Origin of the sequence: Corynebacterium sp. HMSC063A05 (assembly GCF_001809695.1) — a bacterium.
GTDB lineage: Bacteria > Actinomycetota > Actinomycetes > Mycobacteriales > Mycobacteriaceae > Corynebacterium > Corynebacterium amycolatum.
Map to the genome: position 1 here is coordinate 267677 of NZ_KV798496.1, position 57671 is coordinate 325347.

The window sequence follows — 57671 nt, forward strand, 5'->3', positions numbered from 1 at the left end:
GTCATAAACTCGCACAGTTTCACATTTGCAGCCGGCATTCAAGGGCGAATAGACAAACACAGCAGCAGCCAACAGCGGATACGCGTCAGATACCGCCGCAACTAGCCCCGCCGCCCCGGCTACGCCTTATCCAGCCACTCCTGAGCGACCAACTCAGGGCTGGCGCCACCAGCCACAGCCCGGGTCATCAGCTTTAAGTCCTCAGTGCTCAGCGAACCAGCAATCTCATTGAGCACTCGGACTCGATCGCTCCGGTCCAACGCTGGCTTGACGTAGAAAGGCACAAGCCATTGCGGCAAGTCAGCCCCAGCATTGTCAGCTGGCACATCCGTGCACCCCTGCGCCATGCCCGCGTCGGTGGCCATAACTTCACCCGGCAACGACCGCGAAAATGCGTCGTAAACACGGTCTCGCCACTCGCCGCTGAATTGCTTGTCCGGGGTGGAGTCGTCGGCGTACTCCTCAGCCAGCGAAGCCGCGGACGCGGAATCGCTCAGGCCGAGCAGCTCACCTGTGCATCCGAAAGAGACCAGGACTGCTTCATTGCGTACGGCCCGCAACCGGTCATCAGCATCGCGAATGCCGATGACCTCCGCTTGCCGCCCTATCCTCTCAAAGCTTTGCGCATACAGGTACGCAAGAGCTGCCTGCTCGGGGTTGCGTAGGTCTGCCCCGACAGTCACTACCGCCTCCTGTTCGGGAGGAACGGGCATCTGCGGATCTAAGTCAGAACATGCGGCAAGACCGAACCCCGCTGCCCCAGCGACCAATGCCAGGGCGGTAAAAGTGCACGCAGTAGCCTTGGAGCTCCCCTTGCACCCCATTGAGCGGATGCGAAAGTGGAACCCGGCGTTCGCACGTCTAAAATTAATCATCGACACCAGCGTAACCTACGAACGGATTGTGAGGTCACCCAGAATGGGCGATGAGAAAAGCCGCAACAACAGCGCTTCGTCAAAGGCTCGCAATCCGCGAACTAACTCGGTCAGTAAAAGCCAAACGCCGTCGGCCACAGCAAAACCCGGCAAAACTGCTCGGGCAACGAATGCAGCTAAATCCGCAGCAATGTCAGCTGTCTCGAAGGTGACGCGCACCAACGGATCGTCGTCAAGCGTGGGAGAAACGCAGTCGGAGGCGGTGCGCGATGCCCTGCGCGATTGCGGCGTCTACATCGGCGGCAAGCGTTTGCCGGGCACCTACGACCACTTCTCCGGTCTGTCCGAGGTGCGTAATTTTGGCGAGGGCTTCACGTGGCTGTCATTGTCGCGCCCCAACGCGACACAGATGGACGCCATCGCTGAGCTTTACGGGCTGGATGAGCTGACGGTGGAGGATGCACTGACTAACCGCCAGCGCCCCAAGATTGAAATCCACGATGATCACGTGGTTTTTGTGATTCGCTCGATTCACTACTCCCCGGAAGGTCTCGCGGACGACGAAAATGAGATCATTCGTTCTGGCCAGCTGATGATTGTTATCGGCCAGGAGTACGTCATCACCATTCGCATGGGCATGCCGAGCTCGGATATGCAGCGCATTAGCGCGCGTGTGGAAAACACCACCGACGCCATCGACTACGGTCCCGCGGGCGTGCTGTGGGCGCTGACGGACAACCTCGTCGATGCGTACCTGCGCATTGCGTTGCAGCTGGAAGATCGCGTGGAGATTATGGAAGATGCCGTCTTCGAGCCGAATTTGGTGTCGGATATTGAGGACATTTACATCCTCAAACGAGAAATCCTGGAGATGCGCCACGCAATCGATCCGCTGACGCCGGCGCTGCGCTCCCTGATGAATCTGCGAGAAGACATCATGCCTAAGGACGTCAGCCGTTATCTTTCCGATGTTCTCGACCACCAGCTCGCCGCGGCGGACCTCGTAGCCGGACTCGACGAACGCCTCTCCTCCCTCATCGACGCCGCCGCAGTGAAGATCCAGCTGCAGCAGAACCAGGACATGCGTACTATCTCGGCATACGCGGCTATTCTCGCCGTGCCAACCGCCCTGGCCGGTATCTACGGCATGAACTTCGACCGCATGCCCGAACTGCACTGGGAGTACGGGTACTTCATCGTCCTCGCCATCATGTTCGCCATTGTGGCGTTTTTGGTGTGGCTCCTGCGCCGCAACAAGTGGCTGTAGTTTCCGCTTCTGGCAGGCAACGCTTTACGACGAGTACAACAACCTACCCGCGGTTCCCACCGAGAGCCCGCTGCGCCAACAGGTCGCGAGCACGCTCGGCATTGCGGGGATTGCACAAAACATCGTAGCGACGAGCAACAATCTCCGTGGTGGTGGAGAAATCCCGCTTGCCGTTTTGCATGGCGTATGGGACTGCCGCCAGCACGATGCCAAAGATGGCGCCCATCCCGAGGCCAACAATCAACGGGCTAACCCAATCTTCCTGGAAAAGCCCCAGAATCAGGCCGAAGAACAGGCCCATCCATAGGCCGTACAGCGCGCCACCACCGAGCACTTTCGGCCAGGTCAACCGACCTACCACGCGCTCCACCTGCATCAGGTCAACGCCGACGATGGTGAGGTCGGAAACCGGGAACTCATCGCGATCACTGAGCGAATCAACCGCAGCCTGGGCATCGGCGTAGTTGGTGAAGCTACCCACCGGCCACCCCTCGGGCACCTGCCGCTGAGGCAACCGGGACTTCATGCTCTGTTCCCGGCCGCTCCCCCAACCGCTGTTCGCTTCCCCATTTGCCATCGGTACTTTCACCGTTCCCTTGCAGTTGTTGTCACAGCAATTGGTGACTCAGTTGCTGAAAATATTGCTAAAACTATCGCTAAAAAGCGTTCTATCAAGGACAACGCCTGACAGTTTCCAATTGTTCCACCGTCTGGCCCACCACCCATTCCACCGCCACCGCGCTTGTCGGAAGGGTTGGGCGCTGTGACCGTCGTAAAGCGGAAAACTGCTGATTTTGTCAGTAGTTCTTTGTCTTACGGGGTCTCACGATAAGATTCACTACATAATGTCTACGATTACTGAAGCTGAAGTTCGCACCGCCCTGGCGCAGGTCGAAGATCCTGAGGTACGTCGCCCGATTACCGAGATTGGCATGGTCAAATCCATCTCGATCGCGGACAGCAACGACGTGGCCGTGGAGATTTACCTCACCATCGCCGGTTGCCCCATGAAAAACACCATCATCGAGCGCACCGAAGATGCGCTCAACGGTATCGAGGGCGTTGGCAACGTCACCGTCACCACCGATGTGATGAATGACGAGCAGCGCCGCGAGTTCCGCAACGCCGTCCGAGGCACCGCCTCCGAGCCGGTGATCCCATTCGCCCAGCCGGACTCCCGCACCCGCGTGTTCGCCGTCGCCTCCGGTAAGGGTGGCGTCGGTAAGTCCTCTGTGACCGTGAACCTCGCCGCCGCGCTGGCCGCGAAGGGCCTGTCTGTCGGTGTCCTCGATGCCGACGTCTACGGGCACTCCATCCCGCACATGATGGGTTCTGAGGAAAAGCCGCACCAGGTCGACGACATGATTATGCCTCCACAGGCGCACGGCGTGTCACTGATTTCTATCGGACACTTCGTCGACGACAACGCACCGGTTGTCTGGCGTGGACCAATGCTGCACCGCGCTATCCAGCAGTTCCTCGCGGACGTGTTCTGGGGCGACTTGGACGTCTTGCTTTTCGACCTGCCCCCGGGAACCGGCGACATCGCCATCTCCGTGGCGCAGCTCGTGCCGAACGCTGAGCTACTGATTGTTACTACCCCGCAGATGGCCGCCGCCGAAGTTGCCGAGCGTGCCGGCACCATCTCGCTGCAGACCCGCCAGCGGATCGCCGGTGTCATTGAGAACATGAGCTGGATGGAAATGCCCGACGGCTCCAAGATGGAAGTCTTCGGCACAGGCGGCGGCGAGACCGTTGCCCGTCGTCTTACCCAGATCACCGGAGGAAAGGTCGAGCTGCTCGGCCAGGTGCCACTGGACACCGAACTCCGCGAGGGTGGCGACAAGGGCACCCCGATTGTCCTATCCAAGCCGGATTCGGGCGCGGGCGAGGCCCTGAACGCTATCGCCGACAAGCTGGTTGTTCGTCGCGAGTCGCTCGCAGGCAAGTCGCTAGGCTTGGGCGTGACGCCGAAGTAGTCCTTCGCTTTACGACGATCATAGCGACGCCCCCTCCCCGGTATTTTCAGTGCCGGGAAGGGGGCCTTTGCTCATTGTGGCTGCAGTGTCTGGGGCGTATGTGGTTTGGGTGTTTTCGGCGGTGTAGGTGTCGGGGTTTGCGGGCGGTGCGGGCGGTGTATCCGCCGACGCGGCTGCGTGCACTTACTGACTAGGTTTATGACAGTTTCGTGGCAAAATTTGTGCTCAAAGTGTCATAAACCTAATCAGTAACTTGCGGTCGGGAACGGTTTGCCACCTCTATAGGTTGTCGTCGTCGACCCAGGCCTGCACCCCACGGGGCTGCTGAGGTGTTTGCTGTGCCTGCTGTTGGCGGGCCTGGGCAACTGGATCCTGCCACGTTCCTGGCTGCTGGGCGGGCTGCTGAGCCGACTGCGGGACCGGCTGCTGCGACGGAGCCGGTTGCACTGGCTGGCTCTTGTTGGATTGCTGGTACTGCTGGCCTGCGGCACCAGTTGCTCCAGCCGCACCAGCTACTCCAGAGGATCCACCGGCTCCTGCAGCTCCGGTTGCACCAGTTCCGCCGCCACCCGCTGCGGGCTTACCGGAGAGCATGTCCAGGTAGGTGTCATCGCCGTCGAAAAGCGTCCTGGTGATGGCGGTCTTCGGGTTGAGACGACGGAGATCGTTGAGCTCCTGCAGCGGCTTGCGAAGATCGTCGAAGTCTTCACCGAACTCATCCGAGAGGTTATCGCGTGCGTCATTGATTGCGGTGCGCGCAGCCAGAAGCAATGCGCGGATGTCCTCAATTACCTTCGGCAACCGCTCAGGTCCGATGAGAATTAGTCCGAGGATAAAGAGGACGAGAATCTCGCCCCAGCCAACATTAGAAAACACGTTATACCACCTTAGTTACAGTGCACCTCGCATGCAGCATTGCGCGACCAAATCCGCCAAATCCGCAGAAACCAGCCAACCCCAGGCACGTCCAAGCAAAACCAGCGCCACCCTACTCCGGCGTGATCTTCGCCTCCAGCTCGGCTCCGTGGCGAACGATCTTCAATACCGCCTCATTACCAGCGCCAACAGTCCACAGCGCCACCGTGAGCTCATCTGCGGACGATACCGCGCGGTCCCCCACAGCCGTAATCACGTCGCCTTCCCGCAGGCCTTCCCGATCAGCGACACCTCCCGGCAGGATGCTGGCAATCTCGGCACCAGTCAGTGCGCCATTGGAAACCGTGCGCGCTGTCACGCCGATCCCCGGATGAACCGGCTTCTCACCGGCAATGAGCTGCTCAGCGATGGCAACGGCTGAATTGATCGGGATCGCAAAGCCCAACCCCTGTGAGCCACCCGAGCTACTGAAAATCACTGTATTAATACCAATAATGGCACCGCGGATATCCACCAGTGGACCACCCGAGTTACCCGGGTTGATGGAGGCATCGGTCTGAATCGCATCGGCGTAGCCATCCGTATCAGTCCCCTCAGCAGCCAGGCGCACCGGCCGATTAAGTGCCGAGACAATGCCCGAAGTCACCGTTCCGCCCAGCCCCTGCGGCGACCCCATCGCAATCACCGTGTCACCGACCGCAACCGCATCGGAATCACCAAGCTGCGCCACGGTCAGCCCCGCAACGTCTTCGACCTTAATTACGGCGAGGTCGGTCTTCGGGTCGCGGCCAATGATCTTGGCCGGCACCTCTTTCAGCTTGCCACCGTCCCAAAACGTTACCGAGACCTGCATATCCTGCCGGTCCGCCACTGCCGAAACGACATGGTTATTCGTCAAAATATGACCGTCACCATCAATGACAAACCCTGAGCCCACGCCCGAAACCTCACCGGCACTGACCGCAATCGACACCACCGCGGGACGAAGAGTCTCCGCCACCTTGCCGATTTCGGTCAAATCGCCGTTGCCCGGTCGCCCCTCGACCTGTTGCAACTCCACACGCTGGTAGTCCGAGCGGAAAGTCTTGCCAGCCCAACCGCCGACAAAGCCACCAACACCGCCAATCAACAGCACCACGGCCGACGACGCCGCAATCACACGCCACGGCACCTCACGGCCAAAAATCACTTCCCGCGCGCTGACGCGGGGGGCCATCTTCGGGCGAGGTTTCTTCTTCGCTTCGGGTTTGCGGGCTGGACGCCCCGTCGTCATGCGTGACGACGAATCCTGCCACGGCGAATACTCTCTAGTAGTGGCGCTGGTGTCGTCGTCAAGCTTATGCCCTGGCGCACGCTGTAACCCGCCAGTTGCGGCGGCACGATCGGCGTCCGGGGCAAACGCGGAATCATCGAAATCGCGATGTTTGCCCACTAGTGACTACCACCTTTACGAAAACCGCGAACGATCTGCTCCAACGCAGCGCTCAGCGACTCCGGCGGACGGTGCGCGAGATGCCGCGCCGACCTATGGGGCTCTGAGTCCTCGCAGCTGCCTGCGAAATCAGCAATACGAGCGCGCAGCTCAGCTGGAATGTGCAAGGCCGCGCTATCACGCAGACGCTTGGCTGCCTGCCGCTGCTTCGCGACCTCCCGGCGACATTCCGGGCATGCCATCAGATGCGCCTGCGCACGTCGCTCAGCTACGACCGACAACTCGCCGTCAACAAAAGCGGCAATTGCCTCGGTGCCGAGATGCTCCGTTGACAAAAAACGCTTGTCATCGCCCTGCTGAATCACAGACTGCAGCACCTCCAGAAATCGCACCTATTAACTAGCCCCACAATAGCCGCTCCCACGGATTGAGTGCGGGAAAACTAGCCTGCGGTGACCGACTCCGGCAGCTCCTGCCGTTCCTTCTCCAGACGCTCCAACGTCGCCCGCAAGCTGGAACGTGCCCGGTGAATGCGCGAACGCACGGTGCCCATCTTGAGCCCAAGGGTGTTAGCAATTTCCTCGTAGGTCAGCCCCACCACATCACAGAGGACAACCACCGCGCGATAGTCCGGCTGCAGCTCAGCCAGCGCGATTTCCAAATCCGGATCGAGCATCGCGTCATCGACGGCCTGCTCCGGCGTCTTCAGCGTGCCCGGGACGCGGTCGTAGTTCTCCGGCAACGCCTCCATCCGGATCACCTGCCGATGCCGGACCATATCCAAAAACAGGTTAGTTGTAATCCGATGCAGCCAGCCTTCAAAAGTGCCGGGACGGTATGACTTCAGCGAGCGGAACACACGCATGAATGTCTCCTGCGTCAGGTCTTCCGCGTCCTGTTGGTTACCAGTCAACCGATATGCGAGCCCGTAAACACTATCCGCGTGGGCTTGGACAAGTTCCGACCACGACGGCATCTCTCCCACACCTGCGTCAAAAGCTGCGGTGCCGGACAGTTGCTCAGTTGCGTCAGCGGACGGGGCGTCCTCGCGGCTGGCGCCTGCGCTGACTCGTTCGGACTTGACTCGTTCGGGCATGAGGTTCAGTGTTCCTTACCAACCTTAGGTTTGTAGTGACCTTACCCTGAAAATAGTTTGAGAGTCCAGACAAATTTGAGGCTTGTTTACCCGCCTAGTCCGGCACGGACCGGCGCGCCCCGCTGCCCTGCACGGAGTTTTTTCCTACGCTATAGAGCGTGTCCGAAACGAGTTCTTCTGCTACCCCGCTATCCGCACGTGACGCTATTGCACAGCACGTCAACAACACGACCGTAGTCTCCGAGGCCTTTGAAAGCGCCCGAGAGAGCGCTCGCGAATACGGAGTTGCCGTCCCCGATACGATGACCGGCGCCGCCTTGACCTCGCTCATGGCCCTGACCAGTGCCCGCCGCGACGGTCACCCCGCCGCTGTCATCGCATCGCCTGCAGCAGGCGTAGTCGGTTTGCACCTGGTCGCCGGTCTCGGCGATGACGGCGTTCTCACCTGCATCGACCCTGAGCTCGAGCACCAGTCTCTGGCAAAGTCCGCTTTCCGAGCCGCAGGCATCCGCCCCAACCGACAGCGCTTCCTGCCCTCGCAGCCACTGGAGGTCATGGATCGCCTGGCAGCCGACTCCTACGACTTGGTCTACTTGGACGTCGCCCCGGCAATCCTCCGCGCCGCCCAGGAAAAGGCCTGGCCGCTGCTTCGCTCCGGTGGCGCGCTCGTCCTGACCGGCGCGCTCCTCGACGGCACTGTTGCTGACTCGTCACGCACTGACCGTGACACCGTCGCTGCCCGCGAAGCCGACGAATACATGCTCCAGCTTGACGACGCTTACGTGATGCGGCTCCCCCTAGCAGCCGGAACCACTGTGCTGGTGAAGAAGTAGTTTTCTGCTGGTGGCCGACTGGCAGGCGGCGGCGGGCCGAGCCGAGTTACTGACTGCGTTTATGACAAAAATGGCCCGGAAAATGGCCTAAAAGTGTCATACACTCGCACAGTTTCACATTTGCAGCCCGTACCCCCACGTGCAGCCCACATTTTTGGGGTTGCCGGTTTTGGAGCTAGGTAGCAAAAGGGTTAAAAGAAAGAAGGCACGTACCCCACGGTACGTGCCTTCTTGCAGCCTGAGCCGGCTTTGACAGGCTAGATAACCTTGCCCTTACCGACGGCCACAACGCCACCAGCGCTGACCTTGAAGCGCCCTGCGTCCTTCTCCGGATCGACACCAATGATGGCGCCGTCGGAGACAACAACGTTCTTATCCAAGATCGCGTGACGAACCACTGCTCCGCGGCCGACGCGCACACCTGGGAAGAGAACCGAGCCCTCCACCGTCGCGCCATCCTCGACCACGACGTTGGTGCTAATCACCGAGTTGCGAACTGTGCCACCAGAGACAATCGAACCGGCACCCACCATGGAAGCCTGAGCAATACCACCCTGGACGAACTTCGCCGGAGGCAGGTTCTCCTCCGAGAAGGTGTGGATTGGCCACTTCTTGTTGTAGAGGTTAAACACCGGGTGGACGGAAATCAGGTCCATATTGGCCTCGTAGAAGGCATCGATGGTACCGACGTCACGCCAGTAGCCCTTATCACGTTCGGTCTCACCCGGAACGTAGCTGTCCTTGAAGTCCCAGACGAAGGCCTCGCCCTCCTCTACCAACATCGGAATGATGTCTCCGCCCATGTCATGGTCGGAGTTTTCATCTTCCGAGTCACGCTTAATTGCGTCGATAAGCGCGGAGGTAGTGAAGATGTAGTTACCCATCGACGCGAACGTCGAGTCCGGGTCATCCGGGGTGCCAGGCGGATCAGCCGGCTTCTCCAGGAACTCGGTGATTCGGTTGTTGTCATCCGCATCGATGACACCGAATGCGCTGGCCTCGGAGCGTGGGACACGGATACCAGCAACGGTAACGCCAGCGCCAGACTCGATGTGGGCCTCCAGCATCTGCTGCGGGTCCATACGGTAGACGTGGTCGGCACCGAAGACGATGACGTACTCCGGATCCTCGTCATAAACCAAATTCAGCGACTGCAGAATCGCGTCAGCCGAACCGGTGAACCAGCGCTTACCCAGACGCTGCTGAGCCGGCACCGGAGTGACGTACTGGCCGGTGATGCCGGACAGCTGCCACGCCTGCGAAATGTGACGGTCGAGCGAGTGGGACTTGTACTGGGTCAGCACACAGATCTTCAGGAAACCTGCGTTGACCAAGTTCGACAGCACGAAGTCGATAAGCCGATAGCTGCCGCCGAAAGGCACGGCGGGCTTAGCGCGGTCTTCCGTCAGCGGGAAGAGACGCTTGCCTTCGCCACCGGCAAGGACAATGGACAAAACATGTGGTTGACTCCTCACACCAACCAACCTATATGCGATTTACGTTCCTCGCTGCCAGTCTCCCCTCCTCACTACCCACACCCAGACATATCAAGCGACGGAAATTGTCAAATCTGGCTACGCTGGAACTATGCGTGTTGCCATGATGACCAAGGAATACCCTCCGGAGATTTACGGCGGAGCAGGTGTTCACGTAACTGAACTGACTCGTTTCATGCGCGGCCTCGACGGCGTTGACGTCGATGTGCACTGCATGGGTGCTCCTCGCGATGAGGCGGATGTATATGTCCACGGCGTTGACCCGGAGCTGAAGGATGCCAACGCCTCGATTAAAACGCTGTCCACGGGTTTGCGCATGGCTGATGCCGCTGCGGCAACCGACATTGATGTCGTCCACTCTCACACCTGGTACTCAGGCCTGGGTGGCCATCTCACCGGTCTGCTCAAGGGCATTCCACACGTGGCTACCGCGCACTCGTTGGAGCCGCACCGCCCGTGGAAGCGCGAGCAGCTCGGCGGCGGTTACGACGTTTCCAGCTGGTCCGAGCGCAATGCTATGGAGTACGCAGACGCTGTCATTGCTGTCTCTGCGCGCATGAAGGACGCCATCTTGGACGCCTACCCGCGTATCTCCCCCGACAAGGTCCACATCGTTCTGAACGGCATCGACACTGAGCTGTGGCACCCGCGTCCGACGTGGGAAGAGTCCAAGGAGCAGAACGGCTGGTCCGTCCTGGAAGAGCTCGGCGTTGACCCGTCTCGTCCGATGGTTGCGTTCGTCGGCCGCATCACCCGTCAGAAGGGTGTCGCTCACCTGGTCAAGGCCGCATCGCTTTTCGACGACGGTGTGCAACTTGTACTGTGCGCCGGCGCGCCGGACACCCCGGAAATCGCTAAGGAGACCGAGCAGCTCGTTCACGACCTGCAGGAAAAGCGCGACGGCATTTTCTGGGTGAAGGACATGCTACCGAAGGAAAAGATTCAGGAAATCCTGACGGCTGCAGATTCCTTCGTCTGCCCGTCTATCTACGAGCCGCTGGGCATCGTCAACCTCGAGGCTATGGCCTGCGGCACCGCCGTTGTCGCCTCTGATGTCGGCGGTATTCCGGAGGTTGTCGTCGACGGTGAAACCGGCACTCTGGTTCACTACGACGAGTCCGATCCGGAGGGCTTCGAACGCGACATTGCTGCCGCTGTCAACAACATGGTCGCCGACCGTGACCACGCTGCCAAGGTTGGCCAGGCGGGTAAGAAGCGCGCTGAGGATGTGTTTAGCTGGGAGAACATCGCCGAGCAGACCGTCGAAGTCTATAAGTCTTTGATGTAACAGGCTGTCTGCGAGACGCCACGGCTGTGCAGTGGACGGTGTGTCCTCATAAGGCCCATCGCTTCCAAAGAGGAAGCGGTGGGCCTTTTAGCCTTTTTGCTAACCCCATTCAGGACGTTTATTTATGCGTTTGCCCACTTTTCTGAACCTAATTTGAGTTTTGGATGAATTTATCATTACTGGTCAATAGCATATTGAGTATGAGATTCACTAAGAAGGTGGCAGCAGTTGGTGCCGCCATTGCCATAGCGCTAGCGGGGGCAGTACCGCATCAGGCGCTCGCGACAGAAGTAGCACCATCCCCTAGTATCGCTACCATCACCGAGCGTGGTCCCCTGGGACAGTCCGGTCGCTGGTTTACCGACGGTGATGGCCGAGCTTTCCTCACTCAGGGGTCGAACATCGTCTACAAGCACAATCCCTACACCCCCGAGGCCGGAGGCTTTAACGAGGACGACGCCGACTGGCTCGTGCAGCAGGGCTTCGACTCCATGCGAGTCGGCATTATCTGGAAAGCAGTAGAGCCAGAGCCCGGCGTCTACAACGACGAATACCTGGATTCCATTGCCCGCACCATCTCTATGCTCACTGAGCGTGGAATCGCGGTCTTGGTCGATGCCCACCAGGACATGTACAACGAAAAGTTCGAGGGCGAATTTGCCCCGGATTGGGCTGTCATTGACGACGGCGTTCCCAGCCTTCTGAAGGTTGGCTTCCCAACTAACCAGGCCCTCAATATCGGCCTCATTAGGGCATACGACAACTTCCTAAATAACCGCGAAGGACCGGGTGGCGTTGGGCTGCAGGAGCGTTACGCTGCCATGTGGGGTCATGTCGCAGAACGTCTCGGTGACATGCCGGGCCTGATGGGCTACGACATCATAAATGAACCGTGGCCAGGTTCGGCGTACCCACTGTGCTACCTGGCTCTGGGCGACTGCGGTCCAGCTAAGGCAAAGCTCGATGAACTGCACCAGAAGGCTGCCGATCAGATTGTCGCCAAGGACCGGGACGCTATTGTCCACTACGAGCCCTACTCCATGTGGAACACCGGATTGAATACCGATCCGGCCGCCCCGCAGGTTCCTGATACCGCTGGCACGGCCCTCAGCTGGCATGTCTACTGCACCACGAACGCCCTGTTCAACACCTACACGGGCTGCGACTTCTTCGATGGCCGTGTCTTCGACAATGCGGAAATCGTCTCATCCGGTAACGGCTCGGCCACACTGCTTTCCGAGTTCGGCGCCACCGACGATGCCGATACCCTCAATGGCGTAATTTCGCTTGCCCGCCGCCACATGGTCGGCTGGCAGTACTGGTCCTACTGCGGATGCAACGACCCGACGACGCAGAACCAGAAGGAACAGGGCATGGTCTTCGACCCGACTGTTCCAGGACCTGTAGGTGCCGATGCCTTCAACCGCGACAAGATGACCATCCTCGCCGCTCCACACCTGCGGGCAGTCGCGGGCACCCCGCAGGCTACTGACTGGAACGCAGACACCCGGGTCTACGAGGCCAGCTGGAACAATAGCCGCGTCGATGGCACCGGAGTTTTCGCACCTGGTTCCACCAGCGAGCTCGTTGTGCCCTCGATCAACTTCCCGAATGGGTTCACAGTGAATGTCGAAGGCGGTCACGCCACTGTCGCTGCCGATGGCCAGACCGTTCATATCGTCTCCACTGCTGACCAAGTGACAGTCACCATCCAGCCGAAGTAAAACCAACCGCTCGATTCACCAAATCGCGCCCTGTGGATTTTTCCGCAGGGCGTTTTTCTTGCCACGATTTCCTTCCCCACAAGCCGATCGGACATCCAACCGACCACCCGCCCCAGCTTGGGCTACAAATATCGCGAATATAATGGCTTCCATGACCACTCACGAGAATTTTCCAACGGTCCGACACACAATTTTCCAAAACTCACTGATGTCCGCACTGCTCGATGGCATCTACGACGGCGAGATGACCATTGGCGAAATCCTTGGTCATGGAAACTTCGGCATCGGTACCTTCGACGGCCTCGATGGCGAAATGGTAATCCTCGACGGGGTCTGCTGGCAGGTGCGTCACGACGGCTCCGCGACCCGGGCCACCATGGATCAGCGCAGCCCCTACACGGTGGTAACCAATTTCGTTCCCCACACGGTGATGGATGCGCCGGAAAACCTGACTCGCAAGGAAATTAGCCCCATCATCGATTCCCTGGTGCCGAGCCAAAACTTTATGTACGCACTGCGGATTACCGGCGAATTTGAGTGGGTGAAGACTCGAACCGTCGTAAAGCAGGAAAAGCCGTACCAGAAGATGGTTGATGCGACGGAAGAAGACGCCTCGGTTGATTTTGAGAACCTGCGGGGCACGATTGCGGGCTTCCGCACGCCGGTCTATGAGAAGGGAATTTCGGTGCCCGGCTGTCACGTGCACTTCCTCGCGGAAGGCGGCACCGGCGGCGGGCATGTGCTGGACTTTAAGCTGCGCTCGGGCACTATCGAGTTGTGCCCGGGCACCGACCTGCAACTTCGCCTTCCGCTAACGGCGGAATTCTCGGATGCTGATCTGGATCCGGATGACCTGGATGAACAGATTCACAAAACCGAGGTCAAGGAGTAGGCGCTAGTCGCCCGGGCGCCCCAGACGGGTGACATAGGCACGGGCGGTGACCTGCATCTCTGCAGGTAGCGCTGCAATACGTTCCTGCAGCACCTCTGGGTGGATATGGCGTGCCGACGGGCTCATACCGATCTGAGCGGCAATTGCACTCTGGTTGAGGTTCATACCGAACTCCACCAGCTCCGGGTCACCAACAGGCACGAGGTGCCCCTCTGCCTGGGAAATCATGCGCTCAACCTTGCCGCGCTCGACATCGATGATGCCCAGCGGCTCACGAAGCTCGCCCAGGTGACCAGTAGTGGCAGTCAGAACCACGACCTGGCCGCCCGGCTTGAGCACGCGAGCGAACTCCTCCGCGTTGCGAGGTGCGAAGACAACCGTAAGCGCATCGATGGAGCCATCACGCAGCGGCAACCGTGCCCACGCATCGGCCACGACCGCACCGAGCCGCGGGTGGCTCTTGGCCAGATGCTTGGCGGCCGGCACAGACACATCAATGCCTACGCCACGAGAATTGGGAATGCTGTCCAGCGTGTGTGCGAGGTAGTAACCAGTGCCCGCACCGACTTCGCAGATGACTGGGCTGGCGGCCTCGGACACATTGGCGTCGTCAAGCACGTCCTGGACGTTACCTGTAACTGCCTCAACGAATGGAGCATAGTGGCCACCAGAGAGGAACTCCTCTCGAGCGGTAATCATCTTGGCGTCATCGCCGGTGTAGCGCAGACCAGCCCCACCGGCGAGCGTAACGTAACCCTGGCGGGCGACATCATAGCTATGTCCGGATTCGGACTTCAGAGTCATTCGTTCGGCATCACCAAACTTCAAATCAGTGCCATCGATGGGGTCAGCAAGCACATCAATGATGTCAGCTAGCACGTCGGTCACTCCTCAAACTGAGCTAGAAAAATAATTTTCACTATCTTAGCCCGTGTCGAGCTCAGCCAAGTAACTCCAATGCGAGTTACTGACTGCGTTTATGACAAAAATGGTCCGAAAGACGGCTTCAAAGTGTCATAAACTCGCACAGTTTCACATGTGCAGCCCGTACTTTTTGTTTATAAACCCGCATTCGAGCCGTTATCACCTGAAAAAAGAAAAGGCGACCTACACCACTTGTGTAGGTCGCCCCTGGGGCAAAACCGGACAAGCCCGGCCGCTACCCCGCTACCCGGGTATCCACTACTCCACTACTGCTACGAGCTCTGCGCCGAGCTCCTTGGCCTCCTCTGGGGAGAGTTCCACCACCAGGCGCCCACCACCATCTGCGGGGACGCGCATCACAATCTTCTTGCCCTCTTTAACTGCCTCCAGCGGACCATCACCGGTACGCGGCTTCATTGCTGCCATGTGAACTCCTTCGTTCTAAGACAATGTCGATGCAGGAGACGACCAGCTACCCCAGCTCAGCTGTGGTAGCCGGGAGATTGACAATCCGGTTCAAGACCTCGGTCTAAGACCCCGGTTCAAGATTCCGGTTTAGAATCCCTGTCGGCATTTTCGACTACTTCTCTTCATCATAATCCTTTATTTCACGCAGCGGCATGGGTGAAGCGCCTCAAACTACGCCCCTTACACCAGCCCACGCACCGGATGCAGTGGTGCAAAATCACCGAAAATAGCCAGAGTCATGCGACAGACATCAAGGGTTTCGGACACCTGATGCGAACGGAACACCGCAACGCCGGCAGCTGCCGCATGGGCAGTCGCGGCCAAGGTGCCGGGCACACGTTGCTCGACCGGGCGGTCCAGAGTCTCACCGACGAAGTCCTTATTCGACAGCGCCATAAGCACCGGCCAGCCTGTATCCACGAGCTCATTGCAGCGCCGCAGAAGTTCGAGGCCGTGGTAGGTGTTCTTGCCAAAGTCGTGGGTGGGATCGATGAGGATGCGGTCCTCCGGCACGCCAGCGTCCACTGCCCTCTGGGCGAGTTTGCCGGTTTCTGAGATGACATCGTCCACGATGTCGTCGTAACGCACGCGAATCGGATTGGTGCGTGGCAGAGCCCCACCGGTGTGCGAGCAGACGTAACCCATCCCGTGGGAACCCGCGACTTCCAGCAGCTCCGGGTCATGGCCCGCCCAAGTGTCGTTAATGAGGTTGGCGCCAGCGTTGATGGCGGCCTCTCCGACTTCTGCGCGCCAGGTGTCGACGCTGATGTGCAGGTCAGGATAGCGCTCGCGAACCTTCGCGATGGTCGGCACCACGCGCTCGATTTCCTCGGCAACAGTTACTTCTGCACCGATACCGGCCTTGACGCCGCCGATGTCGACAATGCCCGCGCCTGCCGCAACAACTTCGTCGACGCGAGCAAGCGCAGCCTCCTCCGCAGCCGTCTCGCCACGGTCATAGAAGGAATCCGGGGTGCGATTGACGATGGCCATCACCGTCGGCACCGCGGAGTCCTGATAAAAGCTCCGCACAGCGTCCTACCTTTCGCTGAAACGACGGACTCGGCGGAGCTTTTCGCGAACGTCAGAGGTCTGCTTACAGTCTTCCATCAGCTTTTCGTGCGCGGCCTCGATGTACTCGACAGCTTCTTCAATGGAGTCGGTGACCAGGAAAAGGTCCATATCAGTCGGAGAAATTAGCTCCATGGCCACTAGTTTCTCACGCATCCAATCAACCAGCCCCGACCAGAACTCAGTGCCGAGCAGCACGATTGGGTGATTTTCCACCTTCTCGGTCTGCACCATCACCAGTGACTCAAAAAGTTCATCGAGCGTGCCGAAACCACCCGGCAGGCAAATAAACGCCTGCGAGTACTTCAGGAACATGGTCTTACGCACGAAGAAGTAGCGGAAGTTCATGCCCAGGTCGACCCAGTCGTTCAAGTGCTGCTCGTGCGGCAGCTCAATGCCCAACCCAATGGACAGGCCGTCGGCGTCGTAGCAGCCGCGGTTGGCGGCTTCCATGATGCCCGGGCCGCCACCAGTGATGGTCGCGTAACCCGCCTCCGCCAGCGCCTTGCCCAGGTCGAAGCCCCACTGGTAGTAAGGGCTGTCCTCTGGCAGACGTGCCGAACCATATACCGTCACCGCCGGCGGGATTTCCGCCAACGCACCAAAGCCGTCAACGAACTCCGACTGAATGCGCAGCACACGCCAGGTATCGTTGTGCAGCCAATCCGTGTTCGGATTGTGTGACAACAGCCTGCGGTCGGTCGTAGACGCCTGCGGTTCGCCTGCCTGTCGGATCGCGATTGGGCCGCGGAGTGCACGGCGCTTAGCTGGGGACGGAGTACGTACAGGTTTCATAACCTCACAATGTATGCCAGCAATGACATACGCGCACCCGCTCGGCGAGGGCGGGGTGTGATTCTAGGCTCACTCAGCCACCGGCGCGGTGGTCAAATACCGCCGCAAATCCTCCCACAGTGCCGCTATGCACTCGACCGGAATCTGCTCATCCTTCTTGTGGCAGTACGCCGGGTCACCCGGGCCAAAGTTCACCGCAGGAATGCCGAGCGCCGAAAAACGCGCCACATCGGTCCACCCAAACTTGGGCTTTACGACGTCGCCTGCGACCGCAACCAACTCCTTCGCAGCAGCCGCATGCAGTCCAGGCAGCGCCCCAGGGCTCACATCCTCGACATCGACAGTGAGGTCCTCGGCCGCGAACTCGTCGAGCCCCAGCACCTCGCGGAAGTGTGCCATAGCCTCATCGGCGCTGCGGTTGGGCGCGAATCGGAAGTTGACTCGCAGCACCGCCTCGTCGGGAAGCGTATTGGTAGCAACCCCGGCTTCCAGCCAGACGACGTTGAGCCCTTCGCGGTAGGCCAAGCCATCGATGTCCACAGTCTGCGGTTCATAGGCGGCAATGCGTGACAGCACCGGCGCTAACTTGTGCACGGCATTGTCGCCGAGCCACGCCCGAGCCGAGTGCGCACGTGTGCCGTGAGCGGTCAAACGCAGGCGAATAGAGCCCTGACAACCGGCTTCGATGACATTGCCGCTGGGCTCGCCCAGCAGAGCGACATCGCCAGTCAGAAGCTCCGGATGCGACTCACTCAAGTGCCGCAACCCGTTGAACTCCGCGGCGATTTCTTCGCATTCGTACATGATGAGCGTCAGGTCGCGCTGCAGCTCCTGGTTTGCCGCTAGCGTCGCAAAAGCATGCAGATAGACCGCGTCCCCGCTTTTCATATCCACAGTTCCGCAGCCAAAGAGCGTGTCTCTCCCCTGCGCGTCTACCCCACGCGTCGAAGGCACATTGCCCGCAGTCGGCACCGTATCCAGGTGCCCTGCCAAAATCACGCGCTGCGGCAACCCGCGATGAGTCCGCGCAATCACGTTGTTATCGATGCGCAGGACCTCAATCGACTTATCTGCCTGCGCTACCTCACGCAATGCCACCTCGACGGCATCCGCAATCGCGGTCTCATTGTGGGACACCGATTCGATGTCAACCAGTGCCGCCGTGAGGTCGACAGGATCTTGGAGCAGATTTAACTTCGATTTCACATCAATTAAGCGTACAAACCATTGTGCGCCAGCGAAACCAGAATTTTGTGATGAATATGCGCCGCACGACCATTGATCGCATCCCCATTGGCAGGCGCGCCACCGCCGAGGAACAGCGCCAGCTCATGCGGTTCGGCGGAGGTCACACCAACTCTCCCCTCCGCCGGACGCTTAAGCCCATCAGCCACCTCAAAGACCAGGGTTTTCGCTCCTTCCGGGAGAGTTTGGGCAATGATTTCCTCCGGAGTTTCGCTTGCCGACGACCCCAGCGCCCGCTCCTCCCCCGCAGAATCGGTCACCTCTCCGTTGCCGCTTTCTTCCTCGACAACGCCCGCGCCGGGTCCATAGACCACAGCCACACGGGAGCCATAGACCGCAATCACCGGACGCAGCTCATTCGTGCTGACAATCACTGTAGAACCGGCCAACGGCTTGCAGACGGCCGCGACAATCTTGGCCGTTGCATGTGGCAGCTGCACTGGAGTGGGATCGATGTCTCGTCGATAAGCAGGACGAAGCGTTTCGGCGACATCGCCCAGCTCATCGCGCTCCCACATCGGCAGCGCGTCGATGCGTGCCTGCTGATCGCGGTTCTTGCGCTCCAGCAGAAGACGGGCGATCATGCCACCACCGAGCCCCACTGCGATGGCAACTGCGATAACCAGCACAAGACGGTTCGGCGCGATGAGCGCAACCACTGCGGCAATCACCACACCGACTGCGCCAATTGGCATTGCTCGCGGCGGCAAAACGAAACCAAAGAAGCTGGCTACGGCGAGAATCCAAGCACTCAGCAGTGCGAATCCGACATAGAAGACCACCGGCAGGGCCAGGACGAAGCCGAGTCCGAGCACACTGACAGCAATGATGAGGCTAACTAAGAACCACTGCTTCATTTTCTGTGTGCTTTCAAGGCCAGCTAGGGGCATAGTTCATCCTTCCGCGAAGATTCCTCTAAGGGATACTAATATTAAGAATCATGATTACATCTGGTGCTGTCGCTACGGGAATCGCCAACATCGCAATGGACGGTACAGTTCTCGATACTTGGTTTCCCGCACCTCAGTTAAGCGATGAGGTCGTAAAATCGAGCACTCACCGGCTCGGCGCTGCTGATTTGACCCCACAGCTGCTTCGTCAGGTGATTTTGGACGAGGATCGCCGAGTGGAGCAGGTGGCAGTGCGCACGTCCATTGAGGATTTGTCCAAGCCGGCTGTCGACCCGCACGATGCCTACCTGCGCCTGCATTTGCTCTCCCACCGCCTGGTCAAGCCGCACCAGCTAAACACCAAGGGGCTCTACGAGCTGCTCCACGTCGTGGCGTGGACCAACAAGGGGCCATGCCTGCCGGACAACTTCGAGCAACTGCGTACCCACTTGCGCGTCCGCGGCCTGATTCACGTCTACGCCATCGACCGTATGCCGCGCATGGTCGACTATGTGCTGCCCGCAGGTGTCCGCATTGCAGAGGCCGAGCGCGTGCGGTTGGGCGCTTATCTGGCACCGGGTACGTCAGTACTGCGCGAGGGATTTGTCTCGCTGAACTCGGGCACTCTGGGCCCATGCAAGATTGAGGGACGTCTATCCTCCGGTGTTGTCATTGGCGCGCACACGAAGGTGGGGCTGTCGGCCTCCATCATTGCCGCTCACGACGATTCCGGTCAGCGTAAGCCGCTCACGGTTGGCGAGCGCTGCCACATCGATATCGCGGCCGGCACCGTCGGCGTCAGCCTCGGTAATGACTGCATTATTGACCGAAGCATCCTCATTGCCCCCGATACGCCCATCGATGTCCCCGCAGAGAACCGCCGTATTCAGGCATGGGAAATCTCCGGCCGCAACAATATGCACTTCTACCATCACCCGGACCACTCGGCGGTGTGCGTCCGCCGCACGGAACGCCCGGGCAATGACGAAGGTGCCGCTACTTTCACTCAGCTTGCCGACGTGCCGGATGAGCTGGCCGGATAACCTACTTTAGGTGTCTTGAAGGCACATTAATGGACCCCGAAACGGTGAATGGGGGTAAACCCGTAATACGGTTATTGCCCCTGTTATCAGCGAGGTAATGTTTGCGACATGACCGAATCGCAAATTACCTCCACCTCCGGCGAGACAACTCAGCTGGGCAAGGGGCTGCAGGTTCGACACCTGACCATGATGGGTCTTGGCTCCGCAATCGGTGCCGGTCTTTTCCTTGGTACGGGCGTCGGCATTAAGGCAGCTGGCCCGGGTGTTCTCATTTCCTACGTCATCGCTGGCTTCATTGTCGTCCTCGTCATGCAGATGCTCGGCGAGATGGCCGCTGCCCGCCCGACACCGGGTAGCTTCTCCACCTATGCTGAGATGGCCTTTGGTTCTTCGGCTGGCTTTGTCCTCGGTTGGCTCTACTGGTTCATGCTCATCATGGTGCTCGGTGCTGAAATCACCGGCGCCGGTGCCATCATGGGTGCGTGGTTCGGTATTCCGGGCTGGATTCCAGGCCTGATTTGTGTTGTCTTCTTCGCTGTAGTGAATTTGGCGAATGTGCGCGGTTTCGGCGAGTTTGAGTTCTGGTTCGCGTTCATCAAGGTCGCGGTGATTATCGCGTTCTTGGTTATTGGCGTCCTTCTTTTCTTCGGTCTGCTGCCAGGTACCAGCTTCGTCGGTACGACGCATATTGCCGAATCCGGATTCCTCCCGAATGGCGTTTCCGGCATTGCCGCTGGTCTGTTGGCTGTGGCCTTCGCCTTCGGCGGTATCGAGATTGTCACGATTGCCGCTGCTGAGGCCGAGGATCCGCAGCGCTCCATCGCTGCTGCTGTCCGCTCGGTAATCTTCCGCATCTCTGTGTTCTACCTGGGCTGCGTGACCGTCATCATCCTGCTGTTGCCGTACTCCCAGATCGACGGCGCTGACTCCGCAGCTGAGTCGCCGTTCACCCAGGTTCTAAAGCAGGCGAACATTCCAGGTGCGGTTGGCTTCATGGAGGCCATTATCGTTCTGGCGCTGCTGTCCGCATTCAACGCTCAGATTTACGCCACCTCTCGCCTGGTCTACTCGATGTCCACCCGCGGTGAGGCACCGCGCTTCTTCGCCCACACCAATGAGCACGCAGTTCCAAACCGTGCGGTCATCATGTCGATGGTCTTCGCCTTCGTCTCTGTTGGCCTGCAGGTTGTCTTCGACGGCTCGAGTGTCCTGGTCTTCCTGCTGAACGCTGTCGGCGGCTGCTTGCTGGTGATCTGGCTGGTCATTGCCCTGTCCGAGATTAAGCTGCGCCCGCAGATGGAGGCCAACAACGAGCTTTCCGTTCGCATGTGGGCCTACCCGGCACTGTCCTGGGTAGCGGTCATCCTGATCCTGGGCCTCGCTGTTGGCATGCTCACCGATTCTGGTGCTCGCCAGCAGGTTATCGCCGTAGTGTGTGTCACTGCGTTCCTTGCGGTGCTCGCTGCACTGACTAAGAAGAGCCGCACCGCGGCTCGCGAGGCCTTCGAGTCCAGCGATAGCAACTAGCCCATGACAACTAATCGCAGGGCCTAACCACCCTGCTACCCCTATCCGAACACTTCCTTACTACACATTTGCGGAACACTTTTCATAGATAGGGATATGCCGGTAGCCTGTTTTCCATGAAATTTGGAGCACAAGCTACCGGCATTGCCACTTTTAACAACGATACTGTTCTCGACGTCTGGTTCCCCGCCCCCAAGCTCATCGAAGAGGGCACGGCAACCTCCACCACGACCGGAACCATTGACACCGACGCGCTCCCCGAAGATTTCACCTACCTCGCAGACCTGGCCGTAGCCGATGCGGACCGCGGTACCACACGCCGTCTGGTCACAGCTACCATCGCTTCACTCGATGACGCACCAGTCGACACCATCGATGCCTACCTGCGCCTCCATCTGCTCTCCCACCGCCTGGTTGTGCCCAACAGCATCAACCTGGACGGTATCTTCGGCAAGCTCAACAATGTGGCGTGGACCAATTTTGGCCCCTGTGCTGTCGAAGGCTTCGAGGTAACCCGAGCCAAGCTGTCACGCCGCGGGCCTGTCACCGTCTACTCCATCGATAAATTCCCCCGCATGGTCGACTACGTCACTCCCACCGGAGTCCGCATCGGTGACGCTGACCGCGTGCGCCTTGGAGCCCACCTCGCTGAGGGCACCACAGTTATGCACGAGGGCTTCGTCAACTTCAACGCAGGCACGCTTGGACACTCCATGGTGGAAGGCCGTATCTCCCAGGGCGTCATCGTCGACGACGGCTCCGATATCGGCGGTGGAGCGTCCATCATGGGCACATTATCCGGCGGAGGTAAGGAAGTTGTGTCCGTCGGCAAGCGATGCCTACTCGGTGCGAACGCTGGACTCGGCATCTCGCTCGGCGATGACTGCGTACTGGAAGCCGGGCTCTACATCACCGCCGGCACCAAGTGTCACGTTGCCCTGGACGGCGTGAAGAAGACGCTCAAGGCCCGCGAGCTTTCGGGCGGATCGAATATGCTCTTCCGCCGCAATTCACTCTCTGGTGCAGTCGAGGTTGTGCCGTGGGCTGCCGAAAAGGTGAAGCTCAGCGCCGAGCTGCACGCTAACTAACGGTGGTCGGCACGTCTGCCGGGGCCGAAATATTCCGCGTGCTCCGGTAGGCACATCGCTCACCAGTGACGGGGTCGATGAACGCCAATGCGGTCGCCGTCAGGCGCAACTGCGGCGTGTACCTTAGCGCGCTGCCCGCGCTTGCCGACGGCTCCTGCGTCCTAACCTCTCGGCCATACGTGTCCTCACCGAGAATGGGATAGCCTAGCCAGTCCATCGTCGCCCGCAGCTGATGTGTGCGGCCCGTATGGGGCTGTAGCCGCCAGTGCCCTACCTGCATGCGGCTGCCGCAATGCCCGCAACCACAGCCGACTGCATGCAGCGGAATGCTGGCGCTGGTCGCACCACCGCCACGGCTGCTCGCCAGCACATCGCCGATATCCGCCGCTACCGGACCTAGGAAGGTCACTGTTGTGTGTGCGAGCTTGAGCTTGGGATTCTTCGCAGCGGCGCGTGCGGGATCATTGGTCTCCACAACTTTTACTCCGCGCTCTGCCGGGTTGGGGTCGAGCAGGAGTGTGACTTCCCTGCTTTCTCCCGCATGCCAATCATCGGGCATCACGGTGAGGCATTCGTATTCTTTGGTGATTTCCTGGTTTTGGAAAAGCTGCTGGTAGCGCGCACGGGTAGCCGGATTCCGAGAGAGCAACAGGAGCCCGCTGGTCAGCAGGTCCAGGCGGTGAACGGCCACAATCTCCGATTCCCCGAGACTACGTCGCAGGCGCTCCTGCACGGTATTGGCCACGATGCGGCCATTGGGGGTCGCTGGCAGAAAAGGTGGCTTGTCTACGACCAAAAACTCATCAGTGTCGGCCACAATTGCCGGCTCAAAGGGGATGTACTCCTCGCGCTCGTGAGCGGCGGCATCGACTTGCGCTGCCTGACGGTTCTTCTCAAGTCCCCACCAGGCATCGCGATTGCCTGCGGCACGTCCCACGGCACACTCCCCTTTTTATGATTTGGTCTATGCCGATGTCGGCACCGTTTGCAGCATTCGGCCTACTCGGGCCAGCACATCTGGCCGAGCTAGCCGCGAATGCGCGCCGCGGCCACTTCGATATCGTCGAGCGTCGCTGTGAGCCCCACCCGCACGTGCTGTGCACCCTTGGGGCCGTAGAAGCTACCCGGCGCGACCAGGATGCCGCGTTCGGCCAGCCAATCAACCGTCTGCCAGCAGTCTTCCCCGCGAGTAACCCACAGATAGAGCCCGCCCTCGGAGTCATCGACACGAAAACCTGCGGCTACCAGTGCATCCCGCAGAATCTCACGGCGGTCACTGTAACGCTGCTTTTGTTCGGCCTCGTGGGAGTCGTCGTTAAGCGCGGCAATCGTGGCGTGCTGGATGGGTCCCGGCATCATCAGTCCCATGTGACGGCGCACGGAAACCAGCTCGGCAATAAGGTCCGCATCGCCGGCGAACCAGCCGGTGCGGTACGACGCCATGTTCGACGTCTTGGACAGTGAGTGGATAGCCAGCAGGTTGGTGAAATCACCGTCGCACACTCGCGGGTCGAGAATACTGACTGGCTGTTCAGTCCAACCGAGCCCCAGATAGCACTCGTCAGAGGCGATGATGACGTCCCGAGCACGAGCCCACTCAACCACCTTGCGCAGGTGTTCAACACCGAGGACCTTGCCGTTGGGGTTGCCCGGGGAATTGATGAACATCAGTGTCGGCGAGGCAGGGCCGATTTGCGTCAGCGAGTCCGCACGCAGCAGCTCAGCGCCTGCGATGCGAACGCCAACCTCGTAGGTGGGATATGCCAGCTCGGGGATGACGACGGTATGCCCCACGCCCACACCGAGGAGGAAAGGAAGCCAGCCAATCGCTTCCTTGGTACCGATGACCGGAAGCACATTGCCGCCGTTGACCGCTGACTCCAGTCCCGTCACGCCGTAACGCCGCGCCATCGCTGCAACAATCGCCGCGCGTAACTCAGGCGTGCCGGCGGTCTGAGGATAACCCGGTGCGGCAGCGCCTTCGGAAAGGCCCTGCCGGATTATCGAAGCGACTTCATCGACCGGTGTGCCGACCGAGAGATTCACCATGCCCTCTTCATGCGCAGCCGCAGTGGCTTTCGCCCGCGTGAGAGAATCCCACGGAAACTGAGGCAAAAGAGAACCGGGAGTTACGCGCTTGCGGGCAGCTGACATGGGCGGTGATGAAATCCTTCCCGGGAAAGAAATAGGTTTAGTCCTCTGTGGCTTTAGTCTTCTGCCTGTGGCGGCAGAGCTGCCACGAATGGCACATCGAAGTCCTGGGGGCCGAGCTTGGCGGCACCGCCTGGGGAACCCAGCTCATCGAACCAGTCGACATTGGCATCGATGAATTCAACCCACTCATCCGGAACATCGTCCTCATAGAAGATGGCCTCGACTGGGCAGACCGGTTCACAAGCGCCACAGTCCACGCACTCATCAGGATGAATGTAGAGCATGCGCTTGCCCTCGTAAATGCAGTCAACCGGGCACTCCTCGACACAGGCACGGTCGAGGACGTCAACACATGGCTGGGCAATGATGTAAGTCATGGTTTTAGGTTTAAGAACCTTTCTCACAAGATATGGGATGAGGCTTTCGCTATCTGTCGATTATGCCGTTCCAACGAGAAACAGAGCAAAATAGACAGAGCGGTATATTCAGATTGGAGTCTACACCCAACGTGGGTGTTGTTATCAACTAGCTCCAGAAAGATGCGCATTCATGCAGGCCTGCCCTGCATCAGTTCCCCACCGTCTCCTGCAGCATCGACTGCAGGTTCCGCTGCATTTTCCGTTAGAGTGCCCGCAGATGGCGCAGTGGCCAGGCACCGCCCAGCACACCGCAAACAAGTAGCAGAACTGTTCGCAACCACTGCCCCATTGCCAAATCACCACCGAAGGGCAGCACTGCCCACAGCAAAATGCCTGCAAAGCCCAGCACCCAGATGACAGTCGGAATCGCAGCTTTAGAACGATCACGAGTCCACAGCAACGCTGTATTGGTGATAACCAGATTGGCAATATAGGCCAACGGAATAGTCCACGGCAACGGAATAGCAACCGAGCCGATGGTAATCCACGCTCCGAGGAAAACTACCTCAATCACCAGCGCTGCCAGCGCAGCCAGCGACAGCCAGACCAGCGCTACCGCGACTTCCCCCTGATGGAAGTTCTCGCGTGGCTGCGAACGTTCCGGATCGCCCCAATAGCGCTCATCTCCAAACGTGCGCTTTTCAATACTCAAGCGCTCGTTTTTCAACTTTCCGCCAGCAGCGTTAATCAAGTCTTCGCTTTCGTGAGGTTGAAAGTCACTCATCGTCCGCACTCCCCTCCGCCGCCAGATCCACGCCCGGTACCGACTCGACGCTCGCTACCGGCTCCGACAGTAATCGGATATTCACCAGCTCCCCTAGCGCTTCCATGGACGCAGCGGTCGCCGTACCAAAACGGTATGCCTCAGTCGGCGTCACCGGTTGACACAGCAAATTGGAAAACGCCCAGACGGCTCGCGCACGACCAGAGCCATCGGTCTGCCCATAGACAGCATCCGGATTGACCTCGCTGACGGAACCATCGGCGAACCACACCTGCGTCGCATGCGCGCGCATGGCCTCAACCTTGGCAGCCACAGCGGCGTCATCCAGCTGAACCTCGAAATGGCCAGTCACGGTGGCGAAGTCGTCGATATCGCACGACTGCCAGCTCTCCGGTACCACGGTAATGGCATCCAGCCCCGCCGCCATTGCCTCACGATCGGTGACCGCCCACAGCGTCGGAAAGCGATTTCCGCACGCCGCGACAGTGATATCGTGCGCACGAATGTGGTCCGGATGCCCATAGCCACCATCAGCATCGTAAGTAATGACCAGGTCTGGCTGCAGCTCATCGAGGATGGTGCGAAGCTGGGCGACCGCCTCATCACCTGAGTTCACGAACGCACGGGGATGCTCATTGCCCTTGTCACCGGCCATACCGGAGTCACGCCAACGCCCGGCACCACCGAGGAACCGCGGCGCATTTTCTGGAGCATTGGCCCCAAGCGCACGCAGCGCCGAGCGCAACTCGGCGACGCGGAAACCGCCCAACTGGTCGGCTTCATCAGCAACTAGCCCCTGGTACGGCGCGCCGATGACCTCTCCCAGCTCGCCCATCGTGCAGGTCACTACGCTTACCGACGCTCCGGACCGCGCGGCAGCCGCAATCAAACCACCTGTCCAAATGGACTCGTCATCTGGATGTGCGTGAACAAAAAGTAACTTCACGGACTTTCTTACTTCCCCTTGTTCTCCTGGTCGACGTTATCGCGGCCATCTTGGTTCTGCCCCGAACCGTCCTGCTCTGTATCTTCGCGCGGATCATCTCCCGGCTGAGAATTCTCAGACGATTCTCGAGCCCCACTCTGTGTCGAGACACGGCGAACCTCGCCCAGAACACCGAGGCGGCCCAACACTGGGTCATCGGTCCACTGCGAAGAGTCCCTCCTCCCGGTAATTGTAATTTCCGGGCTGACCACCGTCAGCAAGCCGTCTTTCACCAAGGTCAGCTCGATACTGTGGCCAGCAATGATATCGGCGAGTTCAGCGGGCAACGCAGAACTGTCGGGAGCGAGCAGTTCATCAATCTGTGGGTCACAAAGACCGGAGAGATTCTCGCTCCGAGCAGCCGATTTCGGAGCAACTGGTACTCCATTTAGGTCAGCCGGCTCCGCTGAGGTAGAAGATTTGGACTGCTCAGATGGTGTTGTCCCGTCCGACGAGCCCTGCTCTTCAGCACTCTTTTCCCGATCTCTACTTGGCGCAGGCTTTGTCGAACTGTCGACACGCTCAGAATCAGACTCGGACTCAGACTCAGCAGCCGACTCTGCGCCCGCTTCGTCCAGGTCCTTCGGCGGCAGCGAGCTGACCGAGCCTTCCGTACACGTATAGCGTTCCCGGGCCGCCTGGACAGAATTGGGCTGCTCTGCCCATGCCACCACGGCATCGACAGTTCCGTAGGGCAACGAAGACCGCAGCATGTCCGCTGGAGAATACGAAACAACGGTGGCGGGGATACCAGCTGCAGTCAACTGGTCAGCGACCGCAAAAGCCGCAGCGCGTGCCGCTATACCGTCGCTAATGATGCCAATTCGTAGCGGATTGTCCTCAGTAAAACCAGCCTGTGGTGTCTCGGATCGCTCCTGGTCACCACCGTCACCAGAACCACCCGCAATTCGGCGGCCGGTGGCCACCTCTGAGACCTCTGCAACGTTGATGCTGCTCAGAATGGCCCGGCGGACGGACTCGTCGGCAAGCCTGTTCGACGCGAGATTGGTACTGAAAACCAGTTCCCGGTTTGGCTCATGGAAAAACTCAGCAACACCGGGGACCAGACCATACGTCAGCTCAGATGTCTCCGTAGGACGGACCTGCACAGCCTGGATCTGCTTCGAACGCAGTTGCTCCGCACCATCGATGGCACTACGCATGGCACGCAGCGTAATAATCTCCGAGGCCGCTGGCTGCTCACCCCAGTATCGGTCATTTCGAACCAGCCGAATAATGTTGCGGCCGACATCCATCGACTCGACGGTGTACTGCCCACCGGAAGCCGGGAAACGACTGGCCAGCCCTTCGGAAAAACCATCAGTGTTCGACCGCATCAGATGCGCTGGCAAGAGATGCGCAAACAGGCGCTGCCAATGCGTAATCGGCTGAGTGAACGTCACGTCAATCTGATGGCCCCCGTCAGAGACATCAATGGATTTAATCAGCTCATAGGTCGCTGTATCCAACGATCCTGGAGTGGACGTGACTTGGGTATGCAGATAGCGGAAGTCCTCGCCGCTAATCGGCGTGCCATCGCTCCACTGCGCCCCCTTTCGAATGCGGTAGCGGACATGCTCTGCCGCTACCGTCGGATCCGTGATGTCAACATCGGCTGCTTTCCAGCCTCCAGCTCCATTACTGGTGTCGCCGTCTTTGCTGTCATCGTTCCTGATGACCTGCACGGAATCCAATAAATCGGAGTTGAGCAGCCACTGGGGAGCACCTGCCAAACGGGCATTGGCAGCGTTATCCACCACTCCGGGAGCTTGCGCGGAGGCAGTAGCGTCACCAGCCTCGCCCTCAACTGGCGCGGGGGTGAAAACACTGGGCAGTGTCAGTCGCGCTACCAGGCTGGTCACTGGGGAGACGTCGGCAAGCAAATGCGGATTGAAGCCTTCGACAAACTCGTCGACACCGACCGTGACTTCACGCATCTTTTTAGCCTGGTCAGCGGTGTCTTCCTGCTGTACCGGCACTTCCTGCTGCCCGGGCACAGTCGGAGCGTCGGACGGGCGAGCCATGCACGAGGACGCCAAAGCCGCCGTCACGCAGAGTGTCGATGCTACGAAAAATCGACGAGAAGCTGCGTGACGACGGCTGCGAATAAACATATTCACGAGATTACTCGACACCTGGCCGAGTCAGTTACCCCGAGACTGGTTTTCCAGGTCGCCCAGTCCCCTAGTAACCCGAATTACTTCTTATTCATTGCCTTCGCGCGGGAACGGGCGCGAGCGCGATCGGTGGCGCTGAGGATCTGCTTGCGTACGCGAATGCCCTCCGGGGTGACCTCAACACACTCGTCAGCGCCACAGAACTCCATAGCCTCATCGAGGGAGAGCTTGTGAGCCTTCTCCAGGGTCACGGTCGCATCAGCCGAGGCTGCGCGCATATTCGTCAGCTTCTTTTCCTTGGTGATGTTGATGTCCATGTCCTCATCACGCGGATTCTGGCCAACGACCATGCCCTCATAGGCCTGGTCACCCGGCTCGACGAAGAAAGTACCGCGGTCAGAAAGCTGGATCAGCGCGTAAGCGGTGATCTGGCCGGTACGGTCAGCCACCAGCGAACCAGTCGGGCGGTCCTTAATCTCGCCTGCCCACTCGCCATAACCTGCCGAGTAGTGGTTGGCGATACCGGTGCCCTTGGTCTCCGTCATGAAAGTGGTGCGGAAGCCAATCAGACCGCGGGACGGAATGAGGAACTCCATGCGCACCCAACCGGTGCCCTGGTTACCCATCTGTTCCATGCGTCCCTTACGAGCCGCCATCAGCTGGGTGACCGCACCCAGGTGCTCTTCTGGAACATCGATGGTCAAGTGCTCGTACGGCTCTTCAACCTTGCCATCGACGGTCTTGGTCACAACCTGCGGCTTACCGACGGTCAGCTCAAAGCCTTCACGGCGCATGGTTTCAACCAGGACGGACAGCGCCATTTCACCACGGCCCTGCACTTCCCAGGCATCCGGGCGTTCGGTCGGCAGCACGCGCAGCGAGACGTTACCGATCAGCTCCTGGTCCAGGCGGGCCTTGACCATACGAGCGGTCAGCTTATCGCCACCACCCTGGCCTGCCAGTGGCGAGGTGTTCACACCGATCGTCATGGAGATAGCCGGCTCATCGACCAGAATGCGTGGCAGCGGATCCGGGTGCTCAGCATCACAGAGAGAGTCACCGATCATGACCTCATCGATACCGGAGATAGCAGCGATGTCACCTGCAATGGCCTCTTCAGCAGGAACACGGGTCACACCGACGGTACGCAACAGCTCCGCGACCTTCGCGTTCTTGATGTGCTCATTGCCATCAGAGTCATAGTGAATCCACGAAATCTGCTGTCCCTTGCGGATACGGCCCTTGTGAATACGAATCAGGCCAATTCGACCAAGGAAGGAGCTGGAGTCCAGGTTAGTAACCTGCGCCTGCAGCGGGGCATCAATCTCAGCGGACGGCTCCGGGAGCACCTCGGTGATGACGTCGAACAGCGGCTGCAGGTTCTCAGACTCCGGCAAGTTGCCGTTACCCGGGTTCTCCGTCGAAGCCTTACCGGCACGACCGGAAGCATAGAGAACCGGCAGCTCAAGGTTGCGCTCTGCGACCTCAGCAGCTTCCGGGTCTTCCAGGGTAGAGGCTAGCTCTAGCAGCAGATCCTGGGCTTCCTCAACAACCTCGTCGATACGCGCATCTGGACGGTCGGTCTTGTTGACCACAATGATGACTGGCATGGACGCAGCCAGGGCCTTGCCCAGCACGAAGCGAGTCTGTGGCAACGGACCTTCGGAAGAGTCAATCAGCAGCACGACGCCGTCAACCATGGACAGCGCTCGCTCCACCTCACCACCGAAGTCGGCGTGGCCAGGGGTGTCAATGACGTTGATGATGAGATCTTCGCCGTTCTTGCCCTCACCTTTTCGGCGAATAGCGGTGTTCTTCGCCAAGATGGTGATGCCCTTTTCCTTTTCAAGGTCACCAGAGTCCATCACTCGGTCTGCAACTTCTTCGTGGTCGCTGAAAACGCCGGACTGCTCCAGCATGGCGTTCACGAGAGTGGTCTTGCCATGGTCGACGTGCGCGACAATGGCGACATTACGGAACTCGGTATCGCTCACAGGCGGATAGCTCCTAACAAGCTAAGAGGACTAAAAGAAAAAGATACGGCCTTGCCCTAAAGGACTGTCTTTGCGACTGTCTTTAACGCCCCGCATCAACGCGTAATAAAGCGTTCTACAGTGTACTCCTTCTTAATGGCCCTGCACATCTGGCAGAGCTTCTCGCAACCCCGAGCACCTATCCGTCATGCAAAGTGGCATTGCCGCGCCGCCCCTAGGCATAAATTACCCCCTTGCTGCACCCCCGCTTTACCGACAGCCATAACGGCATATCCACCCACACCACAACGCTTCACGACGGCAATCTCTCAGCCCACCATGTGATAGATGTGACCAAATGCCATAGTTGTAACCCCACGGGATGAGACTTGACTCCACCTGCTTACACGCTGCGAAACGCCATTAACCCCATAAGCATGCAGTGTGCCTCAATTGTCACAATCATCTCTTTCTACACCTTCATCCACTCTGATTGACTTGCGACACGCGGGAACCCGTGCGTTAATCTCCTGAGAAGATTCTGAACATTTCTTTTTCAAATCTTTCCAATTCACGTTGGAGTCGTTCTAAGATGAGCAACGATTCCGAAATTTTGATTCCGACTCCAATAGCCCACGAATGAGAGGTACTTCACCGTGGTTTCGACTGGACGCTCCTTCCTTCGCCGTGCCGCAGCGACCTTGGGTGCAGCTGCAATTCTCACTGCGGGCATGGCTCCCGCCGCTTCTGCTTCCCCCTCGCTGGACTCCCTGAACATCGCTTCGCCGGATCTTTACGGCAACGCGCGCGACATCATTAACTCCCCAGGCGTTCCTGAGGAAATTTCAAGCGCGCTGAACAAGGGAATTGACTTCCTGACTGGTGAGGGCGACGGCGAGCCGGGCTTCAAGGTTCCGGAAGGCGCCCCGAAGACCAACCAGTTCCTGCTGCCGACCGTGGCTGACAAGTGCATCGGTGGCGAAAGCCGCTCCATCGGTATGGCCACCTCCGTTCCGGGTCCGGCTGACCTGCCGCTGCCTGGCGTTCCGGAGAACCAGCTTGGCTTCGTCTTCACTGGCCTGGGCACCAAGCAGCTGGCTAAGGAACAGAACACCGAGATGAACGTCTACTGGGTCAACGTTGCCAACGGCAAGTACGGCAAGACCACCCTGCAGAACAACGGTATTAACGCCGAGGAGGGCCCGGGCGCTGTCAACGGCACCGCTGACACGGGCAAGGGCTTGGTCATCGCTGTCATGCAGGGCGGTATCACCACTCAGGAAGAGCCTGGTCCGACCAACTGCAGCTACACCCCGACCGCCGGTGTCTTCCCGGTCGGCCTGAACTAAGTTTTTCTAGTTCTCCCCTAGCCCTTTTTGCATCACGTATGCAGAAAGGGCTTTTCTATGCCCAAAAAGGCAGCACCCACACGTTAAGGTATTCGCATGTCCACTTCACCGGCCACTTCGGCTTCGACCGCGGCAGCTCCTGCACTCTCCCCGATTCACTCGAGTCAGGACACACATCCTCCAAAAGTCGAGACCTTTGACCTACGTGAAATGGTCAACACCGACCCCAAGGGCTTTCAGCGCAAAGTCGACGAGTTCCGAGCTCTCACGCCCAGCCGCCTCTATATGCGCCGTGGGATGGATCATCCAAAGTTTGGATATCTTGAGTCATTCCTGCTTGCCGACGAGGGGTTGCGCATCAGCATTTATCACTTCCGCCCGGGCGTGAAGGTGGAACACCAACGCTACGTCGATATTGTCAGCATCGACCGGACTGATCCGCAGTGCTGGCGTATGACCGATTTGTATCTCGACATCCTGCAGGCACCGACCGCCCCTGAGGCCATAGCTCCCCTACCTGTCGATGCGGCCACACAGATTCGAGTTGAAGATGTCGACGAGCTCGTCGCGGCCCACACTCAGGGACTGATTAGCGATGAACTCACCGAGTTCGCTATCGAGACCACGCTGACTGCACGCGCCGCAATCGCTGCACACGGTGACAACATTGATGCGTGGATGCAGACTTTGAACCTCGAAGCGACGTGGGCTGACGCTGTTGAGCTTTCGCCTGCAGCCTAGAACTACCACCTCAACAAAGGAGTACCGTTCGTGTTCGATAACTTAACCGGCCCCATCCCTCCCGCCGGCCCTGATGGCAATGCGATTATCAAAGCCGTCCGAGCAGCATTTACCTCCTACTTTGAAGAGTCCAACCCCGGCGAAGCCCAGCTGACCTTCCTCGGCTCTGCTCCGCTGAAGATGCTGCGCTTCGGACCTGACACAGGCCGGATTGTCACCTACGCAACACTCGGTTGCAGTGCCGAGGCAATGCAAGATCCGTCCGCAATGGTGGTGGACACCAACTCTGGCCCGCGTGCCGAGCTCATCTTGCCTATTCGTGGTGGTCTGGACGAAGTCATCCGCCCGCTGGGTATTCTTGCCGCTTCCCCAAGCATCGAAGGCCTCATCCTCACCGAGGGTGCACTTATCGACTTCGGCCAGCCACTGTGGGATCAATCGCGCTTCACCGGTTTTGTGCTGCTCAAGGCAGAAATCCCGCCGGTCGTGGTAGAGGAAACCGAAGTCACGATCTTCCAGCCAGTCCCGGCCACAACCAACGAATTTGCCCTTGCTCGCGCTAAGGGCGTTGACGAACTGCGTCGCGTGTGGGAAACCCAAGGTGTCGACTTCACCGACCCGTACCGCACCAGCGCTGTATAAAAGTTAGCTTTTTCGACGGTTGCCGATTATCTGCTCGTCGGCAATCGATAAGTGCAACCTAGCAGTGACGTTTCGCGCCGAGACAGCGTGGTTTAGAGTGTGGAGTTATGGTAGTCAATTCGGCTAAAGACGTTCCTTACCATGCGGCGCAGTCCTTTAGGTGGTGGCGGCTGGCGGTATATTCTTACGTCCCGGCGCTACTCCTCACCGTGGTCAGTTCCCTATTGAAATGGGATGCGACTGTTACGGAAGCGGCAAAGGCCAACAACATCGAGATTTCTGCTGCTCAGACCAGCTTGGCTGTGAGCTTCGCGTTTGCAATTATCGCGCAGACGGCAACGGCGATTGCGTGCTGGTGGCTTGCTGGCAAACTCCTTGAAGGATCGACTGCAGCGCGCACGGTGCTGTCCGTGGCAGCGGCAGTTTTTGTCATTAATGCATCAATGACTCTGGTCGGAACGATTTCCCAGTTGCGCTCCGGAGACTCATCGGTGCTCGGTTTGATTACAGCTGGCCTGCTGATTGTTGCCTCTATCATCGCCGCAACTGCAACCGTCCAGTCCTACCGTGGCGAGCGAAACCAGAAGTTCTTTGTGACGACGTAGGCAGCTCTTAGTGACTCGGCGGCTTCGCGGATGAGAGCAGCGCTGTTGGCAACCACAACCCAGCTTTCGCCCCTGACCTCCAACCCACTCTTGACCGGGGAGTAGAGGCAATCGTTGTAGCTACCTGTGCTTGGTTGGCGAAATGAGGGTGTGATTAGCGAGGCTGATGCGTGCGGCTGCTGGCGAGCTGGTGGATGGTGTGGTGCCGGACTCGTGCGGGACGGCCGAAAACCTGGGGTTAAGAGACAAACCTAACCCCGGCCACACGCCGACCGGACATGCTTCTTGCTACTTATCCCAAAAACTTACGGGCTGCAAATGTGAAACTGTGCGAGTTTATGACATTTTGAAGCCGTTTTTCGGGCCATTTTTGTCATAGACGCAGTCAGTAACTCGCATTGGCTCGCGGTCGCCAAACATAAACGCAGTCAGTAACTCGCATTGGGGTTAATAGACAAATTCTGGGTGATGTGGTGGCGTGAAAAAAGCCCCCGCCTTGATAGCGAGGGCTTAGCGTTTGCACTGGTGACTAGCGCTTCTGAGCGTCTGCGAGAATCTGGCGACCTGCGACCATGCGGCAAATCTGGTTGGTGCCCTCGTAGATCTGGGTGATCTTGGCGTCACGCATCATGCGCTCAACCGGGAAGTCACGGGTGAAGCCGTAACCACCGAGCAGCTGCACAGCGTCAGTGGTGACCTGCATAGCAACGTCGGAGGCGAAAGCCTTGGCGTTTGCGGCCATCATGCCCAGGCGAGCGCCGCCCTCAGCAGTGCCACGCTCAGCGTTAGCGGCTGCGGTGTAGACCATGAGACGAGCAGCGTCAATCTTCATACGCATGTCAGCCAGCATGAACTGGGTGTTCTGGAAAGCAGCAATCGGCTTGCCGAACTGCTGACGCTCCTGCACGTAACCAACGGCGTAGTCGTAAGCACCCTGCGCAATACCCAGTGCCTGTGCACCAATGGTCGGGCGGGTGTGGTCCAGGGTCTCCAGGGCGGTCTTGAAACCAGTGCCCTCTTCACCGATGATGCGGTCAGCCGGGATACGGCAGTTTTCGAAGTACAGCTCCGCGGTCGGGGAGCCCTTGATGCCCAGCTTGTGCTCCAGGCCACCGACGCGGAAGCCCTCGTCGTCCTTGTGAACCATGAATGCGGAGATGCCGTTGGCACCCTTCTCCGGGTCGGTGACAGCCATGACGGTGTACCAAGTGGAGCGGCCACCGTTGGTGATGAAGCACTTGGAGCCGTTGAGGACCCACTCATCGCCCTCACGGACAGCGCGGGTCTTCATGGACCCGGCATCCGAACCAGCCTCGCGCTCAGTCAGCGCGTAGGAAGCCATTTCACCGTTGGCGATGTCCGGCAGGACCTTGCTCTTCAGCTCGTCGGAGCCCTTGAGGATCAGGCCCATGGTGCCCAGCTTGTTCACAGCCGGGATAAGGGAGGACGAGCCACAGACGCGAGCAACTTCCTCAATGACGATGCAGGCCGCAACCGAGTCCGCACCCTGACCACCGAACTGCTCCGGCACGTGGACGGCGTTGAAGCCAGCCTCGTTGAGAGCCTTCAGGGCCTCCTCCGGGAAACGCTCATTCTCATCGACGTCCGCTGCGTACGGAGCAATCTGCTTCTCCGCCAGATCACGGATAACGGCGCGGAGCTCCTGGTGCTCCTCTGGCAGCTGGAACAGGTCGAATCCTGGGGTCAAAGCCATGTGGGTGTTCCTCCCGATTTAATGATTCCGATGTCGTGTTCGATATCGCGCTCTACGCATTTCTACGTAGCACTATCACCGCACGACGTAATTATCTTCGTTTGATACTAATGGCTAACACTTTGTTGCACCCGCGAAATTCGTAAAATTCTCGCGTTGCCGCGCGGCGCCCACAGAATAAACTGCGCTAGGAATTCTCGCAGCAGCGATGTCGCCCAGTACCTTAACGGCGTATAGGCTCCGACGACACACCAGGATTCCAGCCCCCGTTCGCGCACGAGCTTCGCTACCCGTGGCGCATGAAAATCACTGGTCACAACAACCGTTCCAGCGCTCAACGCACCGTCCATGCCGCGCATCAACTCGCACGCATAGTCAATGTTTTCCGACGTATTCGTCGATTGGTCCTCGGCAATCAACTCGATGTCGCCACGCTTTACGACGTCCCCAGCGTTCGCCTCCAACCACTCCGCCATGGCATCCGCTTCGGAACTGATGGCATCTGTCACCGCTTCACTGCCGCGCCCACCGGAGCAGATGATTCGCTCGGTGCGCTCATCACACGCTGCTACTGCCCGCTGCAATCTTTTGGCCAGCAGGGCCGAGGGCCGATTGTTCTTCAATGCGCATCCCAGCACAATCACGGTGTGTGGCGGTACAGTTGGCTTTTTGGCAGCACATCGAAGGCGAACGGCCTCGAAAACTATCGCTGCGGCTCCTGGTACTGCGAGGCCGGCGAGCAGGGGCGTCGTCAAGCGATGCGATGCGCGGGCGTAATAGGCGCGGTAGCTGGCCAGCGTCCACGCGGCACCGACTGCGGGAAGAACCCACCGCGGAGGTCTGCGATTGGGCAGGCGTGGTGGGCGTAGCTCCGAACTAGCGGCGACACGTAGCCCGCCGACGAGGAGCATGGAACCGAAGCCTGCACCGAGGCACGCGAGCGTTTTTCTCATCAGAGCTTCCACGTTAACTGTTCTGGGACGTTGATAGTCCAGTCGACGAGCTGTTGCGGATTGTGCTTGGCCATGTGCTGAGATTCCTGCTCGGCCCACATGTCCCAGTGTTCCTCGAAGTGGTCGTCGCGAGCCATGGCGCGGGCAAAGCGAGTCTGCGTGTCCAGCTCTACCCAGACTCCCCACGCGTTGCCGTCGCCGATGGCACGGGCAGCGGCAAGATTAGCTTCAGTGACAGCGCCGCAGCCTTCGACGATGAGAGAGCAGTCCGGTGGCGTCGGCACCCACTCAGCGAATTCGCCGGCGTACCAGTCCCAACGGCGATAACCACGCTCATCGGCCGGTAGCGCGGGGTTCAAAATGGTCTCCGCGACTGCGACCGATGCTTTGTGCAGGCCGGACCAGCCCGGATAGACATCCTCCAAGTGGATAACTGGCCAGCCGAGGATACTGTGCAACTTTGCCGAAAAGGTGGTTTTGCCACTGCCGGAACGGCCGTCGATAAGCAGAATCATCGTGATCGAAACGCCTTTACTACGCCACGCCCAGGAAGCGGAACTCCCCGGCCCACACGGAAATACCGATTGCTGCGACGGCGATGGCGAGGCAGGCAGCCATGGTGACATAGTCACGCGCGGCCAATGTCGAGGTGTGCCACCACGTACGCTTAATCGGCGCGCCAAAACCGCGGGCTTCCATGGCGGTGGCCAGCTTGGTGCCGCGGCGCAGCGCAAACACCAGCAGAGCGAACACCTGGGAAATAGTGCGGCGGATTGCGCCGTGGTCACCCAAACCGCGTGCGCGACGGGCTCGGGTCAGCGCCTGCCAATCACTGATGAACAGACCGACGAGCCGCAGACTCGCCACCGTTGCCAGCACAAACCGGCTGGGCAGCTTGAGAACCTGCGCCAGCCCATTGCCCAGATCGGTGGGATCGATATTAGCTGTCAGCACGATAACTGGAGTACCGATAGCCAGCACACGCAACATGATCGCGATGGCCAGGGAAATGGAATTATCCGTCACATGCGCAAGCAGAAAGGAGAAATACTCTTTGCCCTCCGGGTTGCCGTAGAGCGCCATCGAGATGCCCGAGATGGGCGCGGCGATGAGAAGCGGCAGGCTGCGTCCTAGAAAACGACGAAAACCCAAACCCGACAGTGGCACCAAGAAAAGCGTGCAGACAAGTGCCACCACTGCGGAGACCCAGTCGATGGAAATCAGCAGCGGTGTGGTGAGCAAGAATAGGCCCAGAACTCTCGCCACCGGGTTGACCGTCGCGAGGAAAGGCTGCTTGCTCTGCTCGGCGCTCTGCGTACCTTCAGCCGTACCGGCGGAACCGACTTCAGTCACGATTTCCCTCCTCCTTCGCCCTGGCCGCGCGAACCGCTATTGCTGCTCGGACCGGCCTGCTCCCCCGAACCACGCTGTCCCGGCGCCGCACGGCCTGACCGCTCCGGATGAAACGCATCCATGTCGACGACGTAGTCCCCCATTGCTTGGACCACCAACGGATCGTGGGTAATCGAAATAACAGTTCGACCGTCGTCTGCAAGTTGGCGAAGCAAAGTGAGCAGCTCGGTGAATGTCCGGCGGTCTTGGCCGAAGGTCGGTTCGTCGAGAAGCACAATATCCGGCGCTGTCGCCAGCATGGTCGCCACCGACAGACGTCGCTTCTCACCGCCGGAAAGCGAGAATGGATTCGCCTTGGTCAGGGCGGTTAGTCGCAGCCGCTCAAGTAATTCCTCGATGCGCTGATCAGTGTTGACACCGACAAGCTTGGGGCCAAGCTGCAACTCTTCCAGCACTGTGCCGGTGACGAATTGATGCTCGGGGTCCTGGAATACCGTGCCAATCCGAGTAGCCAACCTCTTCGATGGCCATTTCCACGGCGCGCTACCGCTGCCTGCCACTTGGACCGTGCCCGCCATCGGCTCAAGCAGACCGCCGAGCGTCAGCGCTAACGTGGACTTGCCGCTGCCATTGTGACCAACAATGCAGGTGGAAGCTTGAGATGGGATTGAAATTGATACACCGCGAGCAATCGGTTCAACAGTTTCGCCACCGCTGAACCAGGACTTCTTCGCGCCATAGCCGATGGCCAACTCGCGGGTTTCAATCGCGATGTCACCGCTAGGGTGCCCGTCCTGGTCGCAGGCAACGGAACGCGCGCCCGGCAGCGCGGGCGGCGCATTCGGAATCCACACCCCAGCATCCGTCAGAGCCTGTCCGTGGTCTTCCAAGACTCGATGAGGCGCACCATCGGCAATCACACCTTCGCGGCCCAGCACGATGATGCGGTCAACCACATCGACCCACGCATCCACTCGATGCTCGACCACGATCAGCGCCGCACCGGTTCTCTCCGCCGCGGTAATCGCCGCATCGCGCAGTACCGGCACACCGGCCGGATCGATGTTGGCCGTCGGCTCGTCCAAGCAAATGACCCGTGCGCCCATCGCCAGCACACCCGCCAATGCGAGGCGCTGTTTCTGTCCCCCGGAAAGCCGGTGCGTGGGATGATCCAGCGGCAAATCCAGTCCCACCACATCCAGGCTGGCGCGTACTCGGTTGCCGATCTCAGCCGGGGCAACGCCAAGGTTTTCCGCACCAAAGGCAACATCGTCGCCAACGCGGGCACTAATCGTCTGCGAGTCAGGGTCTTGCAGCACTAAGCCCACCGCGCCCCTTGCGGAAGCGGGAGTACAACCTTCAATCAGGAGCTCTCCGGTGGCTTCACCATCGGAGTCGTCGCCAAGTACGCCAGCAATAGCGGCAAGCAGCGTCGACTTCCCTACCCCCGACGCGCCGAGCAACAGCACCTTTTCACCACGCTCCACGTCCAGTGTGATGTCATTCAGTACCGCAGCTTTGCGCCCCGCGTGCCGATATCCGAACCCCCGCGCGCTCACCGCAGGGACATTTCCGCTTGACGACGGCCCCCGCGTCAACGCCTCATCTGTCATCGATTTTTCCTAGACGTCGCCGTGCCGCTCTCGCCCGATGGCAAACCGATCCAGCGCTCCAGTTGCCGCCAGTGCCTTAGCCAGGAAGTAAGCCAGCAGACCGGCGAGGACGGCACCAGACAGCGCCGTGGAGATCAGGTAGATGATGTTGAATTCGAAAGTCTTGGCCAGGTTGCCGGTGAAAAACTCATAGGTCCACGCGCCGACACCTGCCATGAGACCGGAGATAACCACGGTGGCCAGGTTGTAGCTCTTATACGCCAGAATGAGGAACACCAGCTCCGCGCCGAGCCCCTGCGCCAAACCTGAGTACACGGTAGGGATACCCCACTGGTTACCGATTAGTGCTGAAACTGTCGCTGCGATTACCTCAACGAAGATAGCGGCACCCGGCTTGCGAATGATGTACGCGCCGAGTGGCCCACCGAGGAACCACATACCCGCGACCAAACCGCCAAGGCCAGGAGTAAGCGCGTTGACTGCTTCATAGCCCGCACCGCCGATGATGTTCCAGATAACAAAAATCAGGCCAACGGCCACGCCGATAACAGCTGCAATGATGATGTCAATATTGCGCCATGAGAAGTTAGCGCGTGCTGCACTCGCCGATTGCGTCATCTCACTTGCTCCCATTTTTTCTTTAACTCGAGCGATATTGCTCAAAAGATTTTGATGTATTCATTAGCGGCATATGGGGCCTGTGCCGACACGCCCTAAGCACTAACTTTTGCCTACCCTACCGCGCCCAGCAGATGGCCTAGATAACATAAGGAACCATGACTAAAGCCGAGCGGTCATCTACTGGAGATACCCCAACTGCCCAAACCCCTCATCCGCCGACAGTCGGCGATGAGAGGACAGCCGCGGATTCCGCAGTGAAAACTGCCGAGTTCCCTGGTGCTGACAACACCGCTGAGCAGGAAAGTTCTCGCCCATACTACATGCCCTCATTGACGTGGGGCGAGAGACTTGACCTGTCTGCGAAGCAGTGGTGGCCACTCATCGGAGTTGTTATTGCGATACAGCTTGTCGCTCGCATTCTGGTTCTGACTAGCCATGGTTTTTACTGGGATGACTTCATCATCGTTGGCCACCTTTACGACACCTCGCTGCTGAGCAAGGACTACCTGCTTCAGGACCACGACGGGCACCTTGCACCATTGGCCTTCCTGGTGCAAGGCCTCTATCACCTCATTGCGCCGTGGAACTGGTGGCTGCCGGCTATCACCATGGCCGTGATGTCGGTAGCGCTGACATACGCCACCACTAAGCTCTTTGAGCTTCTCACTGGCCGCACGCTGGTGTCGCTCTTCCTCATCACGGTCGTCGCCTGGACTCCGCTGATGCTTCCGGGAGACACCTGGTGGTCGGCTGCGGCCAATTCCCAGCCGTTCCACCTGGCATTCGTGGTTTTCATGATTGTCGCTATTCGCACCACTATGCGTCGTTCTTTCGGCCCCCGCCCGTGGGAAGCCGCTGGTCTGTTTGTACTGCTGGCAGTGGCGCTGGGATTCTTTGAGAAGTCCCTGGCTATCGCACCGATTTCGATGCTGGTTGTCATCACTTTGGCTTACATGGAGCGCAGCAATATCCTGCAGGTTCTCCGTCGCGGCCTAGTCATCTGGATCCCATCGATGCTGCTGACCGGCGCCTGGGCACTGTGGTACTACTTCGGCCCCGCCGAAACTACCGGCTTCATTTCTGACAAGCTACAGCCCGAACTGTTCTTCAACGGCCTCGGCCAGATTTTTGCCGGCATCATCGGCGGGCCAACAAGCTGGGAACGTTGGGCCCCGGGACAGCCGTTTGCCTCCGCTTCGTCTCAGCTGATTACTCTCGGCGGCATTATTCTGTTGATTCTGTCTGCCACCCTCATTGGCCGCGACTACCGTGGCTGGGCTCCGTGGACGCTATCGGTGGCGTACATGTTCACCACCTTGTTCGCCATCACCCTGTTCCGCTCGGGAGAGAACACCTCCGGCGTGCTGGCGCACACTTTGCACTACTACTCTGATGTCGCGCTCGTAATCGCTATCTGTGTCGCGATCTCCCTGGCGGGACTCCCGCCAAAGGACGAGGCGCCGGCTCTGCTACCGGCTCGTACGCACATTCTGATTTGGTCGCTGGGTGTCGCACTGGCTGTCACCTCCTCGATTTCCGTGGTTACCTACCGCAATGCCTGGTCTGATGACATCGCAATGGAGTGGATCGGCAACACCAAGGCGTCGCTGTCCGCGCTGCGTGAGGAGGCCGACGCCGCTGGCCCCGACAAGGCGATCGACTACAACCTCATTGACCAGCCCGTCCCCTTCGAGATTCTCGTGCCCGTCGCCGCTCCGATGAACATGTACTCGCGCGTTTTTGATGCGGTCGCCGATCGCCCACCATTTGAGCGCGTCACCGGTCACCCACGCATGTTCAATACCGACGGTTCGCTTATCGACGCCAAGGTCTCCGAGATCACCCGGGTCACCGATGGCCCTGTCGAGCAGTGTGGCCATCACATCACAGTTGGTGAGGACGGCACTGCGTCGGAGGACATCAAGCTTGAGAACATTATCAAGCTCGGTGACTGGGTGCTTGAGTTCCCGGCCACCGCCTCTGAGGACATGGATGTGCGCCTGTCGCTACCCAATCCTTTCGAGACTGAAGAGCAAACCCGCGCTGGTTCCACGGTCGTGAAGATGAACAACGATCTGCGGCCGCGCTATGCGTACCTCAACGGTGGCGGAAATACTCTCCGTGTCGATGTGGAAAAGGCGACTCCGGGGGCAACGCTATGCATCGGCGCGGGGGCGATTGGCCCCTTGGTTCCCGCAAGCCGTTAAGAATCCTCTAAGATATTGCTTTAAGATAATGTGAGAAAAGTTCATTAGCCCTTGTAGCTATTGTTTTTCCGACAGAGGAGCCACATCCATGCGTAACCGCATCGCCGGCGCTATCGCCGCATCCGCCATTGCCGCAGCAGCCCTGGTCGCTTGCTCTCCCCCGAACGAGGTTGACTCGGACGTAAAGGTCGGCGACCAGGCCAACCCGTCGGAGACCTTCGAGCAGAAGGCCACCACACCGGCACCCTCCGACGAGATGACTCCTGCTGAGACCGCAGAGATGTAACTGCAGATTCAATAATTGAAACTGCGAAAACCGAGGTAGTTAGCAAACAGAAACGCAGTCACTACCCCTTGTGCCCACTCATCGATGGGGCGCGAAAGAATTACCGCCCGGCCATGGTGTCCGGGCGGTTTTGGTTCTCTGGGGCAGCCTAGAGCCACGATGAGAGCCTAGGAAAACTCAAATTCCACGTGGACACCATCACGGATTACCGCGCTGGTTGCGCCATTTTCCAGGTTCAGCTCGACAATGAGCGAGGGCATCTCGCCGGAAACTCCAGCCTCACCCGAGGCCCCGGCAGCATCGTCCACGAGCGCCGCATCGGTCGCGGTCACGCGGTAGCGAAGGAAACCATTGCGCAATTCATCAGTCTCCACGCGAGCGGAGTGCAGCCATGGGAATCGGCGGCGCAACGCAACGAGCTGCTGATAGGAGCGGTAGAGAGCCTCGCCGAGCGTAGAGAGTTCCTCCGGACTATCCGGGAACACTGGACGGACCTGGTCGTCACCGCCGATGCGTTCCTCTTTGAGACCGGTATAGCCCTGTTCGTCACCGTAGTAGACCAGTGGCACACCGGCCACGGTAAACAGCACCGTTGCCGCCAGCACGGCCTTGTCGGCCCCTACCTGTGTCGCAATGCGTGAAACATCGTGGTTTCCCACAAACGTCACCGGCACAAAAGACTCCGCGAAGGTGTTATGGCGCTTCAGAGTCCAGTCCAACTCGAAGAAGTTTTCCTCCTTCAGCGCCGACCAGGTCGCTTTCCACAGCTCGTATTCCGTCACCGAGTCCATGCCGGACACCGACACAATCTCCGCATAGTCGCCGTGGATGACCTCCCCGTAGATAAAAGCGTGCGGGTGCTCAGCACGCACTCGCAGCAAAACCTTGTGCCAGAACTGTGGATCCACTGCGTAGGCCGCATCCAGGCGCCAGCCATCAATCCCCCGCGCCAGCCAGTAATTCATGACGTTCACGACAAAATCAACAGTCGCGTCACTGGTGTGATCGAATTCGACCAAACTCTCATGTCCCTCAAACACCGGCGCGGTCATGTCGCCATCTGAGTGCGTAAACGCAAAGAGCTGCGCTTCTTCAGAGTCAGGGTTTTCCTTCGCGGTCTTCAGCGCGGGCGCCTCTGACCCGATGTGGTTGAAGACGCCGTCGAAAAGCACTTTGATGCCGCGCTCATGGGCAGCTTCGATGACGGCCTTCATGTCCTCTTCGGTGCCTAGTCGCGAGTCAATGCGGTAGTAGTCCTCGGTATCGTAGCCGTGGCTGGTGGACTCGAAAACTGGTGCCAGTTGCAGGACGTTGAGTCCCAGTTCCTGGACGTAGGGCAGCCAGTCAATCAGTTTGCGAATTCGATTGACCGGCGCGGCGCCTCGATCCTTCTCACGGATGGGCGCTCCCACAAACCCCAGTGGATAGACGTGCCATCCAATCGCCCACTTCGTCCACTCAGGTGCGGCGGCAGCGAGCGTCTTATCAGGGGCGTTGGGGGTAGTGGACATTGTCCTATGCATCCTCTCTAGGTGCCTGAGGCTGATTGGAATTATCTGGTGCCGTCGCAGCCTCAGGGGTCGGTGAGGTCTCCCCCGCCGATTCGCTTGACGACGCCCGCGCCTGGCCCGCATGCGACTTCGGCGTGCCAAGGCCTGCATTCCGCGGCCGTGGAGGCACGGAACCTGCTGCGGGCATGGTCGGAGATGCGACAGGGCGCTCCGGCGGTTGGCTCTTCGACGGGTTCAGTGCATCCAGCGCGATTTGGATTTCCGTGCGCATGCCGCTGACCATGGCTCTCTCCACAATTTTAAACTTGGAGTTGTGAAGAAAGAAGGGATTACCCGCTTCCGGGCCACCTGTGCCGAGGAACATGTAACAGCCCGGCGCTTCACGGGAAAAATACGAGAAATCATCCGAAGGAGCCCACGGATCGGCAGCGAACACCTTGGACTTGCCAACCGCCTTCGTCGCCGCATGCCAAGCACGATTGACCGCAATGTCGGCGTTGACCACCATCGGGTACGGAATCTGCCAGTCGAAAGTCGCCTGTGCACCGTGAGCCTGGCAGACGCCGTTGACGACGGCCTCGATACGCTGGCAGACAATCTCCCAGTCGGCCTCATCCACCGAGCGGATGGACACTTCCAGGTTGGCCGTATCCGGAATCACGTTGCCGGCCTCACCTGAATGCAGTGAGCCGACATTGACAATGTTCATGTGCTTCGGATCCACATCGCGGGAGACAATCGTGTTCAGCATGAGAGTCACCTCGCTGGCGATGAGCACCGGGTCAATCGACAGCTGCGGGTTCGAGGAGTGTCCGCCACGGCCACGAATGGCGATGGACACGATGCCCGACATGGTTGTCACTCGCCCAGCGCAAATCCCAACATGCCCCACCGGATGCGGCGCGACGTGGAAGGCATAGACCTCATCTAAGTCATCGGCGGCACCCTTGTCGACCAGCTCACGAGCCCCGCCCGGCAGCATTTCTTCGGCGTGCTGGAAGATGCACAGCACCTTGCCGTGCAGCTGATCGCGCATTCCGGAAAGCACCTTCGCAGTGCCCAGCAGCATCGCCGTGTGAACATCATGACCACAGGCGTGCATCACACCCGGCGTGCGCGAGGCGTACGGCAGTCCCGTTTCCTCCTGAATCGGCAGCGCGTCAATATCCGCGCGGTAGCCGATCACACGGCCCGTGCTGGGGTCGCCTGCTGTGCCCTCGATGACGCCAATTACGGACGTCGGGGTCAACCGGTACGTCGGGATGTCCCACTGGTTGAGCAGATCCTCAATCATGTCCGAGGTCCGGTACTCCCGGAAGCTCAGCTCCGGATTCTGGTGCAGTTGGCGACGCCATGCCACCGCCTCTTCGATGGGTACTTCAAGGCGGTGCGACGGCAGGGTGTCGTTAGCATCAGTCATGGTTCATAGCATGACAGAAAATGGACTCCACGACGAGCAGCTACGGAAATTCCCTCACCCATTTTCGCTTCACGACGGCCACAGCGCCCCGACATCTCCCCTGCTAGAGGTGACTTAAGCGCTGCCAGCGAGCTGCTAGTTTCCGGCACCCCAAAAATCCACGGTGAGTTCGGCCAACCACCATGGATCAATCGTGCCGCACATCTCACGCGCCGAGTGCATGGAGACCATCGCAGCTCCGATATCAATGGTGTCAATACCCAGTCGCGTTGCGGTGATTGGGCCGATAGTGGAGCCGCATGGCTTATGGTTCGCAGAGACAAAATACTGCACCGGCACTTCCTGACCAATGCGCTTGGAGGTTTCCGCTGCAATTCGGACAACCTCGGCCTGACCAGCCGCCGTGGTGGCATAGCGCTGGTTAGCATTGATCTTCACCACTGGGCCAGCATTGAGTTCCGGCTGGTGCCCCGGCTCGTGTTCACCTGCATAGTTCGGGTGCACACCGTGTGCGCCGTCGGCAGAGAGACAGATGGAACCGCGGTAAAGCTGCTGGGTGCGTTCCAGGTCAGCGCCTGTGGCCGCTGCGATGCGGGACAGAACGTCGGCAAGCAGTGGCCCTGCAGCGCCCGTGGTGGAGGCGGACCCGACTTCCTCGTGGTCAAAAGCGACCATGACGGGGATAGTGGTTGACGTGCTCCAGTCTTGGCGGAGCAAGGCCTCGAAGGCGACCAGGGAGGAGTGAACACTGAGCAGATTGTCCAGCCGGCCTGAAGCCAGGAACTCATCGTGAGCACCGAAGGTGCGCGGCTGCTGAGTGTCGAAGGAAATGAGGTCCCAGGCGACGATGTCGTCGATAGACAGGCCCGCTGCATCGGCGATGACCTGGTGCACATCGGTGCCGAAGGTATCCATTCCGATAATCGGTGCAGTGTGATTCTGCTTGTGGAGCTTCAACCCCTCTTCGTTAACCGCACGATTGAGGTGGATAGCCAACTGCGGGATGCGCGCGACCGGGCCGGTGCGAGCAAGGTGCTCATTGCCATTTTTATCAATTACACGACCGGCGAACTCAATTTCGCGGTCGGTCCAGCTTCCCAACAGCGCGCCGCCATAGACTTCGACGGCGACCTGTGCATAGCCTGCGGCGGAGGTGCGCGCGTTGGGCTTCACACGAAAACCGGGCGAATCCGTGTGGGAACCCACAATACGGAAACCGGTCAAATCGGCAGCCGGTGTCTCCGAGACGATCCAAGCAACGGCGGCGCCATCGCGACGCAGGACGTAGGCACCGGGTTCGCTTGGCCACTGTTCGTGCTCGTCGACGACCGTGGCACCGGCTGCACTCAGACGGTCAACGACCTGTTGTGCCGCATGAAATGAGCTTGGCGACGCAGCCACAAAATCAATTAGATCCTCAACGTGACTGAGCGCTGCCGCCGGAACGCTGCGCGATGCCGCGTCCGAGGTATCCGCCGAATCCGGAGACTCAGGGGTGGGTGCCGAAGAAATAGCCATAGCCAAACTCCTACTTCAAAATTGATTCCGCATTTCATTGTATTGGAGCCCACAACTGACCGTGACCGAGTATTAAGCCGGTCCTCAGTGTGATGCAGCTTTCATGTTGGGAACGGTATCCGCTTAGTCACTTTTGCCCGTTTTAACTCGATATCGGGCATATTCAGACATATAGTGGCAACCGCATCAAAGAAAACCATTTGAATACAGAAACTCTCAAACCGGAGTCCCGACCGGATTCCGACCACAGAAAGGGTTTATACCGTGAGCCTTGAAAACCTGTTCCCCCGTTCTTTCACTACCAAGCGCGCCTTCTTCTCTCAGCCGCTGCGCGAGGCTCTTGCCCGCGACACCAGCAGTGACGCTAACGCAGTCCACTTCGGCCACCAAGTTAAGAGCACCCGGAACGAGATCTACAGCGACATGTCTCCCCGTGACATCGTCTCTATGCTGAGCCGCTAAATCTAGCGCTTCCTCAAGTCGAATAAGACCATTGGCTCTGGCTGAGGAAATTTCAACGTCTCCACAGCAGCTAATTCACTGCCAAAACCAGGTCCAACCTCGCCTGTATCACCATCGCCATACCGATGTACCGCAAACGCGTGGCAGCCACCAATAACTAGCATCAATGCCAGCGTCAAGAGCATCGCAGTAATCCCCGAATACATAAATCCGCCGGTATATGGCGTAGCAGCAATCGGGTTTGTCACAGGAAACGTCAGCAGGACCACTAGCAACGCAATACCGATATACGGCCACTGTCTGGTCAATCGGGTCCGCGCCATGGCGGCCAAACCGAACACAGATGTGACCAGCATCAACATGTAGTGGGTCCAAAGAATCGATGAGAATGTGGCTGCAATAAGCCAAGCGCCCGTAATCAGAAATTCAAACCGGTAGACCGGGTTCAACCACGCAACTGCCGTGACCATCAACACCACGCCAAGCGCAATACACAGTGGAATCGTTTTCACGTGACTCGGGTAATCACGAACCACTGTTACTAATAAATCAGGTTTGCCCAGGTCTGTGGCTAAAGTCGACGCCAACGACTGATTCGCACCGCCGACCAAGACCGATGAACCAATGTCGCCGATTCGATCAATCCAATCCGAAATCACCGACATATCAACGCGGATAAACATCCAGACCGCCAGTACCGCCGTGGTGGCCAGCGACCAGAGGGCTGCGCGCCGTCGATAAGCGAAAAAGAGCATCACAGCGATGAGCGCATACGGAGTCAATTTAATGGATGCGACGATGCCGAGCAGGATGCCCGCGAGCCAATGACGAGTGCGCGAGGCAGCAAGACCATAGGCGACGCCCGCGACAATCAGCGGTGTCGTCTGACCGATCCAGAACGAATTAAGAGTGGTCGGCAGAGCGAATACGCATGCGGTAACCAGCGCTGCGATACCCCAGGGCATGGTGGACCGAAACCACAGGTGGTAGGAGGCTGCGACGAGGACCACGACGGCCATTCCAGAGAGAAAGAGCAACCAAGCAACCGAGGTTTCAAAGCTCATGACGTGGGATATCGCTCCCAGAGCCTTTGCGAACAAAGGGTTTTGCACAAAGGGATGCGTAAATGGCGCAGACACTTCCTGCGCCAGGCGTGGCCAGACCTCTCCACTCATGGCGGTGAAATCGATTGGATCGGCGTCATAGAGATGGGACTCAAGTCCCCTGTCCATAAGTAGCCCGCCTACCCAGAGCGAAGCCCAATCGTCCGGCTGAGTACGACCATTCCAGGCCAACAGCGAGGCAAGACCACCGAGCAGCGAGACCAGAATAAGAGGCCAGCTCATCACAGGCGATTGCGCCAGCGCGGGGGCCTGACTGGGTTTGCGAGCCCACATTTTTCGCAAGACCTGTGACCGAGACTTCGCAACAGCACGTTGCGACTCCGCAGCCTGTGACGATGCTCCATCCTGTGACACAGGTCCTTCTGCCCGACTATGCCGTCCCACGTTCCTCCTCATCGCTGGTAAGCGCCTCTATCTAATGTAGTGATTCCAATACGGCAGTGGTTACAACCCGCAAGAACCCACAAGGTATGACGGCTTACTTTGAACAAAGTGCCAGGAGGACGACAGTTGGCGGCCGTGATGGCCGGAGGACTATCGAATCTGTGAAATAGTGCCGATAGTCGTGATCAGCTGATCTCCATCGCTGTTGACCACAGCGGCTATGGGCATGCGCTCCATCTCATCCGGGCCGACGTCGTAGCCCTGCGAGACCTCTGCGGTAATAATCTTTCCGGTCGGGCCTTCCTCAATGCGTGGATTACGGACGACCACATGAACCAGACTGAACTTCGCGGTGATGTGAACTTCTCCGCGGTAGCTCTCCCCTTCGGCATCGCTGTTGTCATTGTCGCGGGTAAATGAGACAACACCGGCCTCAGGCTCTAGGGCACCATTCTTGGCAGTGACCCCACCGCCCAGTGCGCCGAATACCTTCTCCAGCGCAGACACAGAAATGACTAAATCCTCGCTGGAGGGAGCCGGGGCATTCTTGCCCGGAGCATCGGAATAATTCAACGGGATGTAGATTTCCTCGGCCTCATTAATGGAGCCTGCCGCCGGGTAGACGTAAATACCCCAGTTATCACCGGCAGGAGTCTCCGGCGGGTCAACAACAATGCGGGCCTCAAAACTGCCGTCATCCGCCATCGGGGTAGCCTGACGAGCGATAGAACGTCGCATGTCGACACCCTGGTTCGGTATTGCCTCGAGAGTTCCAGCCGGAGTGACCCAAGCAATGTTGTCGTGCGGATGTTTCCGCGACGAGGACGGAGCACCTTCACTTGGCTTCCAGGAGTCTGGGAACGCACTGTAGAGAACGTAAACACCATTGGGCACACCCGGAGGAATTGGAAGCGGGTAACCACCACGGTTGGCCGACGGATTGAAACCACTACCGCGAACGATAAGAACATCGCCGCGATGAACCGTGGCACCTTCAGCTGGTGTGCCGTCCTCAAAAGTGACAGTAACTTCCGGGGATTCAACATACTGCGGATTCTGCGGCTGAAAGTTCTCCGCTGGATTAATCACATTGGGAAAGTTGTCTGGCACGATTGGCTTCGCAGTTTCAGCCATTGCTGGGGATACAAACGCCGAAAGGACCATGGCACCGGACAGCGAAACCGCAGTAACACCTCTGCGCGCACTCTGCCTCACCGGTCGACGCTTGCCTTCTCCAACGGGCGATGATTCGGAGCCGGACGAAAGGCGAGTTTCGTGAGCATCCGCAAGATGGCGGTGGGAATGATCGAAAATCAGGAACTTCAGACTGTGCATACAAGCAATGTACACCTGTATATTAGGCTCACCTAACCTATTTATTAAGGCGCGCCTTATCCACCCCCGTTTGAGTCCCAACGCTGAGATTGGAAGAAATGGCTGAGAGCAAAAGAAAACCGCGGCCAAGCCCAATAGAGCTCGACCGCGGCTTGCTTCAGCAGCTTTGACGCAACCAATTACTCCGCGGTAATCGGCAGGTAGACGCGACCGCCCTGATCAGTGAACTCCTGGGACTTCTCAGCCATGCCGGCCTCGATAGCTTCAACGGAGTCCAGGCCGTGTTCCTTCGCGTAGTCCTGCACATCCTTGGAAATACGCATGGAGCAGAACTTCGGACCACACATGGAACAGAAATGCGCGGTCTTTGCCGGCTCTGCGGGCAGGGTCTCATCGTGGTAATCCAGCGCAGTGTCCGGATCCAGAGCCAGTGCAAACTGGTCATGCCAACGGAACTCGAAACGGGCCTTCGACAGCGCGTCGTCACGCTCCTGAGCGCGCGGCAGCCCCTTTGCCAGGTCAGCGGCGTGCGCGGAAATCTTGTAAGTAATCACGCCGACCTTGACGTCGTCGCGGTTCGGCAGACCCAGGTGCTCCTTCGGCGTGACGTAGCAGAGCATGGCGGTACCAGCCTGCGCAATGATTGCCGCGCCGATAGCCGACGTGATGTGGTCATAGCCCGGCGCGATGTCGGTTGCCAGCGGGCCGAGGGTGTAGAACGGAGCTTCCTCACACCACTCCTCTTCCCACTTCACGTTGTCAGCGATCTTGTGCATCGGAACGTGGCCTGGGCCTTCGATCATGACCTGGCAGCCGCGGGACTTAGCGATCTTGGTCAGCTCGCCGAGGGTCCGCAGCTCAGCCAGCTGGGCCTCATCGTTAGCGTCGGCAATGGAGCCCGGACGTAGGCCGTCACCGAGGGAGAACGTGACATCGTACTGTGCCAGAATGTCGCACAGCTCAGCGAAGCGCGTATAGAGGAAGCTCTCCTGGTGATGCGCGAGGCACCATGCGGCCATAATCGAACCACCGCGGGAGACAATGCCGGTAACGCGGTTGGCGGCCAGTGGCACGTAGCGCAGCAGCACACCCGCGTGAACGGTCATGTAGTCCACGCCCTGTTCACACTGCTCAATGATGGTTTCGCGGTAGATTTCCCAGGTCAGCTTGGCCGGGTCACCCTTAACCTTCTCCAGCGCCTGGTAAATCGGCACCGTACCAACCGGCACCGGGGAGTTACGCAGAATCCACTCGCGGGTTTCGTGAATGTCCTTACCGGTGGACAGGTCCATGATGGTGTCCGCGCCCCAACGGGTCGCCCACACCATCTTCTCCACCTCTTCGGAGATGGACGAAGTCACAGCCGAGTTACCAATGTTGGCGTTGATTTTGGTGGCAAAGCGCTTGCCAATAATCATCGGCTCGGTCTCCGGGTGCTTGTGGTTGGCCGGAATCACGGCACGTCCTGCAGCAACCTCTTCGCGAACAACTTCCGGATCCACATTTTCACGAGCGGCAATGAACGCCATCTCCGGGGTGACAATTCCCGCACGAGCCCATGCCAGCTGCGTCTTGACCTTCGGGGCCTCCTCAGAGCCTGCAACCGCCGGCACCGCCGGAGCCTTCGGCCACGAGTCACGAGTCTTAGCCAACCCCTCCTTCAGGTTCAGTTCCGGGTTTTCCTCGGTGTAAATACCCGAGGTGTCATATGCATCGAAGTGAGTGCCGTCCGTCAGATTGATTCGACGGACTGGAACGCGCAGGTTCGCCTCACCGAAATCGTTGCTGAACGCAACCTCGTCGTAACGCTTGTTGCTGCGGTAAATCGGGCCAGTTGTAACCTCGCCCTCTTTCGGCGGAGCGGATACAGATACACGTGCGGCCATGAAGCAACACATCCCTTTCCTACGCTGGTATTACCCAGATTCAGGTTCGTCCGGTCGACGCTCGATCCCTAGCGTCCTCTCAGTGCCGGAATTTCGGTTGGCACTCCCGTGGTTTTGTAATGCGCCTCATAGTCTAACCAATCGTTCGGATTACTTCGGTCATTACACCCTCGATTACCGCCAACGCTTGACGACGGTACGGAGAACGCACTTCAAAGGCGCAGGTGGTGGCTGTGCAGCGCCGCTGTTTTTCGCGGCGACCGCGTTGTCCACACCCCTAAAAAGTTATCCACAGCTGCTCTATTTTTCGGCTTCTCAACAAGCGCACTTGTGATTGCAGTGTTATATCTTTCTCACACAAATTCTTTGGGGAGGGAAAATTGAAAAAGGCGACTACTGCCGCCCTACTGTCAGCACTTCTATGGGGAATAACTGGGACTAGTTGCGCATCGACGACGACATCCGGCGAGGACGTTCAGCCTGCCGGCGACAATGCGACAACCATCACTACTGACTCGGGCGTGACATTACCTGCGGGTGTGCTTCCACCCAACAATCCGCCGGAACCCGGTGATGCTCCACTTGGCCCCGATGGGCACTACAACTACGACGCACCTGAATTCGTACTGACCAATCCGTGTGATGACCCGGAGATTATGGGGCGTTTAGACAGGCTGGGGTTCCGGGAGCAGACGTACATGGAGGGCCGAATCGAAGGAAATAAACAGATTGGCTGCGTTATTGAATCCGATGCTTCCGGCCTGCTGAGCATCTGGCATGCTGCGGTCGCTCACTCACAACTCGAACGCTACAGTGCCGAGCCTTTGGCTCATCACGAAGGGATTTTCAATTGGGTGACATTCACTCAAACAGAACCTCTAGGAAGTTCCGCCTGCATTGCTTCTGTCGAAACAGAACAAGGGGCTCTCGGATTCGTTATCGACACAACCGGACAAGATAGCCCTGACCCACAGCACCGACTATGCGCTCCCGTAAATGAGCTGTTAATTGATTACTTGGGGGAAGAATCATGATGCATGCCGTAATTCCAACAATCGACTCTGCAATCCAGAAGTTCAGTATTACGAATGTTCTAGCAAGCGGTTCCAGGTTTATGCAGCCAAACTTGGCCGGCTACTCACAGGTTCCGTCACTCCAGCTGGTAGCGACAGAACACAGTCTCGCAATTTCCGGCAGTTCAGGAAGCTCTGCCGCCGTCGGCTTGTCTCTGGGCAAACAGCTCACGTGGGCGCAAACGAATCTCGCTGATTTCCGTCGCGTAATCACTGAACACGAATCCACCATGAATCGGATTCTTCGAAGCATTAACCCATTCAATGGTGACGGCGCTTCCCTTGCCGAAGTAGCGCGCACAAGCGGTGTATTTCAGCGTCGGCCGATGTTTGAAGCTGGAAGTCTCACTTTCGCGCCAGTCACTCTTTCCGCGGAACTTGGTCTCGATGCGAAGTCCCTACTATCCATGTTTTCCTCAACAAACGACGGTGCCGTAGCCGAGGCAATCGCCTACTGGAATAACTTCGCCGACACTATGACCACGTTGGCCAGCAATCTAACCTCCATCTCATCCGGCTTGGTGTCGAGCAACAGCGGTGCTGTCTTCTCTGCTGCGGACTCAACAATGAAAGGTCTGGCCGCACGCGCTACCAGCATCGCCACCGCATCTGAGGTCATGGCCGGGCACCTTGCCGTATTGCCATCTGTGAAGGCGATGGCCGTCAATGCACTATCAGCGATCGAAGCCGAGTCCAAAGTACTCCCAAACCCTGGCGCGCAAAAGGCTTTTGAACAGGCCGAGGTAGCAGCCTTTCTCTCTGGTCCGTATACCGCACAGCTACAGACCGCTATTCCCCGAATTCCTAACCTGGTTTCTGCCGATGCGGGAAGTGGTGTGACCGCCGAGGTGTCCGTTGGAGCCACAGTCGCCGGGCGTTCTGGAACTAGCCAGTTCAGCCTTTCGCCTGCGGGGATGGCTGGAAGCATGCAGGCCGCCAGCGCACCAGTTGGTGCCACCTCAACTGTTCCGGATTCTCCGACACCGCAATCCACAACCGCGAGCCCTTCCGCTCCTTCGCACTTGCAACCGAGCACTTCGACTTTGTCGAGCCCCACAAATCCGTCTGCGACCCCTGTGCACCCAGCATCACCTAGCAGCCCAACGAGCTCCACAATCTCGCCAACATCCCCGACCAGCACATCAGCCATGGCTCAACCGAATGCGGTGAATCCAGCCATGGTCGCTCCTTCGGGAGCGAGCGCCCCACTTCAACGCACATCACCGCAAGGAGTCTCGCCTTACGGAGTTCACGGCAACCGACCGGCTGGCTCCCTCGGCGCAGGACGCACTGCGGGGCTCACACCAGCGAGCAATATCCCGGCACTGCCGTCTTCTGGAAACGCAAGCCCCCGTCCACCGGCCTCGGGACTTTCATCTTTGAGTCCCGGTCGTATGCCAGCGCCAACAGTGGGGCGCGGGATGGGAACCGGCTTGGGTCCCGGGGTTGCTGGTTCTGCCTTACCAAACGCCTCGAATAGCTCTGGACAGCGCGGAAGTGGATTGATGAATTCCCTAATCAGCGCGCGCAACAGTACTGCTACCGGAGCTACGGGTGCTGCTGGCGGAACCGCGGGCGCCGCTGCTGGAAACCGTGGCGCAGGGGCTTTCGCGGCCACCACTGCGGGCAGCCGTGGCGGACTGCTCCAAAAGGGTTCCGCACCGTCGGCACGCAAACTGACAAACGTGGCCACGATCAGGGATAACGATGCCGGCGCTTTCGAGCAGAACGAATACCAGAAGGAACTTTTCGGGGATGCGCCAATCACTATCCCGGCGGTGATTGGCCACAATGTCCGAGCGTAAAGTCAGCGCGTTCAAGCTGATCTTTACCCGCTCCGACGCCACGGGGGGATCGAACGGCGTCCGTGAATTCGCACCTCAACAACGCCTGCAACTTAGACACTTTTTCACCGGCTCCTTGGGCGGGATCGGCTTACTTTTCTTGAAGTTTTAGGTCTAAATCAGCACCCTTTAGAGGTTGTAACTAAACCGAACGTTCGTTACAGTTACTGGAATGACAAGTACTGACCACGCCGCTTCCACGAGGGCTAATCCGCCCACTTCAGTCACCCACAGGTGGATCTTCCTCGCTATCATCAGCGCCGGCCTACTACTCATCGGCATAGATAACTCGGTGCTCTACACTGCTCTGCCGGTTCTGCGCGAGCAGCTCCACACAACCGAGTTAGAGGGCCTGTGGATCATCAACGCCTACCCACTGGTGATCTCCGCACTCCTCCTCGGCACAGGCACCCTGGGCGACCGCATCGGTCACCGCAAGATGTTTCTTGTGGGCCTGACAATTTTTGGCTTCTCTTCCCTGGCCGCGGCCTTTGCGCCGCACGCCTGGGCGCTGGTCATCGCCCGCGGCTGTCTAGGACTGGGCGCCGCGACCATGATGCCGGCGACCCTCGCACTGCTACGTGAGACCTTCCACCACCCTCGTGAACTTGCCACAGCTATTGGCATTTGGTCTGCCACGGCAACACTGGGTGCCGCCGCTGGCCCCGTCGTTGGCGGTTTCTTATTGGAGCACTTCTGGTGGGGCTCAATCTTCCTTATCAATATCCCTGTAGTAGTTTTCGCAATCATTGGCACGCTGATTTTTGCTCCGCCGAATCAGCCCAACCCAGCCAAGCGCTGGGATTTTCTCACCAGCCTCTACGCGATGCTGGCCATGCTGGGCCTGGTCTCGCTCATTAAGGAACTCGCTGGTCATCACTCCTCCACCGTCATCGTCGCGGCTATCGCCTGCGGGCTAGTGGGCGCGGTACTGTTTCAGCGTCGTCAGGCACGTCTCACTGAACCCCTCATCGACTTCTCCGTCTTCCGTTCGCGGATGTTTTCCGGTGGCGTGCTGGCAGCCGCGCTTGCCATGTTTGTCCTGGCAGGCGCCGAATTGATGACGACGCAGCGCTTCCAGATTTCCGTCGGATACACACCACTCGATGCGGGCTTGCTAGTTGCCACCGCGGCACTGGCGTCCTTGCCAGTTGGTGTCATCGGCGGCATGGTGCTGCATCGAGTGGGTTTCCGCACACTCATCACCGGCGGATTCCTCCTCAACGCCATCGGCCTGGCAGGCATGTACTACGGTGTTTCCTCGGGCAATTTCCCGCTCATGATCGCAGGACTGATACTGCTCGGCGCGGGCGCAGGTTCTGTGATGTCGGTGTCGTCGACCGCGATTATCGGCTCAGCCCCAAGGTCAAAGGCCGGCATGGCGGCGGCGATGGAATCCGTGTCCTACGAATTTGGCACACTGATCACCGTCGCAATCACAGGCAGCCTCCTACCCATGTTCTACGCCTTGTTCACGCCTGTCGACGCCAGCATCTCACTCACCGATGCACTTCACACGCCAGCGCTTAACGACGGCGCCCGCGCCGGCCTCGACAGTTCCTACCTGGCCATTTTGATTATGCTGGCTGTCGTTGCTGTCATTGCAGCGATTGCGACTGCGGTGGCATTCCGCGGCAACCCGAAGGAGACTGAATATGCGCACGAGTAAGCGCACTGCCATTCTCGACACAATCGTTGAGATTATCGAGACAAACGGCTTTTCCGAGGTCACCTACGAAAATGTCGCAACTCAATGCGGAATGAGTAAATCAGGGTTGATTTACCACTTCCCCTCCCGCGAAGACATGATTCGCAGCGTCCATGAGCACATGGCGCAGTTATGGGAAGA

The 57671-nt window shown here is 58.9% G+C and carries 53 protein-coding genes, 1 pseudogene and 1 riboswitch (1 of these 55 cut by a window edge); of the genes and pseudogenes, 21 read left to right on the forward strand and 33 right to left on the reverse strand.

What is annotated here, in order from left to right; all coding sequences use genetic code 11:
- Positions 1-119 precede the first annotated feature (119 nt).
- A complete protein-coding gene (locus HMPREF2651_RS02885; RefSeq protein WP_049180821.1) occupies positions 120-875 on the reverse strand; it encodes a type 2 periplasmic-binding domain-containing protein in 756 nt (251 codons plus the stop codon).
- Positions 876-918: 43 nt separating this feature from the next.
- On the opposite strand from HMPREF2651_RS02885, the gene HMPREF2651_RS02890 reads away from it, so the two are divergent.
- Positions 919-2142: a magnesium and cobalt transport protein CorA gene (locus HMPREF2651_RS02890; RefSeq protein ID WP_049180822.1), complete on the forward strand. Its 1224-nt coding sequence runs from the start codon at positions 919-921 to the stop codon at positions 2140-2142.
- 43 nt (positions 2143-2185) lie between these two features.
- Here the strand turns inward: HMPREF2651_RS02890 and HMPREF2651_RS02895 are convergent, their stop codons facing one another.
- The gene (locus tag HMPREF2651_RS02895) at positions 2186-2668 is read right to left on the reverse strand and encodes a YflT domain-containing protein (RefSeq protein ID WP_038628373.1); all 483 of its coding nucleotides are present in this window, start codon (positions 2666-2668) and stop codon (positions 2186-2188) included.
- Between the two features lie 319 nt (positions 2669-2987).
- Here HMPREF2651_RS02895 and HMPREF2651_RS02900 point away from each other — a divergent pair, with 319 nt between their 5' ends.
- Positions 2988-4121, forward strand: coding sequence for an Mrp/NBP35 family ATP-binding protein (locus tag HMPREF2651_RS02900; protein ID WP_049180823.1), 1134 nt, complete (start codon positions 2988-2990; stop codon positions 4119-4121).
- Positions 4122-4400: 279 nt separating this feature from the next.
- Here the strand turns inward: HMPREF2651_RS02900 and tatB are convergent, their stop codons facing one another.
- From tatB to sigE, 4 genes are all read right to left on the reverse strand, one after another.
- Positions 4401-4997 (reverse strand): Sec-independent protein translocase protein TatB, encoded by a 597-nt coding sequence (gene tatB / locus HMPREF2651_RS02905; protein WP_038628367.1) that lies wholly within the window; start codon positions 4995-4997, stop codon positions 4401-4403.
- Between the two features lie 112 nt (positions 4998-5109).
- A complete protein-coding gene (locus HMPREF2651_RS02910) occupies positions 5110-6429 on the reverse strand; it encodes a S1C family serine protease (RefSeq protein ID WP_049180824.1) in 1320 nt (439 codons plus the stop codon).
- A complete protein-coding gene (locus tag HMPREF2651_RS02915) occupies positions 6429-6794 on the reverse strand; it encodes an anti-sigma factor family protein (protein WP_038629490.1) in 366 nt (121 codons plus the stop codon). Before HMPREF2651_RS02915 ends, HMPREF2651_RS02910 begins: the two co-directional genes overlap by 1 nt.
- A 77-nt stretch (positions 6795-6871) precedes the next feature.
- Positions 6872-7525 carry an RNA polymerase sigma factor SigE gene (sigE, locus tag HMPREF2651_RS02920; RefSeq protein ID WP_049180825.1) on the reverse strand — a complete coding sequence of 218 codons (654 nt, stop codon included), beginning with the start codon at positions 7523-7525 and terminating at the stop codon, positions 6872-6874.
- A gap of 158 nt (positions 7526-7683) precedes the next feature.
- Between sigE and HMPREF2651_RS02925 the strand changes: the two genes are divergently transcribed.
- Positions 7684-8358: an O-methyltransferase gene (locus HMPREF2651_RS02925; RefSeq protein WP_049180826.1), complete on the forward strand. Its 675-nt coding sequence runs from the start codon at positions 7684-7686 to the stop codon at positions 8356-8358.
- A gap of 257 nt (positions 8359-8615) precedes the next feature.
- Here the strand turns inward: HMPREF2651_RS02925 and glgC are convergent, their stop codons facing one another.
- On the reverse strand, positions 8616-9833 hold the full coding sequence (glgC, locus tag HMPREF2651_RS02930; RefSeq protein WP_049180827.1) for a glucose-1-phosphate adenylyltransferase: 1218 nt from the start codon (positions 9831-9833) through the stop codon (positions 8616-8618).
- Positions 9834-9945: 112 nt separating this feature from the next.
- Between glgC and glgA the strand changes: the two genes are divergently transcribed.
- The 3 genes from glgA (at position 9946) to budA (ending at position 13758) form a co-directional block, all read left to right on the forward strand.
- The gene (gene glgA, locus HMPREF2651_RS02935; protein ID WP_049180828.1) at positions 9946-11142 is read left to right on the forward strand and encodes a glycogen synthase; all 1197 of its coding nucleotides are present in this window, start codon (positions 9946-9948) and stop codon (positions 11140-11142) included.
- Between the two features lie 200 nt (positions 11143-11342).
- The gene (locus HMPREF2651_RS02940) at positions 11343-12866 is read left to right on the forward strand and encodes a glycoside hydrolase family 5 protein (RefSeq protein ID WP_049180829.1); all 1524 of its coding nucleotides are present in this window, start codon (positions 11343-11345) and stop codon (positions 12864-12866) included.
- Positions 12867-13008: 142 nt separating this feature from the next.
- Complete coding sequence (gene budA, locus HMPREF2651_RS02945) at positions 13009-13758, forward strand: acetolactate decarboxylase (protein ID WP_038628349.1); 750 nt, start codon at positions 13009-13011, stop codon at positions 13756-13758.
- Between the two features lie 3 nt (positions 13759-13761).
- Here budA and HMPREF2651_RS02950 read toward each other — a convergent pair whose 3' ends face one another.
- From HMPREF2651_RS02950 to HMPREF2651_RS02975, 6 genes are all read right to left on the reverse strand, one after another.
- Positions 13762-14637: a methyltransferase domain-containing protein gene (locus HMPREF2651_RS02950; protein WP_049180868.1), complete on the reverse strand. Its 876-nt coding sequence runs from the start codon at positions 14635-14637 to the stop codon at positions 13762-13764.
- A 303-nt stretch (positions 14638-14940) separates the two neighbouring features.
- The gene (locus HMPREF2651_RS02955) at positions 14941-15108 is read right to left on the reverse strand and encodes a DUF3117 domain-containing protein (protein ID WP_005509573.1); all 168 of its coding nucleotides are present in this window, start codon (positions 15106-15108) and stop codon (positions 14941-14943) included.
- Between the two features lie 222 nt (positions 15109-15330).
- Positions 15331-16143: a dihydropteroate synthase gene (gene folP, locus HMPREF2651_RS02960; protein ID WP_038629488.1), complete on the reverse strand. Its 813-nt coding sequence runs from the start codon at positions 16141-16143 to the stop codon at positions 15331-15333.
- A 45-nt stretch (positions 16144-16188) separates the two neighbouring features.
- A complete protein-coding gene (locus tag HMPREF2651_RS02965) occupies positions 16189-17016 on the reverse strand; it encodes an LOG family protein (RefSeq protein WP_038628347.1) in 828 nt (275 codons plus the stop codon).
- Positions 17017-17085: 69 nt separating this feature from the next.
- The gene (gene dapE, locus HMPREF2651_RS02970; RefSeq protein WP_038628344.1) at positions 17086-18222 is read right to left on the reverse strand and encodes a succinyl-diaminopimelate desuccinylase; all 1137 of its coding nucleotides are present in this window, start codon (positions 18220-18222) and stop codon (positions 17086-17088) included.
- 5 nt (positions 18223-18227) lie between these two features.
- Positions 18228-19118, reverse strand: a complete 891-nt coding sequence (locus tag HMPREF2651_RS02975) for a hypothetical protein (RefSeq protein WP_235191241.1) — start codon at positions 19116-19118, stop codon at positions 18228-18230.
- An 83-nt stretch (positions 19119-19201) separates the two neighbouring features.
- Here HMPREF2651_RS02975 and HMPREF2651_RS02980 point away from each other — a divergent pair, with 83 nt between their 5' ends.
- The 3 genes from HMPREF2651_RS02980 (at position 19202) to dapD (ending at position 22809) form a co-directional block, all read left to right on the forward strand.
- Positions 19202-20194, forward strand: a complete 993-nt coding sequence (locus HMPREF2651_RS02980) for a 2,3,4,5-tetrahydropyridine-2,6-dicarboxylate N-succinyltransferase (RefSeq protein ID WP_049180830.1) — start codon at positions 19202-19204, stop codon at positions 20192-20194.
- A 108-nt stretch (positions 20195-20302) separates the two neighbouring features.
- A complete protein-coding gene (locus tag HMPREF2651_RS02985; protein ID WP_070585969.1) occupies positions 20303-21721 on the forward strand; it encodes an amino acid permease in 1419 nt (472 codons plus the stop codon).
- Positions 21722-21837: 116 nt separating this feature from the next.
- A complete protein-coding gene (gene dapD / locus HMPREF2651_RS02990; RefSeq protein WP_038628333.1) occupies positions 21838-22809 on the forward strand; it encodes a 2,3,4,5-tetrahydropyridine-2,6-dicarboxylate N-succinyltransferase in 972 nt (323 codons plus the stop codon).
- Here the strand turns inward: dapD and HMPREF2651_RS02995 are convergent.
- The 7 genes from HMPREF2651_RS02995 to typA form a co-directional block, all read right to left on the reverse strand.
- Positions 22802-23746, reverse strand: coding sequence for a pseudouridine synthase (locus HMPREF2651_RS02995; RefSeq protein WP_049180832.1), 945 nt, complete (start codon positions 23744-23746; stop codon positions 22802-22804). The genes dapD and HMPREF2651_RS02995 overlap by 8 nt on opposite strands.
- An 89-nt stretch (positions 23747-23835) precedes the next feature.
- On the reverse strand, positions 23836-24963 hold the full coding sequence (dapC, locus tag HMPREF2651_RS03000; protein WP_049180833.1) for a succinyldiaminopimelate transaminase: 1128 nt from the start codon (positions 24961-24963) through the stop codon (positions 23836-23838).
- A 53-nt stretch (positions 24964-25016) separates the two neighbouring features.
- Positions 25017-25340, reverse strand: coding sequence for a ferredoxin (fdxA, locus tag HMPREF2651_RS03005; RefSeq protein WP_005509435.1), 324 nt, complete (start codon positions 25338-25340; stop codon positions 25017-25019).
- Positions 25341-25584: 244 nt separating this feature from the next.
- The gene (locus tag HMPREF2651_RS03010; protein ID WP_049180834.1) at positions 25585-26106 is read right to left on the reverse strand and encodes a hypothetical protein; all 522 of its coding nucleotides are present in this window, start codon (positions 26104-26106) and stop codon (positions 25585-25587) included.
- Complete coding sequence (gene mshB, locus HMPREF2651_RS03015; RefSeq protein WP_038628321.1) at positions 26099-27052, reverse strand: N-acetyl-1-D-myo-inositol-2-amino-2-deoxy-alpha-D-glucopyranoside deacetylase; 954 nt, start codon at positions 27050-27052, stop codon at positions 26099-26101. Before mshB ends, HMPREF2651_RS03010 begins: the two co-directional genes overlap by 8 nt.
- Positions 27053-27060: 8 nt before the next feature.
- Complete coding sequence (locus HMPREF2651_RS03020) at positions 27061-29205, reverse strand: ABC transporter family substrate-binding protein (protein WP_038628319.1); 2145 nt, start codon at positions 29203-29205, stop codon at positions 27061-27063.
- 83 nt (positions 29206-29288) lie between these two features.
- The gene (gene typA, locus HMPREF2651_RS03025; protein WP_038628316.1) at positions 29289-31202 is read right to left on the reverse strand and encodes a translational GTPase TypA; all 1914 of its coding nucleotides are present in this window, start codon (positions 31200-31202) and stop codon (positions 29289-29291) included.
- Between the two features lie 635 nt (positions 31203-31837).
- Between typA and HMPREF2651_RS03030 the strand changes: the two genes are divergently transcribed.
- The 5 genes and pseudogenes from HMPREF2651_RS03030 to HMPREF2651_RS11065 form a co-directional block, all read left to right on the forward strand.
- Positions 31838-32530, forward strand: coding sequence for an Rv1157c family protein (locus tag HMPREF2651_RS03030; protein WP_049180835.1), 693 nt, complete (start codon positions 31838-31840; stop codon positions 32528-32530).
- 96 nt (positions 32531-32626) lie between these two features.
- Entirely contained in the window at positions 32627-33271 is a 645-nt protein-coding gene (locus HMPREF2651_RS03035; RefSeq protein WP_038628311.1) for a ribonuclease FAU-1 family protein, read from the forward strand.
- Between the two features lie 30 nt (positions 33272-33301).
- Positions 33302-33913, forward strand: a complete 612-nt coding sequence (locus HMPREF2651_RS03040) for a suppressor of fused domain protein (protein ID WP_038628309.1) — start codon at positions 33302-33304, stop codon at positions 33911-33913.
- Positions 33914-34020: 107 nt separating this feature from the next.
- Positions 34021-34518 (forward strand): hypothetical protein, encoded by a 498-nt coding sequence (locus HMPREF2651_RS03045; RefSeq protein WP_038628306.1) that lies wholly within the window; start codon positions 34021-34023, stop codon positions 34516-34518.
- A gap of 14 nt (positions 34519-34532) precedes the next feature.
- A pseudogene (locus tag HMPREF2651_RS11065) lies at positions 34533-34664 on the forward strand (amidohydrolase); the annotation flags it as partial.
- Between the two features lie 383 nt (positions 34665-35047).
- Here HMPREF2651_RS11065 and HMPREF2651_RS03050 read toward each other — a convergent pair.
- The 6 genes from HMPREF2651_RS03050 to HMPREF2651_RS03075 form a co-directional block, all read right to left on the reverse strand.
- Entirely contained in the window at positions 35048-36232 is a 1185-nt protein-coding gene (locus HMPREF2651_RS03050; protein ID WP_038628303.1) for an acyl-CoA dehydrogenase family protein, read from the reverse strand.
- Positions 36233-36339: 107 nt separating this feature from the next.
- Positions 36340-37185, reverse strand: a complete 846-nt coding sequence (locus HMPREF2651_RS03055) for a YdcF family protein (protein ID WP_038628300.1) — start codon at positions 37183-37185, stop codon at positions 36340-36342.
- Positions 37185-37700, reverse strand: a complete 516-nt coding sequence (locus HMPREF2651_RS03060; protein WP_049180836.1) for a nucleoside/nucleotide kinase family protein — start codon at positions 37698-37700, stop codon at positions 37185-37187. Before HMPREF2651_RS03060 ends, HMPREF2651_RS03055 begins: the two co-directional genes overlap by 1 nt.
- A gap of 19 nt (positions 37701-37719) precedes the next feature.
- Positions 37720-38538, reverse strand: a complete 819-nt coding sequence (locus HMPREF2651_RS03065; protein ID WP_038628296.1) for an energy-coupling factor transporter transmembrane component T family protein — start codon at positions 38536-38538, stop codon at positions 37720-37722.
- Entirely contained in the window at positions 38535-40151 is a 1617-nt protein-coding gene (locus HMPREF2651_RS03070; RefSeq protein ID WP_049180837.1) for an ABC transporter ATP-binding protein, read from the reverse strand. Before HMPREF2651_RS03070 ends, HMPREF2651_RS03065 begins: the two co-directional genes overlap by 4 nt.
- 9 nt (positions 40152-40160) lie before the next feature.
- A complete protein-coding gene (locus HMPREF2651_RS03075) occupies positions 40161-40769 on the reverse strand; it encodes an ECF transporter S component (RefSeq protein WP_049180869.1) in 609 nt (202 codons plus the stop codon).
- Positions 40770-40927: 158 nt separating this feature from the next.
- Between HMPREF2651_RS03075 and HMPREF2651_RS03080 the strand changes: the two genes are divergently transcribed.
- The gene (locus HMPREF2651_RS03080; RefSeq protein WP_049180838.1) at positions 40928-42979 is read left to right on the forward strand and encodes a DUF2339 domain-containing protein; all 2052 of its coding nucleotides are present in this window, start codon (positions 40928-40930) and stop codon (positions 42977-42979) included.
- A gap of 88 nt (positions 42980-43067) precedes the next feature.
- Positions 43068-43265 carry a hypothetical protein gene (locus tag HMPREF2651_RS03085; protein WP_038628285.1) on the forward strand — a complete coding sequence of 66 codons (198 nt, stop codon included), beginning with the start codon at positions 43068-43070 and terminating at the stop codon, positions 43263-43265.
- 167 nt (positions 43266-43432) lie between these two features.
- On the opposite strand, the gene HMPREF2651_RS03090 is transcribed toward HMPREF2651_RS03085, so the two are convergent.
- From HMPREF2651_RS03090 to HMPREF2651_RS03100, 3 genes are all read right to left on the reverse strand, one after another.
- Positions 43433-44776, reverse strand: a complete 1344-nt coding sequence (locus HMPREF2651_RS03090) for an alpha-amylase family protein (protein WP_049180839.1) — start codon at positions 44774-44776, stop codon at positions 43433-43435.
- Positions 44777-44780: 4 nt separating this feature from the next.
- Positions 44781-46196 (reverse strand): M20 metallopeptidase family protein, encoded by a 1416-nt coding sequence (locus tag HMPREF2651_RS03095; RefSeq protein WP_049180840.1) that lies wholly within the window; start codon positions 46194-46196, stop codon positions 44781-44783.
- 135 nt (positions 46197-46331) lie between these two features.
- On the reverse strand, positions 46332-47714 hold the full coding sequence (locus HMPREF2651_RS03100; protein WP_049180841.1) for a M18 family aminopeptidase: 1383 nt from the start codon (positions 47712-47714) through the stop codon (positions 46332-46334).
- Positions 47715-47978: 264 nt separating this feature from the next.
- On the opposite strand from HMPREF2651_RS03100, the gene HMPREF2651_RS03105 reads away from it, so the two are divergent.
- Entirely contained in the window at positions 47979-48176 is a 198-nt protein-coding gene (locus tag HMPREF2651_RS03105) for a hypothetical protein (protein ID WP_049180842.1), read from the forward strand.
- Between the two features lie 2 nt (positions 48177-48178).
- Here the strand turns inward: HMPREF2651_RS03105 and HMPREF2651_RS03110 are convergent, their stop codons facing one another.
- From HMPREF2651_RS03110 to thiC, 3 genes are all read right to left on the reverse strand, one after another.
- A complete protein-coding gene (locus tag HMPREF2651_RS03110) occupies positions 48179-49522 on the reverse strand; it encodes a glycosyltransferase family 87 protein (protein ID WP_239663039.1) in 1344 nt (447 codons plus the stop codon).
- Between the two features lie 312 nt (positions 49523-49834).
- Positions 49835-50818, reverse strand: coding sequence for an HtaA protein (locus tag HMPREF2651_RS03115; protein ID WP_239663040.1), 984 nt, complete (start codon positions 50816-50818; stop codon positions 49835-49837).
- A 380-nt stretch (positions 50819-51198) separates the two neighbouring features.
- Positions 51199-52905 carry a phosphomethylpyrimidine synthase ThiC gene (gene thiC / locus HMPREF2651_RS03120; protein WP_070585970.1) on the reverse strand — a complete coding sequence of 569 codons (1707 nt, stop codon included), beginning with the start codon at positions 52903-52905 and terminating at the stop codon, positions 51199-51201.
- Positions 52904-53025, reverse strand: a riboswitch (TPP riboswitch). Its footprint overlaps the gene before it by 2 nt.
- Positions 53026-53285: 260 nt before the next feature.
- On the opposite strand from thiC, the gene HMPREF2651_RS10755 reads away from it, so the two are divergent.
- Entirely contained in the window at positions 53286-53939 is a 654-nt protein-coding gene (locus tag HMPREF2651_RS10755) for a hypothetical protein (RefSeq protein ID WP_049180844.1), read from the forward strand.
- A 490-nt stretch (positions 53940-54429) separates the two neighbouring features.
- Here HMPREF2651_RS10755 and HMPREF2651_RS11070 read toward each other — a convergent pair whose 3' ends face one another.
- Entirely contained in the window at positions 54430-54597 is a 168-nt protein-coding gene (locus tag HMPREF2651_RS11070; protein ID WP_224433626.1) for a hypothetical protein, read from the reverse strand.
- Positions 54598-55483: 886 nt separating this feature from the next.
- Here HMPREF2651_RS11070 and HMPREF2651_RS11075 point away from each other — a divergent pair.
- The 3 genes from HMPREF2651_RS11075 to HMPREF2651_RS03140 all read left to right on the forward strand — a co-directional run.
- Positions 55484-55783 carry a hypothetical protein gene (locus tag HMPREF2651_RS11075; protein ID WP_246817328.1) on the forward strand — a complete coding sequence of 100 codons (300 nt, stop codon included), beginning with the start codon at positions 55484-55486 and terminating at the stop codon, positions 55781-55783.
- Positions 55784-55994: 211 nt separating this feature from the next.
- Positions 55995-57491, forward strand: coding sequence for an MFS transporter (locus HMPREF2651_RS03135; RefSeq protein WP_038628262.1), 1497 nt, complete (start codon positions 55995-55997; stop codon positions 57489-57491).
- A protein-coding gene (locus HMPREF2651_RS03140) for a TetR/AcrR family transcriptional regulator (protein ID WP_038628259.1) crosses the window boundary here: on the forward strand, positions 57478-57671 show its 5' portion. 352 nt of this gene lie beyond the right edge of the window; the window shows 194 of its 546 coding nt (coding positions 1-194); the start codon lies at positions 57478-57480; its stop codon lies beyond the right edge, outside the window. The genes HMPREF2651_RS03135 and HMPREF2651_RS03140 overlap by 14 nt, the downstream gene beginning before the upstream one ends.

Excerpts from the sequence above, each read along its gene's own strand:
- HMPREF2651_RS02885 (WP_049180821.1), bottom strand. The coding sequence starts at position 875 with ATGATTAATTTTAGACGTGCGAACGCCGGGTTCCACTTTCGCATCCGC.
- HMPREF2651_RS02890 (WP_049180822.1), top strand. The coding sequence starts at position 919 with ATGGGCGATGAGAAAAGCCGCAACAACAGCGCTTCGTCAAAGGCTCGC.
- HMPREF2651_RS02895 (WP_038628373.1), bottom strand. The coding sequence starts at position 2,668 with ATGAAGTCCCGGTTGCCTCAGCGGCAGGTGCCCGAGGGGTGGCCGGTG.
- HMPREF2651_RS02900 (WP_049180823.1), top strand. The coding sequence starts at position 2,988 with ATGTCTACGATTACTGAAGCTGAAGTTCGCACCGCCCTGGCGCAGGTC.
- sigE (WP_049180825.1), bottom strand. The coding sequence starts at position 7,525 with ATGCCCGAACGAGTCAAGTCCGAACGAGTCAGCGCAGGCGCCAGCCGC.
- glgA (WP_049180828.1), top strand. The coding sequence starts at position 9,946 with ATGCGTGTTGCCATGATGACCAAGGAATACCCTCCGGAGATTTACGGC.
- HMPREF2651_RS02940 (WP_049180829.1), top strand. The coding sequence starts at position 11,343 with ATGAGATTCACTAAGAAGGTGGCAGCAGTTGGTGCCGCCATTGCCATA.
- budA (WP_038628349.1), top strand. The coding sequence starts at position 13,009 with ATGGCTTCCATGACCACTCACGAGAATTTTCCAACGGTCCGACACACA.
- HMPREF2651_RS02955 (WP_005509573.1), bottom strand. The coding sequence starts at position 15,108 with ATGGCAGCAATGAAGCCGCGTACCGGTGATGGTCCGCTGGAGGCAGTT.
- folP (WP_038629488.1), bottom strand. The coding sequence starts at position 16,143 with ATGGCCATCGTCAATCGCACCCCGGATTCCTTCTATGACCGTGGCGAG.
- HMPREF2651_RS02965 (WP_038628347.1), bottom strand. The coding sequence starts at position 17,016 with ATGAAACCTGTACGTACTCCGTCCCCAGCTAAGCGCCGTGCACTCCGC.
- HMPREF2651_RS02975 (WP_235191241.1), bottom strand. The coding sequence starts at position 19,118 with ATGAAGCAGTGGTTCTTAGTTAGCCTCATCATTGCTGTCAGTGTGCTC.
- HMPREF2651_RS02980 (WP_049180830.1), top strand. The coding sequence starts at position 19,202 with ATGATTACATCTGGTGCTGTCGCTACGGGAATCGCCAACATCGCAATG.
- HMPREF2651_RS02985 (WP_070585969.1), top strand. The coding sequence starts at position 20,303 with ATGACCGAATCGCAAATTACCTCCACCTCCGGCGAGACAACTCAGCTG.
- dapD (WP_038628333.1), top strand. The coding sequence starts at position 21,838 with ATGAAATTTGGAGCACAAGCTACCGGCATTGCCACTTTTAACAACGAT.
- dapC (WP_049180833.1), bottom strand. The coding sequence starts at position 24,963 with ATGTCAGCTGCCCGCAAGCGCGTAACTCCCGGTTCTCTTTTGCCTCAG.
- fdxA (WP_005509435.1), bottom strand. The coding sequence starts at position 25,340 with ATGACTTACATCATTGCCCAGCCATGTGTTGACGTCCTCGACCGTGCC.
- HMPREF2651_RS03010 (WP_049180834.1), bottom strand. The coding sequence starts at position 26,106 with ATGAGTGACTTTCAACCTCACGAAAGCGAAGACTTGATTAACGCTGCT.
- HMPREF2651_RS03020 (WP_038628319.1), bottom strand. The coding sequence starts at position 29,205 with ATGTTTATTCGCAGCCGTCGTCACGCAGCTTCTCGTCGATTTTTCGTA.
- HMPREF2651_RS03035 (WP_038628311.1), top strand. The coding sequence starts at position 32,627 with ATGTCCACTTCACCGGCCACTTCGGCTTCGACCGCGGCAGCTCCTGCA.
- HMPREF2651_RS03045 (WP_038628306.1), top strand. The coding sequence starts at position 34,021 with ATGGTAGTCAATTCGGCTAAAGACGTTCCTTACCATGCGGCGCAGTCC.
- HMPREF2651_RS03050 (WP_038628303.1), bottom strand. The coding sequence starts at position 36,232 with ATGGCTTTGACCCCAGGATTCGACCTGTTCCAGCTGCCAGAGGAGCAC.
- HMPREF2651_RS03055 (WP_038628300.1), bottom strand. The coding sequence starts at position 37,185 with ATGAGAAAAACGCTCGCGTGCCTCGGTGCAGGCTTCGGTTCCATGCTC.
- HMPREF2651_RS03060 (WP_049180836.1), bottom strand. The coding sequence starts at position 37,700 with ATGATTCTGCTTATCGACGGCCGTTCCGGCAGTGGCAAAACCACCTTT.
- HMPREF2651_RS03070 (WP_049180837.1), bottom strand. The coding sequence starts at position 40,151 with ATGACAGATGAGGCGTTGACGCGGGGGCCGTCGTCAAGCGGAAATGTC.
- HMPREF2651_RS03075 (WP_049180869.1), bottom strand. The coding sequence starts at position 40,769 with ATGACGCAATCGGCGAGTGCAGCACGCGCTAACTTCTCATGGCGCAAT.
- HMPREF2651_RS03080 (WP_049180838.1), top strand. The coding sequence starts at position 40,928 with ATGACTAAAGCCGAGCGGTCATCTACTGGAGATACCCCAACTGCCCAA.
- HMPREF2651_RS03085 (WP_038628285.1), top strand. The coding sequence starts at position 43,068 with ATGCGTAACCGCATCGCCGGCGCTATCGCCGCATCCGCCATTGCCGCA.
- HMPREF2651_RS03090 (WP_049180839.1), bottom strand. The coding sequence starts at position 44,776 with ATGTCCACTACCCCCAACGCCCCTGATAAGACGCTCGCTGCCGCCGCA.
- HMPREF2651_RS03095 (WP_049180840.1), bottom strand. The coding sequence starts at position 46,196 with ATGACTGATGCTAACGACACCCTGCCGTCGCACCGCCTTGAAGTACCC.
- HMPREF2651_RS03100 (WP_049180841.1), bottom strand. The coding sequence starts at position 47,714 with ATGGCTATTTCTTCGGCACCCACCCCTGAGTCTCCGGATTCGGCGGAT.
- HMPREF2651_RS03110 (WP_239663039.1), bottom strand. The coding sequence starts at position 49,522 with ATGAGCTGGCCTCTTATTCTGGTCTCGCTGCTCGGTGGTCTTGCCTCG.
- HMPREF2651_RS03115 (WP_239663040.1), bottom strand. The coding sequence starts at position 50,818 with ATGGCTGAAACTGCGAAGCCAATCGTGCCAGACAACTTTCCCAATGTG.
- thiC (WP_070585970.1), bottom strand. The coding sequence starts at position 52,905 with ATGGCCGCACGTGTATCTGTATCCGCTCCGCCGAAAGAGGGCGAGGTT.
- HMPREF2651_RS11070 (WP_224433626.1), bottom strand. The coding sequence starts at position 54,597 with ATGACCTCAGATGCGGTGGCGATGCTGGTAGCGCGTGCGGCCAGACCT.
- HMPREF2651_RS11075 (WP_246817328.1), top strand. The coding sequence starts at position 55,484 with ATGAATTCCCTAATCAGCGCGCGCAACAGTACTGCTACCGGAGCTACG.
- HMPREF2651_RS03135 (WP_038628262.1), top strand. The coding sequence starts at position 55,995 with ATGACAAGTACTGACCACGCCGCTTCCACGAGGGCTAATCCGCCCACT.